The sequence below is a fragment of the Sphingomonas jeddahensis genome (assembly GCF_001981525.1).
Lineage (GTDB): Bacteria > Pseudomonadota > Alphaproteobacteria > Sphingomonadales > Sphingomonadaceae > Sphingomonas > Sphingomonas jeddahensis.
Genome location: NZ_MPSB01000016.1, coordinates 1 through 43886, shown reverse-complemented (window position 1 = coordinate 43886; position 43886 = coordinate 1). Strand labels below are relative to the sequence as shown.

Sequence of the window (43886 nt, the reverse complement as noted above, 5' to 3'; positions counted from 1 at the left end):
CAAAGAGCGACAAAAACCGACGCCCAGCCACTTCCCTCTTTCGAAGAGCGACCAAAGCGCCTGAATGTCAGGTGACCACCACGACAACCCGTCCGGGCCACCGCTGCGGTGACACCCATCTAGGGGGCGACAGTTACGCTGTCAACGAGAACTTTCAAAAAAGTTCCCCGCCGCTGTGGCAGAGCCTGCGGGTGGCGCGCACACTCTCCTGAGGGGGCCCGAGGGACGGTCAGGCCCGCCAGAAACGCGCCCCGGGAATCAACGTGTTCAGCGCTCTGCCCGCCGATGGCGCGAATCGGGCGAGCTGAACGACCGATCGCCGCCGGTAATTACAACAAGTCGCCGCCACAGGCCGCGGCGGTGGTGCCGTTACGCTCGAACGCCTTGATGACGTTGCGACCGACTGTCCAGCGGTGCACTTCGTCGGGTCCATCGACCAGCCGCTGCGAGCGGATGTGCGTGTACCAGGCGGCGAGCGGGGTATCGAGGCTGAAGCCCAACGCGCCATGGAGCTGGATCGCGGTGTCAACCACCTGGTGCACCATGTTGGCAAGGAAAATCTTGGCGATCGAATTCTCCTGCCGAATGTCGTCGCCGCGCTCCGCCTTATAGGCGATGTGAAGCAGCATCAGCCGCGCCTTGTAGATCTCGGCCGCACAATCGGCGAGCATCCACTGCACGCCCTGTCGCTCCTTCAGCAGCTTGCCGAACGTCTCGCGTTGCACGACATGCGCGGTCGCCAGATCGAGCGCGCGCTGCGCCATGGAGACATTGTGCATGCCGTGCCGCAGCCGGCCGTAAGCGAGCCGGTGCTGGCCCATGTTGAAGCCATTGCCCTCGCCGCCGAGCAGGTCTTCGGCCGGCACCACCAAGTCCTTGATCTCGACCTCCGAATGGCCGCCGCCCAGTATCTCTGTGAGCGGGCCGTGCACCGCCATGGTCTCGATATCGCGGATGATGCGATAGCCGGGGTTGGGCAGCTCGACGATAAAGGTCGAATAACGCTGGTGCCGCGGCGCATCCGGATCGGTCATCGCCATGACGAGCGCGATGTCGGCGACGCTGGCGGCGGAGGAAAACCACTTCTCGCCGTTCAGCACGTAATTTTCGTTGCCATCCTTCACTGCGCGGGTCTGCATGCCCGTGGCGTCGGCGCCCGCGGCTTTCTCCGTCATCGAATAGCAGATGCGCTTTTCGCCATTGAGCAGCGGCTTGAGATACTTCTCCTTCTGATGCTCCGTCCCATGCGCCAGCAGCGTCATCATCGTGGCATCGTCAGGGCCCTGCGTGTTCATCGACAAGGCACCAAGGTGACTTTCGCCAAGCTCCATCTGCACCAGCGCATTGGCAAGCGGGCCCAGTCCCATGCCGCCATATTCCTGGGGAATGAACGGGCACCACAACCCCTGTGCCCGCGCCTTGGCGCGCAGCTCCGCAAGAACCGTCTTATAGTCCTCGCCTGCGACCAGCCGCTGCTCGGCCGGCTTGCATTCGTCATGCACCCATTGGCGAACCTTGGCGCGAATTGCCTTGGCCTCGGCCGGAATCTCGAAATCGATCGACATGGCTGGTCCCTTTCAGTTCTTCAGCGCGGCGGCAGCTTTGTTGAGATCGGGCGCATTGGGCGATCGCATTGCGACATTACCCGCCATGCCGGCCTTGAGCGCGGCGGCGGCGCCCTCGTGCGCCATGATCTTGGACAGCACCGCCTCCGCCGCCCGTTCAAAGGAATCACGATGGTCGATGACGTACTGGCGTGATGCTCGATATCCATCGAGCAGCCCATGAATTTCGGGGATCACGTATCGCGCCACGAGATCCCAGCTTTTCAGCGTGTTCTCGCGACTAGCCCAGTCGTGAACGAAGCCGAGCACCGTGCCGAATCCGCCGGCGGATTCGCTGAGCTGGCGGATCGCGGCGACCAGATCGTCGGGCGTGCCGATCACCGCTGCCGCGCCGTCGACGAACGCGGTCTGGTCCACGGCGTGGTCGGGCGAGGTGAACTCCTTGGCGCCCGGCCGCATCAACGTGCCGACGGTATATTCATTATGCCACTTCATCAGGCCAGCACCGGCTTCGGCGCGCGCCTGCTCGCGGGTCTCGGCGATGTGCCAGCTCATCAGCACGCGCCAATTGTCGCGGCTCACCGTCTTGCCCGATTTCGCCGCGGCCTGTTCGGCAAAGCCCCATTGCGTCGGCAGCGCCGCCAATCCTGCGTCCGAATTCGAGCCGATCGACAGCGCCCCGATCCCGTACTTGCCCGCCAGCGTCATGCCCGACGGGCTGATCGAAGAAGCCACCACGAAGGGCATGTCCTCCTGCAACGGGAAGAGCTGGAGTCGCGCGTCCTTGAGTGTGAACCAGTCGCTTTCGTGGGTGACGCGCTCGCCCGCGAACAGCCGGCGGATGACGCCAATCGCTTCGTCCTGCCGGTCGCGCTGGGTCATCGGATCAATGCCGAGCATATAGGCGTCCGACGGCAGTGCGCCGGGACCGGTCCCGAAAATCACGCGCCCGCGAGTCATGTGATCGAGCTGGACGATGCGCTGCGCAACGTTGAAGGGATGGTGATACGGCAAGGAAACAACACCGGTGCCAAGCCGGATCTGCTGCGTATGCTCGCCCACCGCGGCCAGGAACAGTTCGGGCGAGGCAATCACTTCCCACCCGGTGGAATGGTGCTCTCCCACCCAGAATTCATCAAAGCCGAGTTCGTCGAGATGCTTGGCGAGGCGGATATCGCCGCGCATCTGCAACATTGGATGTTCGCCGATCGGGTGATGAGGCGCAAGAAATGCGCCGAACTTCAATCGAGCCATATGCAGCCTTCCGAACCAGTGATCGCCTGCGGCGACCCGGCCGTCCGCTCCGGCCATGTGCCGGAACGGACGATCCTGCCACCCTCTCCCCGGGAACATCGCTTTGCGCGCTTCCCCGAATTAAGTCTTATCGCTTAATTGGCGACGTGATCCGTGCTGCGCGGCTTTATGTCAAGGGACGTGATGCCGGAATGAGGGTTCGGGATCGGCACCGGGCGCCTGAGCTAGCATCAGGTTCATCACATCGGAGGCGCAGATCGCGCGACCGAACAGATAGCCTTGCCCATAATCGCAACCACGGGCGGTCAGATAATCCGCCTGTTCCTCCTGCTCGATGCCCTCGGCGACCACCTCCATATCCAAGCGCTGGGCGAGCGAGATCACGGCATCCACGATCGCGGCATCGTCGGAGTTCGCGCGCAGGTTGCTGACGAAGCTCTTGTCGATCTTGATCACATCGACCGGGAACATCTTGAGGTGCGTCAGCGAGGCATAGCCCGTGCCGAAATCGTCAAGCGCGATGCGAAAGCCATGGTGATGAAAGGTGGCCAGTGTCGCTTCCAGCCGATCCGTATCGCGACCGAGCAGAACGGTTTCGGTGATCTCGAGCTCGATCAGGTCGAACGGCACATGCTGTCTGGCAAACGGCTTCATGATCCGTTCCGCCAAACCATCATGCCGGAACTCCGCGGCGGACAGGTTGATCGCCACCCGCACCGGATCAATCCCGCAATCCCGCCACGCACGCATGTCGTTGGCGATGCGGTCGAGCATCCGGTCGCTCATGGCAATCGCCAAGCCGAGATCCTCGAATGCCGAAGCGATCGTCTCCGGCCCTTGAACGCCGAGCGACTCGTGGCGCCAGCGCAGCAGAGCCTCGAAGCCGACGATGCTTCGCGTCTTCAGACAAAGTTTTGGCTGGTAGAAGGGCTCGATCAGGTTGTCGCGCACTGCGATTCGCGCGACGTTGAGCATGGAGGCCCGGCGTTGCACTCCGGCGCGCATCGCGGGCGCAAACAGCGACAGCTCCCCGCGGCGCTGGCTCTTTCCGACGTACAAGGCGATGTCGGCCGATTTCTGCAGTTCGTCCGCCGTGGTGCCATGCGCTGGGTAGAGCGAGGCGCCCGCTGTTGCTTGCGTATCGCAGGTGTAGCCTTCGTATTGGAACGGGTGACGCAAGCGATCGAGCGCCGCTTCGACACGGGCATGGATCTGATCGCCGCCCACCCCCGCCAGCAGCACCGCGAACTCGTCCCCGCCCAGCCGCCCAACCACGGCGCGGGTGCCGAATGCCTCGCGAAGCCGGCTGGCGAAGGTCTCCAGCAGCCGATCGCCGGCGTCGTGTCCGATCGTATCGTTGACCTCCTTGAGGTGATCGAGATCGAGGAGGACGAGCGCCAGTTCGCCGTCGGGCGGCGTTTCCGCCAAGGCGCGTTCGAGCTGATCGGTGAAATGGGACCGGTTGGCAATGCCGGTCAACGCATCATGGGTCGCCGTCCAGCGGATCCTCTGCTCCGCCGTGCGCTTCTCCGTGACATCGCGGATCGTCACCAGAATGCGTTCAAGCCGTCCGGACGGGGCGTGGATGCGCCAGCCGTCGGTGCGCATCCACCGCTCGGCGCCATTATCGCCGCGACGTATGCGCAAAGTCACCTCGAACCGCGCGCTGCTGTCCCCCGCCTGCGCGGCATCGATCAGCGCCTGGAGAAGATGGCGATCCTGTGGGACGACGAGCGCCAGCGCGGTTTTGAGCTGCGGCACGACATCGGGCGCGAGGCCGAGCATCTTCTTGAACTCGTCGGACCATTCGCGTCGGCCACGCAGCGCATCAAAGTCCCAGATCCCCAGTCCCGCCGCTTGGGCGGCCAGGCGAAAGCGTTCCTCGCTGTTGCGCAGCGCCTGCTCCGCCTCGCGCCGCTCGTGAATATCCTCCAGCGTGCCGTACCAGCGGATCACAGCGCCAGCGGGGTCCTTGCGTGCGGTGGCCCGCGCCCGGAACCAGCGATACGCACCATCTTTGCCAAGCAAGCGATAGGTGACGTCGACCGGTTCACCGCTGGCGATCGACCAGCTCCAGGCAATGCGCGTCGGCGCCACATCGTCGCGGTGAAGCACCTTCAACCAAAGCTCGCCGAGCGCGTCCTGCTGCGCGATGCCGGTGATCTCGGACCAGCGCGAGCTGACCTCTAGAATGCCGCCGGCTGGATCGGCCGTCCAGGCGATCTGCGGCGCCAGCTCAACCGTGTGGCGATAATGCTCCTCGCTCTCGCGCAGCTTCTCCTGCGCTTGCCGGCGAGCGGTGATGTCCGAGGCAACGGTAATGATTGATTCCGGGCGTCCTGCTTCGTCGAGCACGAACGACACATGAACCGAACACCACGTCACCGTGTCGTCCGGCCGGATGTAGCGTTTCTCGATCTCGAAAGGTTCGCCCTTGGCGAGATGCTCGAAGAAGATTCGGCTCGAACGCTCGACATCGTCAGGATGGGTGAACTGCTCAAAGGGCAGCCCGGCGAGCTCCGCGGCTGAGCGGCCGACGATGGCGCAATAGGCATCGTTGACGAGCAGGACGCGCCGGTCGACGCCGCGGTGGAGGATGCCGACCTTTGCCCGGCTGAGAACGATCTCCAACCCCGCCCGGCTCGCATCGCTCAGCATCTGCTGTGCCGCGCCCGCGGCACCAGCCTCGCTTGCGGGCGTCACGTCCTGGTCAGCGATCGGCAATGCAGCGGCGTACATCGCCTGTGCCGGAATATGCCGCACCTTTCTGCTCCTTGCCCGGATTCGCCTTCCCGAACACCGAACTTCTCAGATGCCTGACACCGATTAAGCAGCGGTAAAGCGTTCGAATTGGCAACATCGCGCGCAAGACGCAGATGGACGAAGAACAGCAGCAACACTTCAACGCCTCGGGCCTACGGAAAGCCATGCCGATTGCCCCGTCACTGCGGATCATCGTGGCCAGGGAACATGGCGCTGCCCTCGAGTCGCGCAGGCACGTCCAACCACCGCAACAGTTCGGCGCTTCCCCCGTCAGGGTTGCGATTGCACCGCCATCAGCATGGGCAGATGAGGCAGCAGATCGCGCGCCAGGAACCCGAGCGGACCGATCGCGCGCGCGGCGGCCTGCCCGGCCTCGCCATGCAGCCACACGCCCCAGCCGGCCGCCGTCAGCGGGTCCGCCCCGCGCGCCATCAACCCGGCGATCGTGCCGGCGAGCACGTCGCCCGACCCCGCCGTGCCGAGCCCACGCGCTTCATTCTCGTAGCAGCAGACGGCACCATCCGGGGTGGCGATCACTGTCTGCGCCGACTTGAACGCGACAACCGCGCCGAATTCTCGCGCGGCGCGGGTGGCGCTGCCGACCATGTCGGCGAGCACCGCATCCTCTGCCATGTCCAGCAGCCCCGCAAGCTCACCCGGATGCGGCGTGAGCACCAGCCGCCCGGCAAGCGCTCGCGCCTCGGTTCTCAACCCGCGCAGTGCGACAAGCGGTGCGGCATCGAGCAGCACCTTGCCGTCGGTTCCCGCCGCCGCCAGCAGCGTGCGCAGCAATGCCGGCAGCTGGTCGCTGCGTCGCATCCCGGGCCCGAACGCCAGCACCTGGGCCGCCTCCACCTGCTTCGCCAGCGCCGAAGCCGCCTCGCCCGCGATCTCGCCGCGATCGTCCGCCGGCAAGCCAACCACGCCCGCCTCAGGCACCTGCACGCCCAGCGGCAGCGTCGCCTCCTCGACCGTTGCGATCCGCACCTTGCCAGCGCCGACGCGCAGTACCGCCTCCGCGGCAAGCCGAAGCGCGCCCGGCGCGAGACGAGAGCCGCCTGCCAGCAACACCCGCCCGCGCGCGCCCTTGTCGCCGCCCGCGTCCAGCCCCGGCAGCGGGTGATCGCGCCGCCACTTATTGTCCAGCCGCACCACCTTCATCCCCGCGCCGCCACATGCGCGTCGCGCCCGCGCGTGACTTCAACGGCTTCACGCTCCATGGGCGCCACGAAATTATAGCGTTCCAGCACGAGTCCACCGCCCGGTCCGGCGGCGGGATCGTGGCGATATTCGGTGACCGAGCAATTGGCGAGCTGCTCGCCGCGGTCGATCGCCAGGACGGCCGCCTCGTCCATTTTCTCGAGGATGTAGCGCAAACACAGCACCACCACCTGATGCGCCACGATCAGCACTCGTCGCCCGGCATAATGAAGCGCCACCGTATCGAGCAGCGAGCGAAGCCGCAGGATCACGTCGCACCAGCTCTCGCCGCCGGGCGGCCGATGATAGAACTTCCCAAGGCTCTTCCGCAGCGCCGCCTGCTCCGGCATCAGCTCGGCCAGCCCGCGCGTGGTGAGGCCGTCGATGATGCCGAACTCCTTTTCGCGCAGCCGTTCGTCCAGGCACAACGGCTCGTGGCGATCGAACCCGCCGGCATCGCGGATCAGCGCCGCAGTGGCGGTCGCGCGCAGATAGGGCGAGACGAGCACCGATTCAGGCCGATCTTCCGCCGGCATGGCGGCGAACCAATGGCCAAGCGCCTGCGCTTGCCGCTCGCCATGCGTGCTTAACGGCACGTCGACGTCACGCTCGGCCAAAGCGATACGCGGCAAGTCCGCCTCGTAAGCCGCTTCGCGCGCAACATTTCCGGCGCTTTGCCCGTGCCGCACCACCCATAATCGTTCGGGCCAGCGCAGCCCCATGCTCGCCGACTCACGCACCGCGGTTACCGCACCGCCATTGCATCATTTGCTGCCGCCGGAAGATCCGCCTCCGCTATTGCCGCCACCGCCGCTCTTGCTGCCGCCCGAACGGCCGCCGCCGCCCTTGCCGCCGGTGTTCTTGCTAGCGGCACCCGATCCCGGATCACCGCCTTTGCTGGTGATCGCTCCAGGATTACCGCCTGCGCCTTTTTGCGCCATGATCCTTCTCCTTGGTTATCGGTTCAGCGTCCCGGCATCGAAATCGCCGGCGGGTCGCTGGCCGGAAATGACTCGTCCGATGCCTCGTCCACGGCGGACCAATGTCCGTTCGGGTCGCGGATCTCTGCCGGTCCGGCGTTTCGCACCTGGCTGAACCCGCCTGCCTCGCCCGGCATGCGCGTCAAGGCCACTGGCGCCGGCCGCACCGGCTCGACCGCACGCTCCCGCCGGTGCGACCGCCCAGCCGCAAAACCGAGCACAAGCGCGACCAGCACCCACGGCAAGGTCGATCCGCCCGCCCCCGTCTCTACCGCTCCCGTGCCTGCCGCCCCCGGCTCTACTGCCGCCGGCTTCCGCCACGACTGCATCGGTTGGACCTGCCTGGTTTCGGCAAAGGCAACCCCGGAGGCTTCCTCCACCACAATTGCCGGCTGGCCCTCGGGCTTGATCTGGTGGCGATAGCCAGGGCTGGCGACATCCGCCGCCCCCTCGCCGCGCATGCCATTGTCGGCGGGTTCCTGGCGGTTGGAGGAGTCCGCCATGCCATAGAGGCGCGTATCGGGATCTGCCATCAGCGCTGGCCCTTTCGACTTCGACGACGGAGCAGATGGAGCAGGAAGCCCACCCCGCCGCCGACCACGACGTAAAGCAACGCGTCACCATGGTCCCAGGATGCGAAGCTCATGCGAATGATGAGTCCGAGCAGTGCGACGCAGACGCCGCCGATGATCCAGACGAGCGGGCCCGATCCATCATGCGGGCCAGGACGAGCAGAACCTCCAGCCATTCGTTCCTTCCTCCTTACGCGGCCGCGACGGCGGTGCCGACAAGTGGCTCAACCTTTTCGGCGTGAAGCCTTGGGATCAGCCGCCGCGCCGTTGCCAACGCCTGGCCGACCACCTGGTCCATGTTGTAATAACGATAGGTCGCGAGCCGCCCGACGAACGTCACATCACGCTCGGCGATCGCCAGCGCCTCGTAGCGTTTGAACAGCGCTTGATTCTCTTCGCGCGGGATGGGGTAATAAGGATCACCCTCCGCGCTGGGATATTCATAGGTCAGGCTGGTCGCCGGCGCGCTGTCGCCGGTCAGATGCTTGTATTCGGTGATCCGCGTGTAAGGCACCGCCTCGTCGGGATAGTTCACCACCGCGACCGGCTGGAGCCATTCCTGCTCCAGCGTCTCGTGCCGGAACTGAAGCGAGCGGTACGGCAGCTTGCCGAAGCGGTGCCCGAAATATTCGTCGATCGGCCCGGTGAAGACGAGATGGTCGTGCGGATAAGCGTCGCGCGCCTGGCTGTAGTCCACGCCCAGCAACAGCTCGATGCTGGGATGATCGAGCATCGCTTCGAACATGCGGGTATAGCCATCCGCCGGCATCGCCTGATGTTTGTCGGTGAAATAGCGATCATCGGTATCGGTGCGGGTCGGCACGCGCGCCGTCACCGCCTTGTCCAGTTCGCTCGGATCCAGCCCCCATTGCTTGCGCGTATAGCCGCGGAAGAAGGTTTCATACAGTTCGCGCCCTACCCGCGAGACGACCACGTCGGCGGAAGTGCGGATCGGCTCGACCGGCTCGGCGCGGGCGGCGAGGAACGCCTCGACGTCATCGTCGCTCTCCAGCCCGGCATCGTACAGCATGTTGAGCGTGGTGCGGTTGATCGGCATCGGCACCAACTGCCCGCGCACGTCGGCGAGCACGCGATGCTCATACGGCCGCCACTGGGTGAAGCGGGACAGATAGCCAAAGACATCATCCGAATTGGTGTGAAAGATGTGCGGCCCATATTGGTGGATCAGCAGCCCGGCGTCATCGCGCCGGTCATAGGCATTGCCGGCCACATGCGGGCGCCGATCGACAACCAGCACCTTGAACCCAGCCTCTGCCAGCTGCCGCGCCATCACTGCGCCAGCGAACCCGGCGCCGACCACCATCACGTCGTGCCGCACCGCCGCCGCCGGCCAGCGCGTCGGCGAGACGATCGCCTCCACCGTGTCACGCGTAGCTCGCTCGACCGCGATCAGCGCGCCCATCGACAATGCCGTGCTCGACCAGGAGCCGCGGGCGAGTTGCTCATCCGCAGCCTCGCGCCACGTCAGATCGTCGCGCCCGGCAATCGCCGCCTCACACGCGGTGACGAAATCTTCGGCCGTACCGGCGATCCGCACCGCTTCCAGCGCTCCGTAATGACGCACCACATCGACGATCGCGGTGGAGACGACGGGCAGCCCCGCGGCGAGATATTCGGGCGTCTTGGTCGGGCTGATGAAACGCGTCGCCTCGTTCAGCGCGAAGGGCATCAGGGCCACGTCCCAGCCGCTCATATAAGCCGGCAGCTCTGCATAATCTCGCGCGCCGAGGAAATGGAGGTTGCGCCGCTGCGGCAGCGCGGCGGGATCGATCTTCACCACCGGCCCGATCACCACGATCGACCAATCGTCATGCGCATCGGCCAGCGCGGCGAGCAGGTCCACGTCCATCCGCTCATCGACCACGCCGCAGAAGCCGAGCTTGGGGCCGACGATCCGCGCCTGGTCCTCCGGCTCCGCCACGGCGCCACGCGCGGCGCCGAAATGCGCCACATCGATACTGGAGGGGAAGGCGTGCACATTGTCGTGCCGGTCCTTCTTCGCCTCGTAAAGGCTCGATCCGCCAGTGAACACAACATCCGCCGCGGCCAGCAACTCGCGCTCGCGATCGAGCAGCCCGGCCGGCGGATTCTTGAACGCCGCCAGTTCGTCCATGCAATCATAAACGGTGCATTCGGCCGCGACATGGGCCGAGAACGGCAGCATCATCGGCGTGTAGTACCAACGAACCGCCACTGGCGGCAACGAGGCCAGCTGCGCGTCGAGCAAGGCGCCCAACGCCGCATCCTCCTCGGCTGGCGAAAGGCCCCGCGGCAGGGCTGGCGTCAATATGGTGACACCATTCGCCTCATCTTCGTCGATCTGCAGCGCGGGCGTGGCGCAGCCTTCCGGGTGAACCGCTTCTTCCCAGAAGATCACGCGATAGGTCGCCGCGAACCGCGACATCAAATGCTGGGGGCGTTGAAAGACGAAACGCCAACGCAGATGACTGAAACAGATCAAGGTTGCCGGAGCAGGCTCGGTGAACTGATGAACCGCTGCGCCCGCCGCGCTCTCCCGTCCCTGCTTCGTCATGGTCACCTCGCATGTTATTTTTGGTATCCAAGTCGCGAGGATCGGCCGCGGTTCCGCTAAGTTCCTGAATACTGATCTGCATCATGATGTTTGCCCGGGCTGCAATGCAACATCTTGCCCCGGCACGCGCTTGTACTCGTTGGCAAAGGGAGAGCGATCGTGCGCGAGATCGAGCGATGGTGCGGTGTCGAATGCACGGTGAACCGTGTTGGTGACCGCTTCCATGACCAGCTGCACCGCTCCGGCCACCATGTTCGGATCGAGGATCTCGACCAGATCGCCGGCCTTGGCTTCGAGGCGATCCGCTATCCGTTGCTGTGGGAGCGCGTCTCCCCCGACTCGCCCGACGCCGCCGACTGGTCATGGTGTGACGAGCGGCTTGATCGCCTCGATCGGCTCGGCCTCCGCGTCATCGCCGGGCTGGTCCACCACGGCAGCGGTCCGCATTACACGAATTTGCTCGACGACAGCTTCGCGCCTGGTCTTGCGCGCCACGCCGCCGCCGCCGCTCGGCGCTACCCGTGGATACAGGATTGGACGCCGGTCAACGAACCAGTGACAACCGCGCGCTTCGCTGCGCTCTACGGTCATTGGTACCCACACGCCCGCGACGAGGAATCCTTTTGGCGCGCGCTGCTCAATCAGGTGGATGCGACGCGCCTGTCGATGCAGGCGATCCGCGCAGTTAATCCGGCCGCCCGGCTGATCCAGACCGACGATCTCGGCCGCACCTGGGCCACCGCGCAGCTGGCCGAACAGGCCGCCTTTGACAATCAGCGCCGCTGGGCAGGATGGGATCTGCTATGCGGCCGCGTCGTCGCCGGCCATCCGCTGTGGCATCGGCTGTGCGCGATCGGTTTTGGCGAGCGGCTGCGCGTCATCGCCGACGATCCGTGCCCGCCCGACATCATCGGCATCAACCATTATCCGACCAGTGATCGCTTCCTCGATCACCGCGTGCAGCTTTACCCCGAAGACGCGCATGGCGCGAACCCGCACCACTCCTTCGCCGATGTGCCGGCGGTGCGCACGCTTGATCCCGCCCCCGAGCCCTTCGCCAACGCGCTGCGCGAGGCGTGGGACCGCTACACGCTGCCGCTTGCGCTTACCGAGGTGCATATCGGCTGTACCCGCGAGGAACAGTTGCGCTGGACGCGCGTCGCCTGGGAAGCTGCCTGTGAAGCACAAGCGGCCGGTATCGACGTGCGCGCCGTCACGGCTTGGTCGGTGCTCGGCAGCCACGATTGGGACCAACTCGTCACCTGCGAAGGCTGCTACGAGCCCGGGCTGTTCGACATCCGCAGCGACACACCGCGCGCCACCGCGCTCGCCCGGCATTGGCAAGCGCTCGCCGCTGCCGGCCGCGCACATGACGTCACCGCACAGCCCGGCTGGTGGCAGCACGCCGGCCGCCTCACCTTTGCGCGCGCGCCCCGCGCCGCTGCGAGTAGCGCCCATCGCGAGCGAACGTTCGGCGCCAGCCGCCCGCTGCTGATCTGCGGCGCTACCGGCACCTTGGGCCAGGCGCTCGCCCGCGCCTGCGCCGCCCGCGGCATCGCTTATCGCCTGACCGATCGCGCGGCGTGCGACCTGCTCGATCCCCTCTCGATCAAGGCCGCGCTAGACCGCATCCAGCCTTGGGCGGTAATCAACGCCACCGGCTGGGTCCGCGTCGATGATGCCGAGGATGAAGAAGAGGCCTGCCACGCGATCAACGCCATCGCCGCCGTCCGCCTCGCGGAACGATGCGCCGCGCGCGAGATTCCGGTGGTCGCGATCTCCAGCGACCTGGTCTTCGACGGCACTTTGGGCCGCGCCTACCACGAGGACGACGCGCCCAACCCGCTCAACGCCTATGGCCGCAGCAAGCTGGCGCTGGAGCAAGGGATGCTTGCGCACGGCTATCGCCCGTTGGTGATCCGCGCCGCCGCTTTCTTTTCCCCGCATGATCCGCACAATTTCGCGCACGCCGTCGCGCAGGCGCTGGCGCGGGGCGAAAGCTTCCACGCCGCCGACGACCAGATCGTGTCGCCGGCCTACGTCCCGGCGCTGGTCGATGCGCTCCTGGACCTCGCGATCGACGGCGTGTCCGGCGTAAGGCACCTGGCGCCCGCCACCAGCCTTTCCTGGTACGACTTCGCCCGCACCATCGCCGCAAAGCTTGGCCATGACCCGGACATGATCCGGCCCGTTCCCGGCGCGCAGCTCGGCTGGCGCGCGCTCCGCCCTGCCAATTCCGCGCTCACCAGCCGCCACCTCGCCCCCCTGCCGGACGGCATCGCCGAATTCGCCGCGCATCGTCGCGCGGTGCTCGCCACCAGCGGCCCAGCGGTGTCCGCCTCCGCTTGATTGATCGCGCTCCGGTGACCGGCGGCCGGCTCAGGCCGGATAGATCGTAAGCCCCCGCTCGCCGATCCGGATGTCGCCATTGCGAACCCGCTGCACCAAAGCGCGGCCGTCGCGCAGCCCGCAGTTCCAGCGGTGACGAACCGAGCGCGGCGAGAAATCCATCGCCTTCCCCGCAACTTCCGGTTCCTGATCGGAATAGACCGCCATGGCGAGCGCGACCGAGCTGCCGGCATCCCCCGGTGGCAAGCTCGCTTGCCATCGCTTGAGGCTTCGCGCCGATTGCGCAGCGAACTTCAGGTCCTGCATCCGCCCTATCGCCTCGCCCAGGGTCTGCGGCCGAGCGCCCCTAAGCGGCAGCAGGTCGGCAGCAATGCACAAGACCGGCTCCGCCCCAGCCTCCGCCATCACTGGATCGAGCGGAAGGTTCATCGACAATCCACCGTCGCCGAGCAGCCGGCCGTCCACTTCCACCGCCGGAAACGCGGTCAGTAAGGATGCACTGGCGCGGATGTGATCGGGGGCGATGCGCTGCTGCGCCGAATCGATGATCACTTCATCGCCCGTTTCCACATCCACCGCCGCCATTGTCAGCCGCATCTCGCCCGCGTTGAGAAGGTTCAAGTCGATCGATTGATTCAAGGTTTCGCTGAGCATCGCGGTTGCATAGAGCGCCGGCCCGCCCGCACGCGCATCGGCGTGCCACCACCCCGCGGTTGAGCCGAGTGGCCCGAACGCCCCCGGACGCCCGGCCAGCAGTGTTTCCAGCACCGCGCCGCTCCGCCGCCAGCTATCCGGGATCCAGTCCCAGGGCATGAGCGGCTTGTCGCCATCCGGTTCCGGACGCCAGAACTCGGCCAATCGCTGCAGCCGGTCCTCGCGGCGGTTGCCCGCGATCAGGGCGCCGGTAACCGCGCCGATCGACGTGCCGCAGATCCACTGGGGTTCGAGATCCGCCTCGTGCAAGGCCTCGTAGAGGCCGGCGTGATAGGCGCCCAAAGCGTTGCCACCGCTCAGAACCAAAGCGAAGCGAGCATCGGCTGGCAACATGTCGTTACGCACCCGTCCGGAACGATTGCGGGTGGCGGCTTGCAATTGTGTCGGCCATCTGTGTCTCCAGTCCGCCACGTCCCCGCTTCTACCCGGCACAGAATCGCCGGGGCGCGTGCTCGCTGAGGAACGCATGCGAGGAGCTTGAACGCCGGAGGCCCGCTGGGCGATCCGGTCGGCCACTACTTCAGCCAGCAATGGTTTGGCGATGCGCTGGAGGCGCTATTGTTTGCCGGGCGGGGTGACCTCGCATGCGCGCGCGGGTCGCGGCAAGCACAGCAGGTTACGCGCCGGCCCGCTCACCACAGGCACAAGGCGCAGCACAGGCCGACGTAGAGCGCGAAGCTCGCCCATCCACATGATGGCTGCGCGAAAACGCGGACGCTGGCGACGCTCCGCCGGCTCATCGAGGCTCTGCCATCTGGTGCTGCCCAGGCGTCGACCGCAGCTGCGCGAGGGCAAGCTGCGGCACCTGTTCCACAGCGCCACCGACGAGCAGGACTGCCGGGTCACGATCGCTGATCGTCACCACCAGAAAGGCGAGCGACGACAAACGCCCGCGAACAATGCGTTCGTTGGGCAGCGATGCATTGACCACCACCAGCACCGGCGTTTCCGGGCTTCGCCCCGCTGCCATCAGCTGATGCGCGATCGCGGGCGCGGCGGCCCGCCCCATATAGATCGCCAGCGTGGCATCTGCAGCGGCGAGCGATGTCCAATCCATGTCGAGCGGCGCGTCGGCCTTCGCATGCGCGGTGACGAAAAGCAGGCGGCGGGCGTATCCACGAAGGGTGAGCGACGCGCCGCCGGCCGCGGCCGCGGCGCTGGCGGCGGTGATGCCGGGGCAGATACGCACCGTGATGCCGGCGGCCCGGCAGGCGGCGACTTCCTCCGCCGTGCGCCCGAAGATGGCGGGATCGCCGCCCTTCAGGCGCACGACCCTCTTGCCCGCCGATGCTGCGCTAACGATCAGTGCATCGATCGTTGCTTGGTCCTTGGAATGGCGGCCCGATCGTTTGCCGACGTTGATGCGCTCGGCTGCGGCGTGAATGAGGTCGAGCACGCCGGGCCCGACCAGGGCATCGTAGAACACGACATCGGCGGTGGCGATCAGCCGCTCGGCCTTGCGGGTCAGCAGTTCGGGATCGCCCGGCCCGGCGCCGACCAGCCACACGCTACCGGGCTTGAAATCGTCATGCGGCATCGTTTTTCTCCTCGGCGATCAGGCGTGCCAGCGCAGGGCGGCACGAGCCGCAATTGGTGCCGGCGCCGATCGCGGCGCCGATCGCGGCGACATCCGCAAGCTGCCGGTCACGGATCGCGGCGACGATCGTGCGTAGGCCAAGGTCGAAACAGGTGCAGACGATCGGCCCGCGATCGACCTGCACCCCTGGCGCCCGCCCGGCGAGCAGCGAAGGCGCGGCCTGTGGCTCAGCAAGCTGCCCGATCAGCCAGTCGCGCGCGGGCAGCTCCCCCGTCTCGGTGACGAACAAGGCAGCGACCAGCCGCCCCTGCGCAAGCACCGCCACGCGCCGCGTGCCGCGCGCGTGATCCACCGCCTCGATCCGCTCGCCGGCCGGCAGCATCGCATCGAGCACCGCCGGATCGGCGTCGCCCGCCAGTTCCCACAAGCTGCCCGCCGGCACCGTGACCCGCGTCGCCCACAGACAGTCGGGGCTGCGCTTCGGCTCGTCCGCGAACAGCGCAAATCCGCGCCACCGCGTCGCGACCGCCACAATCGACGCCGGCGTCGCCTTGAAGCCGGGCTGGCCGGAGATCGGATCGGCCAGCGGTCGCGGCAGCAGCCCCGTGCGCCCGCCGCTCGACGTGCGATCGGTCCAATGGATCGGCACGAACAGCTCGCCCGGCCGCTGCCCCTCGCCGACGCTGACGCGATAGACGCTGTCGCCCTGCGGCGTCGCCACGCGCGCCAACCCGCCGTCGACCAGCCCCAACCGCACCGCATCGTCGGCATGCACCTCGACCAGCGGCTCCGCGCGATGCCGCGCCAGCTTCGGCGCCAGCCCGGTCCGCGTCATCGTATGCCAGTGATCGCGATAGCGCCCGGTGTTGAGCGTCATCGGCCAGCGCGTCAGCTGCGCAGGCGCCGGCTTCTGCGCCACCGGCACCAGCCGCGCGCGTCCGTCCGGCGTCGCGAAACGTCCATCGGCGAACGGCGTCCCGCCCCAACGGAACGGCGCCATCTCCTCATAACCAGCATTGCCGCCCCCGCCCTGCCCCGGCAGCGCGAACAAGCGACGGCCAACGTTGCGATAATTCGCCAACCGGACATGCTCACGCCAGATATCGGCCGGACGATCATAGGCGAAGGCGGACTTCCACCCCATTCGCCGGGCCACCTGGCTGACGATCCACCAGTCAGGCTTGGCCTCGCCCGGCAGCGGGAACAGCGCCCGCTGCCGGCTGATCATCCGTTCCGAATTGGTGACCGTGCCGTCCTTCTCGCCCCAAGCGGTGGCGGGCAGGCGGACATGCGCGAAGGCGCCCGTATCTATATCTGCCATCACGTCGGACACGACCACGAACGGACAAGCGGCCAGCGCCTCGCGCACCCGCCCGGCATCGGGCATCGACACGGCGGGGTTGGTCGCCATGATCCAAAGCGCCTTGATCCGCCCCTCGCCGACTGCGCGAAACAGGTCCACCGCCTTCAACCCCGGCTTCTCCGCAATCGTCGGCGAGCTCCAGAAGCGCTGCACCAAAGCGCGGTTCTCCGCCGCGAAATCCATATGCGCCGCCAGCGTCGTCGCGAGCCCGCCCACCTCGCGGCCGCCCATCGCATTGGGCTGGCCGGTGATCGAGAACGGCGCCGCACCCGGCTTGCCGATACGCCCCGTCGCGAGATGCAGGTTCAGGATGGCATTGACCTGGTCGGTACCTGCCAGCGACTGGTTGATGCCTTGGCTGAACAGGGTAACGGTGCGCGGCGTGGCGGCGAACAGTTCGTAGAAGCGTTTGAGGTCCGAAGCTGGAACGTCGCAGGTGCGTGCGACCGTCCAAAGATCATGGCCGTCCGACAACGTGTCCCAGAAATCTTCGGGTGCTGTGACGTGATCGGCGATGAACCTTTCGTCCAGCGTACCAGCCTCACGGCACCACGCCAGCGCGCCGTTCATCAACGCCACGTCGCTGCCCGGTCGGATGGCGAGGTGAAGGTTCGCCTCCGCCGCCGTCTCGGTGCGCCGAGGATCGATCACCACCAGCTTGGCGCCCGCCTCGCACCGCGCACGAATGCGCTGATGAACGATCGGATGGCACCAAGCGGTGTTCGATCCCACCAGCACGATCAGGTCGGCCGCGTCCAAATCGTCATAGCTGGCCGGCACCACATCCTCACCGAACGCGCGCACGTGCCCGGCCACCGCGCTCGACATGCACAGCCGCGAATTGGTGTCGATGTTGGCCGAGCCGATGAACCCCTTCATCAGCTTGTTGGCGACGTAATAGTCTTCCGTCAGCAACTGCCCCGACACGTAAAAGGCAACGCTGTTCGGCCCATGCTGCGCGACCGTGTCGCGGAACCGCCGCGCAACCAGATCAAGCGCCTTGTCCCACCCGGCGCGCTTGTTGCCGATCATGGGGTGGAGCAGCCGCCCTTCCAGCCCCACCGTCTCGCCAAGATGCGTCCCCTTGGAACACAGCCGGCCGTGATTGGCGGGATGGTCCGGATCGCCCGCGATCGTTACCGAACGCGCGCCGGTGACAGTTGCGCTGATCCCGCAGCCGACGCCGCAATAGGCGCAGGTGGTGCGGATCGCGGCTAGCCCTCTCCCCTCCGGGGAGAGGCTTGGGAGAGGGGTGGTCACGAGCGGCACCGTATCGGACGGCGCTTCTTTCCGGCCCTCTGCCCAGAGGGGAGAGGGAGATTGGGCGCCCCGATCACGCCGCCGCCCTGAGCGTGCTCGCGCGGCAGATCAGCACACGCCCACCCGATATTTTCACCGGCACCACCGGCGTGCAGCCCTTGTCCGCGCCCAGCGCTTCGCCGGTCGCCAGGCTGATCCGCCAATTGTGCAACGGGCACGCCACCGCACCCCCATGCACAATCCCCTGGCTCAGCCGTCCGTGCTTGTGAGGGCAGCGATCGAGCAGGGCGAACACCTTGTTCTCGCCGGTGCGGAACACCGCAATGTCTTCGCCACCGGCGACCTGCACCGTGCGGCTGCCGCGCAGCGGGATCTCCTCCACCCAGCCGATGTCGAGCCATTCGCCGATCATGCCATTTCCTCCTGCCTCGCCGCGACTGGCTCGAAGCGAGCCATCGGCGCATGCTGCTCGCGCTCGCCTCCCTCGACGCGCGCCGCCCAGGGATCGTCCTGCGAGAATTGCTGCGAGAAGAAGAACCGCCGCGCGAGCTCCGCCCGCGCCGCGGCGTCGGGCAACAACCGCGCCTGGATGTACGGAAGGCCGACCCGCTCGATCCACGGCGCGGTGCGCTCCAGATAGCGCGCCTCCTCGCGGTATAGCTGGATGAAGGCGGCGCACATTTCCATCGCCTCCGCCTCGGTCGCCACCTTGCAGAGCAGGTCGGTGGCGCGCACCTTGATGCCGCCATTGCCCCCGACGTGCAGCTCGTAACCGGAATCGACGCACACCACGCCAAAGTCCTTGATCGTCGCCTCGGCGCAATTGCGCGGGCAGCCGCTCACCGCGATCTTGAACTTGTGCGGCATCCAGCTGCCCCAGGTCGCGCGCTCCAGCTTCACGCCCAGCCCGGTCGAATCCTGCGTGCCGAAGCGGCACCATTCGCTGCCCACGCAGGTCTTCACCGTGCGCAGCGACTTGCCATAGGCATGGCCCGACACCATCCCGGCCGCGTTGAGATCGGCCCAGACGGCGGGCAGATCCTCCTTGCGGATCCCGAAGATGTCGAGCCGCTGCCCGCCCGTCACCTTCACCATCGGCGCGTTGAACTTCTCCACCACGTCGGCGATCGCGCGCAGCTCACGCGGATTGGTGAGCCCGCCCCACATGCGCGGGACGACCGAATAGGTGCCGTCCTTCTGGATGTTGGCGTGCATCCGCTCGTTGACGAAGCGGCTCTGCTGGTCGTCGACATAATCGCCGGGCAGCGCGCACAGCAGGTAATAATTGAGCGCCGGCCGGCACGACGAGCAGCCGTCCGGCGTCGTCCAATGCAGCTTCTGCATCACCTCTGGGATCGAGCGCATGCCTTGCGCGACGATCTCGCGGCGCACGTCGTCATGCCCGAAGCTGGTGCATTTGCACATCGTCTTCGGCCCGGCCTCGACCTCGCCGCCCAGCGTCAGCGCCAGCAAGATTTCCACGATGCCGGTGCACGAACCGCAGCTTGCCGATGCCTTGCACGCCGCGCGCACTGCGTCGAGGCTGTGCGCGCCCATGGAGATGCACGCGGCCACCTGCCCCTTGGAGACGCCGTTGCAGCCGCAGATTTCCGCTTCCTCGGAAAGCGCCGCAACGGCCGCCTTAGGGTCCGCGAGGGCGCCTCCTGTGGCAAAGGCCTGGCCGAAGATCAGTGCCTCGCGAATGTCGGCGACGCTCTCGGCCCGTCGCAGTAGGTCGAAATACCAGTTCCCGTCCGCGGTATCCCCGTAGAGCACCGCCCCGACGATCCGGTCCTCCTTGACGACCACGCGCTTGTAGATGCCGCGGCTGGCATCGCGCAGCACGATGTCCTCCGCCCCGTCGCCTCCGGAGAAATCGCCCGCCGAGAAGACGTCGAGCCCCGCCACCTTCAGCTTGGTCGAGGTCGGCGCCGGCGTGTAGCCGCTCGGTGCGTCCACCAGCCCGTCCGCCAGCGCGCGGCACATGTCCCACAACGGCGCGACGAGGCCATAGACCTGGCCCTGATGCTCGACGCACTCGCCCACCGCGAGAATGGCGGGATCGGACGTCACCATGTGATCGTCCACCTTGATCCCGCGGCCGACTTCCAACCCCGCCTCGCGCGCCAGCGCTACCGACGGACGGATGCCCACCGCCATGACCACCAAGTCGGCCGGAATCTCCGTCCCGTCCTTCAGCCGCACTGCTTCCACTCGGCCATCGCCGACGATCTCGGCAGTGTCAGCGCCAGTCATGATCGTCTGCCCGCGCGCCTCCAGCGCAGTCTTGAGCAGCCAGCCGGCGGCCTCGTCGAGCTGCCGCTCCATCAGCGTCGGCATCAGGTGAATCACCGTCACCGTCATGCCCCTGAGGCTCAGCCCGTGCGCCGCCTCCAGCCCCAGCAGCCCCCCGCCGATCACCACCGCGCTCCCGCCCTTTTCGGCAGCGGCGAGCATCGCATCGACATCGGTCATGTCGCGAAAGCTGATGACGCCCGTCAGATCCTTACCGGGCACCGGGATGATGAACGGATCGGAGCCGGTCGCGATCAGCAGCCGGTCATAGTGCATCACGATCCCGCCGCGCGACGTCACCGTGCGCGCCGCACGGTCGATCGCAACGATCGGATCGCCCGCAATCAGCGTGATGCCGTTGCTGTCATACCAGTCACGGCCGTTGATGACGATGTCGTCGAACGTCTTCTCCCCAGCCAGCACCGGCGAGAGCATGATGCGATTATAGTTCACGTGGCGCTCAGCGCCCACGATCGTGACACGGTAGCGCGCAGGATCGCGGGCGAGCAGTTCCTCCACCGCGCGGCATCCCGCCATGCCGTTGCCGATAACGATCAGATGCGGCCGCTTGTCGGCCTCCGCCACGCGGATCGGTTCGTGTTTCATCACAGGGTCCAGTCCAGTTGGAGCCAGAATTTGCTGGTGTCGGTGAACAGCCGGTCGGCGGCGTAAGCGGCGTAGCGCAGGCTCGCGGTGGTCTGCCCCAGTCGCGCCTGGGCGAGCAGGTCAATCTCGTCGCCATAATGCCGCACGGCACGATCGCTCTCGAAACGGTGATAGACGGCGCCGACACTCACTGCCTTCAGCGCCCCGATCGCCGGCCAGCCCCAGCCGGCCGAGGCGTAGAGGTCGCGAATGCCATCTGGCGGCGTAGTCAGAAACTTGTCGGCCCAGCCCTGGAACTTGAACGCGGTGGCGAGCGGCGTTTGGAAACTGGTCAGCGCCGCGCCGCGGTCGGCACCCAGCACTTCATATCCGGCGCCCAGCCTTGGCCCGTTCAGGTCCATCGCAACATCGACCAGCCAGTAATCGGCGCTATAATCATTGGGGTTGCGATGCCAGTCCGACTGCCGCGCCCAACTCGCCTGGTAACTCAGCTTGGCCTCGCCGACCGGCCGCAACCCGGCGAGCCGCACGCCATAGGTCTGGCTCGAAAGGCGATAGCCCTGCACCGCCGCTTCGTCCTGATCGACGAGATAGGCAAAGCCGGTGAGCGTCCCGAGCGGCGACGCCCAGGCGAGGTTCGCCAGCACGGTATCGCCCGACACCGCCTGCTGCCGCGCACCGGCGCCATCCACGCCCCAGATCGTGCGCACGCTCCAGGCGTAGCTCACGTCCACCTTCAGCCCGGCGAGCGGCGTCAGCTCGGCACGCACCGCATCGAACGTCTGGCCGTTGTTGCGAAAGGCGATGGCGCCGACGAAGCGCTCGTCATCCAGCGCGATCCGCTGACGCCCAACAGTGACCGTCGCCGCCTTGCTGCGATACTGAAGCTGCGCGCGGTACAGCGCCAAATTCTGCGGATCGGCAATCAGCGGGCGCTGCGTGGCGGAGCCGGACAGCCCGTCGAAGTAATCGTCCACGACCGCAATATTGCCCTGTGCCTCCGCCAGTGCCGACCAGCGCCCCTCGCTCACCTGCACCCCCGCACGGACCCGCGCGGTGACGGCGTTCGCGTCCTCGGGCAGCCCGTCCTGCTCGGCCCGTTCGTACCGTTCGTACCGCAGCCGCGCGTCGACCAGCGGGGTGACGGTCTGCGCCGCCGCCGGGCTCGCCAGAAGCGATAGAAGGGCGAGCGCCGGGCGCATCAGATCCGCACGCCCTCGGCCGCGCCCCAGCGCGCGCGCCAGCCCGCTTTCACCAGCGCCAGTCCCACCAGCGCCACCAGCGCGAGTCCAGCGAAGATCAGGAACCCCGGCGCGAAGCTCCCCGTCCACTGCTTGGCGAGACCCAGCGACGAGGCGAGGTAGAAGCCGCCCACGCCCCCGGCCATGCCGACCAGCCCGGTCATCACCCCGATCTCCGCCGCGAACCGCTGCGGCACCAGCTGGAACACCGCGCCGTTACCGACGCCCAGCGCCAGCATCGCGATCACGAAACAGGCGAGCGCCGCCGCGAAAGTGGCCGACAGGCTCACCCCCACCAGCGCCAGCGCGGCAAGCGCGAACACCGCCATCAGCGCCTTCACCCCGCCGATCGCATCGGCCAGCGCCCCGCCCATGGGCCGCACCAGCGATCCCGCAAAGACACACGCCGCGGTGGCATAGCCGGCGTGGATCGTCGTCAGCGCAAACCGATCAGTGAAGTAGATCGGCAGGCTGGCGGCAAGCCCGACAAAGCCGCCGAAGGTGACCGAATAGAAACCCATCAGCCACCAGGCGTCCGCCTGCTTAAGCGGCGTCAGATACTCGGCCAGGCTCTTCGCGGCGGGCGCCCCGGGCGGATCCTTTGCCATCCCCATGTACAGGCCGAACACGATGGTCAGCGGGATGCAGGCGAGCCCCAGCACCGCATTCCAGCCGAACAGCTTGGCCAGCGCCGGCGCGAACAGCGCCGCCAGCACCGTTCCCGAATTGCCCATACCGGCGAGCCCCATCGCCTTGCCCTGATGCTCGGGCGGATACCAGCGGCTGGCGAGCGGTAGCGCGATCGCGAAACTCGCGCCCGCAAACCCCAAGATCACGCCCAGCACCAGCGTGCCGGCGAAGCTCGTCACCCCCATCGCCCAGGCCGCGAACAGCCCGGCGATCACGACCACCTGGCTGATCGCGCCCGAGCGCTTCGGCCCGATCCGATCCACCAGCAGGCCGTTGACCACCCGCAGCGCCGCGCCGGCGAGCGTCGGCACCGCCACCATCAAACCTTTTTGGGCCGGGCTCAGTCCGAGCGCCGCCGCAATGTCGGGCGCCAATGGCCCCAGCAGCACCCACACCATGAACGCCAGGTCGAAATACAGGAACGCCGCGATCAGCGTCGGCGTATGCCCGCTCGACCAGAACCCGCTGCCCTCTTGCCTCCTTGCCTCCCAGAACGCCGTCGCCATCGCCCGTTCTCCAAACGAAAAAAGCCGCCAGGACGGCGACCCTTGTCGGTCACGTCCTGGCGGCTTCGTTGCCTCGGTGCGGATACGGGCGTTTGCCCGTCCGCCAGCGCGGACCTCCCCGGCGCTGGAGAGGCGTGTCGCTGCTATCTCGTGTCCGGCATCATCGCCGGACGATCAGGAAGCTGCCTGATTCGCGACGACGAGACAAGTCCCTTTCGCATCCGCAGCAAAATGGCTCACGGCAGCTGCGCCAGATATCCTGCAATATCGTCAGGATCGAAGGCTCGCCCGTCGAAGAAGCGATCGCTCCCGAGCATCAGCCGGCCCTGAGTCGATCCCGCCCCGATTGGCTCGCTGAGCGCGCCTTCCAACTTCGAGCTGGCATTGGGCAGCGGCGCCGCCGATCCTGCAAGCGCCGCGCGATAGAGGTCGGGACGAAACACCGATTGCGCGGTTGCCGCATCCTTCTCGGAGAAGCTTAGCGCATCCCAGCGCACCATTTGCGAATACAGCCACGCCGCCTGGCTGCGCCACGGGAAGTTGGCGGCCTCGCGATGCTGGAACATGAAATCGGGATAATGGATCGGTGCGCCACCTGGCACTAGCCGGATCCGATCGGTGATCGCCCGCAGGATCGCATCGACCGGCGCGTCGAGATACTCGCGTCGGGCAAGCAGTGTCGCGCTTTCCACTGCCGTCTCCGGCCGCACGAAATGCTCCGCCGCCGCGTGAAGCGCGCGGATCAGCCCCGCCACCGCCTCGGGCCGCGCCGTCGCCGTCTCGGCCCGAAGAGCCAGCACCTTTTCCACCCCGCGCCGCCAGATCTGCGCGGTGGCGAGCGCGATCCGCCCGACGCCGCGATCGACCGCGATGGAATTCCACGGCTCGCCCACGCAAATGCCGTCCACCTCGCCCGCCGCCAGCGCATCGGCGGCGAAAGGCGGGCTGGTGACGGTGATCGCCACATCCTCGTCCGGCCGAATGCCGACCCCGGACAGCCAGTAGCGCAGCATGTAATTGTGGCTGGAATAGCGATGCACCACGCCCAGCCGCAGCGGCCGCCCAGCCGCGCGCCGCGCCGCTGCGACCGCCTTCAGCGCCGCGCCGATCGCCACCGGATCACTCAGCGCATCGCCCAGCCCGCACGCCTCGCCCAGCGCGGTCGAGAAGGTGATCGCATTGCCGTTCAGCCCCAGCACGAACGGCACCGTCAGCGGCACGGCGGGCCGATCGCGCCCTAGCGCTGTCGCGATCGCCAGCGGCGCGACGAGATGCGCCGCATCGGTGTGGCCATACAGCAACCGGTCGCGCACCGTCGCCCAAGTGACATCGCGAACCAGCTCGATCGCGACGCCCTCGGCTGCAGCGAAACCAAGCTCGTGCGCCAGGATCGGCAACGCGGCGTCGACCAGGGGCACGAAGCCGATGCGGAAGATTTCGGCGCTCACGGCAAATCTCCCAACAACGCCTCGCTTGTCACGATCGCCTCCGCCACCTCCGCGATGCGGCGATTAGATTTCATCGCGTGTCCGCGCAGCAGCGCATAAGCGGCCGGTTCGTCCAGCCCGCGCCGCTTCATCAGGATCGCCTTGGCGCGATCGATCGTCTGGCGATCCGCCAGCGCCGACTTGGCTTCGGCCAACTCGGCCTGCAATCGCGAAAAGGCCTGGAACCGCCGGACCGCGAGGTCGAGCACCGGCTTGATCCGCTGCCGCGCCAGCCCGTCGACGACATAGGCCGAGACACCCGCATCCACCGCCGCCATGGTCGCTTGCGCATCCGATTGGTCGACGAACATCGCGATTGGCCGGTCCAGCGCGCGCGACACCGCGAAGAAATCCTCCAGCACGTCCCGGCTCGGATTCTCGAGGTTGATCAGCACCACCTCGGGCGCACAGGCCTCGATCTGCGCTACCAGCGGCCCGGCAGGATCGATCACCACGAGATCGGTGAGCCCGGCGTCGCGCAGTCCTTCGGAAATGATCGCCGCGCGCGTCGTGCTGGTGTCGATGATCGCGATCCTCACGGCTATCGACTATCCCGCAACTCGGTATTCAGCCAGCCCCTTTGCCGCACGACTTCTTCTTTCATCCTGCTGGCAGCGCTGTGACGAAAGTGTCAGCAAGCGCCGCTAGGGGAGCGGCAAGAACAACGTGTCACAGGGAAACAATCGTCGCATGAAGATCATCGCCCCCCTCCTTTTCGCCAGCCCGCTGGTGCTCGCCGCCTGCGCTACGCAGGAACTCCCGATCGAGGCCCGCATCGCCCATGCCACGCCGGCCGTGATGGTTACCGCGCGCGGTGAGACGGCGCCAGTCGGCACCGCCAACGCCGATGCGGCGGACGATCCCGCGATCTGGCGCAACCCGGCCGATCCCGCGAAAAGCCTGGTGCTGGGCACCGACAAAAAAGCCGGGCTGCACGTCTATGATCTGGCCGGCAAGTCGCTGCACTTCCTGGATGCGGCGCGGATCAACAATATCGACCTGCGCGACGATGTGGTCATCAACGGTCAGCGCGGCGTGCTGGCCGTCGCGTCCGATCGCACCGACCCGGCGAATGCGAAGTTGGCGCTGTTCCGGCTCGATACCGACAGCGCGCAATTGTCGCTGCTCGGCCATGTCGCGGCCGGCCCGAACGAGGCTTATGGCCTTTGCTTGGGGCGCGACGCGGCCGGCCTTTCGGCCTTTCTCGTACTCAAGGACGGCACCGTGCGGCAGATCCTGCTCGATACTTCCGGCGCAACGCCAAGCGGGCGGATCGTGCGCACCATGAAGCTGTCCAGCCAGGCGGAGGGGTGCGCGGTCGATGATCGCACGCACACCCTCTACGTCGCCGAGGAAAATGTCGCCTTGTGGCGCTTCGACGCACGCGCGAGCGGCAGCACCGCGCCGACCAAGATCGCCGCTGCTGATGGCAAGAACCTGGTCGCCGATGCGGAGGGAGTCGCGGTCGCGCCGATCGGCGACAGGGATGGCTACATCATCGTCTCCAGTCAGGGCGACAATGCCTACACCCTCTATCGCATCCGCGACGACAGCTATGTCGGTCGCTTCCGCGTCGGACCGGGGAGCATCGGCGGCACTGAGGAAACCGACGGCATCGAGATGGCGCTGGGCGACATGGGGCCCAAATATCCGGGCGGCCTGTTCGTCGTTCAGGACGGTGAGAACGCGCCCCATGCGCAGAACTTCAAGTTCGTTGCCTGGGATGACGTGAAAAACGCCCTCGGCCTTTAACAGCGAACCCGTGCGCGGCGGGAGCGATACTGACTGCTCCGCCGCGCCGGGCGATCACTCCTGCCCGGCCACCTTGATGTCCTTGCCCAGCAGCGTCCGCACATAGATGCGCTGCACCATGACATAGACCACCACGGTCAGCGGCGCGGCGAGCAGCACGCCGAGAAAGCCGAACAACAGCCCCGCCGCCACCACTGCGAACAGCAGTACGGCAGGCGGCACGTCCACTGCCTGCTTCTGGATCATCGGCTGCAGGAAATTGCCCTGAAGCTGCTGCACCAGCAGGAACAGCCCGATCGTCCAAAGGGCCGTCGCTGGCGAGACGGTGAAGGCGAGCAGAACGGCAGGCAGGCCGGCAATGATCGGCCCAATCATCGGAATGACGTCGAGCAGCCCCGCAATCAGCCCAAGCCCGCCGGACGCCGGCGCGCCGAGCAGCGCGAGCCCAGCCCAGGTAAACGCTGCCACCACCAGCGACGACACCGCTTGCCCCACCATCCAGCCGCGCAGCCCGCGCGACGCATCGTCCAGCGCCGCCGCGGCAGTATCCTCGGCGCGGCGCGGCATCAGCAGCAGCAAGCCCCGCCGATAGACCGCCGGATCGCTGGCGATGAAGATCGCACCGACGAATACGAGCACGAAGTTCGCCAAACTGTTGCCCAACGTCAGCGCATAGCCGCCCGCTTGCGACAACAACTTCGACAGGTCACCACTGCCCTGGTCCAGCATCGCGCGCGCCGAATCGCCCAGTCCGGCCCGATCGAGCAGGCTCTGGATCTGCTTGATCGCGGGCGGGATGCTCTCGCGGATCGTATCGAATTCGTGGCTCAGCTGCGTCCCGAACAATGTGAACACGCCGCCGAACACCGCCAGCAGCACCAGCACCGATAGCGTGAGCGCCAGCCCGCGCTTCATGCGCGTGACCCGGCTCGTCTTGCGTGTCATGGAGTCGAGGATCGCTGCCAGCACCAGCGCGGCAAAGACCATCAGCAGGAACCCGCTGAGCTTCACGAGCAGCCACGCCACCCCCACGATCGCGATGACCGTGACGGTCGCGGCAGCAAGCCGGCCCAGGTCGGGGAAAGGGCGCTGTCCGGTCTCTTGGTGCAACTGTGTCATATGGCGCGTTTCTCCCCCAGGCCGCCGTTGCGGCATGTTCATCGGATCTTTTGATAGGTGGTGCAGCCATCAGCGGCGAGCACATCGGCGGTGATCAGCGCGTCAAGCATGGCAGTCGAGCGAAACGTCAGAGCCCTTCAGCACGATCGAGCTTCAATCCGGGGATCTGACCCTCGACGGGCCGCCGTATCACGTGAACAGGCGGCGCAAGCCCCATGAAGTCTCGCCGCGACGTCACGGGGTGGAATCGTGGAACATGGCGATGCGAAAGACCATAGCGGGGAGCCGAGAGGCGCAGCACCGCCCCTCAGCGTTCCGGATCATTCTCGGCGGAGCGAGCGCGCATCGCGCGGCGCTGCCAGGGCCAGCACCCCTCGATCTCGGTTTCGAGGGAAAAGCTGAGAAAGGTCCGGATCACCACCACGATTGCCAGCAGGCCAACCGATTGGAACGTCAGCGGCGCGGTGATCGTGCCGATGATGTCGGCGCCTACTAGAAGCTCCAGCCCGAGCAGGATGCCCCGGCCCAGGTTGGCGCGATAGCGCTCATAAGCGGCCTGCCAGTCCGAGCGCTGGCCATCGCGCAGGAACCATGCCGTCGCCAGCATCACGCCAATCACGATGATCGCCACCCCGGCGATCTCCAGCGCATGCGCCAGCAACTCGATATAGACATGCAGCTTTTCCACCAGGGCTCAAATCACCCGGCCCGGTGCTTCGTTCCGCCGCGAGCCGCCCAGCGGCGCACGCCTGACGCCCTTCGGCATACTCAGCACGAACGGCACAGGCCCGCCGGCGGCGGCCTCTATCCTTTCACGATCCGCAGCAAGCTTGCCCCAAGCTCATCCTTGCGGAACGGCTTGGCCAGCCGCGGCAGATCAGGGTCGATCCCTTCTTCCTCGGCATAGCCCGAGACGATGAGCGCGGGCACGCCCGGCCGCCGCGCGCGCACCTTCCGCGCCAGATCGGTGCCGTTCATCCCGGGCATCAGATGATCGGTCACCAGCAGGTCGAACCGCTCGCCCTGCTCAACCATCTGCAATGCCTCCTCCGCGGAACAGGCTTCGATCACTGAATAGCCAAGGTCGCTCAGCATGTCGGCCGTGCTCATGCGCACCACATCCTCGTCATCGACCAGCAACGCCATGCCGCGGAACGATCCGGTCCCGCGCACCTCGCGCGCCGAGTCACTTGGGTCGGGGGCGTCGCAGCTCTGCGGCAGCCAGAGCTCGACATTGGTCCCCAGCCCCGGCCGGCTTCGGATCGTCAGCGCCCCACCCAGTTGCGAGGCAAGGCCGTGCACCATCGACAGCCCCAGGCCGGTGCCCTTGCCAATGCCCTTGGTGGAGAAAAACGGCTCCACGGCGCGCACCATTGTCGCCTCGTCCATCCCGACGCCTGTGTCGGCCACGGACAGGCGTATATACCTTCCGGGCTCCAGCCCGGCGCGATGCTCGCCCTCGACCTCGTCGGCGCTGGCGGTGATGCGCAGCGTGCCGCCATCCGGCATCGCATCGCGTGCATTCACCGCCAGGTTCAGCAGCGCCATTTCCAGCTGGTTGGGATCAGCCTTTGCATGCGGCAGGCCGGCGGCGGATTCAGCGACCACTTTGATTTGTGGCCCGGTGGTGCTCGCCACAAGATCGGCCATGCCGGTGATGAGCTCGGCGACATCTACCGCGACCGGCTGCAGCGGCTGGCGCCGCGCAAAGGCCAGCAGCCGCTGCACCAATGTCTTTGCGCGGTCTGCGGATTGCATCGCGCCCGCGATCATCCGCTGCTCGCGCTCGCCGCCGAGCCGGCGCCGCTGCAGCAGGTCAAGGCTGCCAACGATAGGCGTCAGCAGATTGTTGAAATCATGCGCCACGCCGCCGGTCAGCTGGCCCATTGCCTCCATCTTCTGCGCCTGGCGCAATTGCTCCTGAGTCGTTTCCAGCTGCTGCTCGGCGCGGATGCGATCGGTTACGTCATAGGCGGTGCTCGCGGCGCCGATCCGATTGCCGTCGCTGTCGTGAATCGGCGCCAGGCGGACTTCATAATGTCGCCGGTCCAGCCCCGCGTCGCCGAACTCCTGAACGAGGACGAACTCCTTACCCGCCAGCGCCCTTGCCCAATTGGCGCGCATCTGCTCGCGATGCGCCGGCATGCCGTCGAGCAGGTCGAGCAGCCCGTCGCCGACGTGCGGGCGCGTGCCATAAAGCCGCTCGAACACATCCTGGCTGGTACGATTGATCGCCAGAATATGGTGGTCGAGATCGATCACAGTCACCGCGGCGGTCGAATTCTCGATCACGTCGGAAAACACCTTGCGCTCGGCCAACGCCGCCGCGACGCGCTGTTCCAGCGTCTCGTTCAACTCGCTCAACCGTGCTTCCGCCAGCTTGCGGTCATGGATATCGATCGACGCGCCGAACCACCGCACGATTTCGCCGTCCACATCGCGGTGCGGTTCGCCACGCACGAGGAACCAGCGATACTCACCAGCGGCCGATCGGATACGGTGCTCGACGGTGAATGTGCGGCCGGTTCGGCGCGCCACATCAAAGGCGGCAACGGTCGCCGGCCCATCGTCGGGATGGACGTAATCCGCCGCCGCCAGCGTTGCGGTGCTCGCGTCGTGCGGGATGCCAGTATAGTCGGCCCATTGCTTGTTGTAGAATTCGGCGCGGCCCTCGGCATCGATGATCCACACGATCTGCGGTACGGCATCCGCCATCAGCCGGAAACTGGCCTCGCTCTCGCGCAATCGTTGCTCAGCCGCGCGACGCTCCGTCAGATCGACGGTAACGACCAGCAAATTGCCCGATCCGCCATCCGGATCGTGCAGCCGGGCGAGCCGACTGTTGGCCCATACGATCGTGCCGTCCGGCCGCAAATATCGTTTGTCGAGCGCGCGGGGCTCGCGCGTGCGTACCGTGGCGTCGATGGCCGCAAGGCTCGGCCCGATGTCCTCCGGCAGGGTGACATCAAAGACGCTCGCCGTCAGCAGCGCGTTCCGATCACGGCCAAGCAGCCGGCACAATTCGTCGTTCACTCGCAGGAATCTTCCGTCGAGCGACACCTCGGAGAGCCCCACCGTCGCTTCGGCGAAGATCGCGGACAGCCGATCCTCGCTCGCCCGAAGCGCAATCTCCGCCGCCCGCCGCGCCGATATGTCGTTGAACAGCACGGCGACACGGTGCTGCGACGGATCGCCGACCCGCAACGCATGCACGTCGAACCAGCGGCCCATCGCGTCCGACCCGTTTTCGAAGCGGGCAGGCCGGCCGGTGGTCGCAACGGCGCCGTACAGGTCGTACCAATGCTGCTCCAGATCGGGCACCAACTCGCGCGCGCGTCGTCCGACAGGGTTGATCAGACCGGACTGTTGCTCGAACGCGGCATTTGCCTCGACAAACCGATAGTCATTCGCCCGCCCGTCTGCATCGAACAGCATTTCGATGACGCAGAAACCCGCATCGATCGTCTCGAACAGCGCACGATACCGCGCGTCCGCTTTCTCACGAGAGGTCACCTCCGCGGTGGTCTCGTCGCAAATCACCAGCACACCGCCCACGCCATTGGGCGCATGCTCGTCATCGATCGGGCTGTAACTGTAGGTCCACCAAACATCCTGCCGCCCGCCGCGGCGGATGATCGGCACCAGCTGATCCTCGTGCCACGTCGCCTCGCCGCCGGCCATCACCTGGGCGATCTGCGGCCCGATCACATCCCAGATTTCGGGCCAGGTATCGCGCGCGCGCGCGCCCAGCGCCGCCGGGTGCTTCTCCGGGCCGAGCGAGGCAGCATAAGCATCGTTGTAGAATTGGATCAGTTCCGGCCCCCACCAGATAAACATCGGGTGGCGGCTGGTGAGCAGCAGACGGACGGCAACGCGCAGGCTCTGCGGCCAGCCAGTGATCGGCCCGACCGGGGTCGCCGCCCAATTGTGGCCGCGGATCAGGTCGCCCATCAGCCCGCCAGCGGCGACGGCGGGTGCCATTGGGCTGGGGACGTGCTCAGACAGGGTCGGCTCCTCGCGTCAATGCGCATCAGCGCTGGTCTGCTGTACAACCCGCCATAACCGAATAGTTTTCGCTTCCGTAATGCGCCGATGTTCGAATTGCGCGCCCGCATGGAGAACGGTCGCTGCACTTGCCGGCATTTTCCCCGGCAAATCGCTAGGCATTGCCGCGATTCGCCTAAAACATCGCCGAAAACTGCAGGTTCATCGCCAGAAGTTTTCGGTTTTCTTTGGTTATTGCGCAGCCAGCGCCTGCAAATAGCGCTCGTGATCCGCAGCCGTGCCGACGAAGCGTTTCATGCGAGCGAGCCGCTCGGGCGGCAGCGTCGCCTCGGCCTTGGCGAGCTGTTCCGCGATCCAGCCGGCGTTGAAATCGGGCACGCCAGCGCGCTTCAGATTCTCCGCCCGGCGGATCGAATCCCCACTACATAACAACAACATCCAGCCATATTCGCCGCGCTCGTACAGCGCCCGGCCGCCGTAATCGCCCTGCGTCCAATCAGCGATCGCATGATCGCCGCTGACGATGATCGGGCCAACATCGATCGGCACGAACTCGCTGCCGAAATGCTGCTGTGTCGCTTCCTCGACGCGCCCCTGGTCAACAACCGGGTTCTCGATGGCACAGCCGGCAAGCACCAGAATACCGACCAAGCCCAACAACCTACGCATGGATCAGCCGCTTCAGCCTGGCGACGGCGCGCCCTTCCGGCTCCGCGGCATCCATCCTTTCGGCAAACTGCCCCTCCCGGTCGAACAGCAGGATGCGAGCAGTGTGGTCGATCGTGTAATCGCCATTGGGCAGCGGCACCCGCTCGACATAAACCTTGTACGCCGCCGCCATCTTGTCCAGCTCCGCCTGACTTCCCGTCAGGCCAATCATCGGCGCGTCAAACATCGACAGGAAGCTGGCAATGTCTTCCTTCTTGTCATGCTCGGGATCAACCGAAACAAAGACGATGTTCATCTTTTCGGCGTCTGCCCCCAATCTCTTGTGAAGCAGCGCCATCTTGCTCATCGTTGTCGGGCAAACATCAGGACAGCGGGTGAAGCCAAAGAACATCGCATAAGGCTTGCCCTTCAACGTCTGCTCGGTAACGGTCGCCCCGTTGGTATCGAACAGCCGGAAGGGGCCACCCGGCCCTGCCTGTGTCGCCGCCGCAGCCTGCTCGCCTGGCCCGCCAGAGCACCCGGCCATTGCCGCGATCAGGCCCGCCGCCGCCAGCGCCGACAAGCTCGCGCGACGCATACGATGCCCGGTCATCAATGATGCCCCTCATGGCTGCCCATTGGCGCGGCGGCACCAGCACTCCCGACGACAAGCTGCGTCGTCACGAGGCCGGCCCGGGCAAAGCGCAGGGTGACAGGGACGCGCTCTCCCGCCTTGAGAGGCGCCTTTAAGCCCATCAACATCAAATGGTTGCCACCCGGCGCGAGTGTCGTGGCACGCTGCGGCGGCACGGTGACACCATTCGCCAGCGGCCGCATTCGCATAACGCCGTTCTTCATCGACATGGCGTGGATCTCGACCCGCTCGGCCCGCGGCGACGTCACGGAAACAAGCCGATCCGCCTGCGCGTCTCCGTTGCGGATGGTGAGGAATCCAGCACCAACCGTCGCCCGCGGTGCCGTAGCGCGCGACCACGGGCTGGTCACCGTCAATGATCCGCTGCGAACGTCCTGTGCCGATGCTGGAACGGCAACCACTGCGGCGAGCGTGAGCAGCATACGATAGGTCATGATACGTCCTCGCAAAGCGACCGCGCCGACCGGTGCGGAAACATGTTGGTTCACGAGTTACCGCGATCGGTCACCTCAGTCAGTTGGACATTCCGTCCTATCCCCGTGCCTCAAGCCGCCGGAAGCGATTGAAGCGTTTCCGACACGCGCTGCCGCAGTTCCGGCTCGCGCGTGATCTCCAGGATGGTGCCAAGGCTGCTCCGCGCACGCGTCACATCCCCGTCCACCAGTTCCAGCCTCGCACGCTGCCACCAGCCATTGGCGTAATCGGGCGCCATCGCGGTCATGCGTTCGTACAGGATTAACGCGCGCCGGCCTTTCCCGGCCTGCTCGGCGCGGCTTGCCTGATTCTGCAGCAAGCGGACGAGCACCGCGCGGTTCGGCATGGCCGCGATGTGAGTGACCGGCTCGCCCGGCGCGGCAAAGGTCTGGAGGAGCGCGGCAAGCCGCTCCGCTCCGACGCGAGCGCCGCCAGTGAACGGATCGATGATCACCGGCGCGGTGTCCACCCCGATGAGAACAAGAACATGCCCCGGCAAGTCAAGCACATCCGCGCGCCAGCCAAGCCGGCGCGCGGCGGCAACATATAGGATCGACAGGCTGATCGGCAGTCCGCGACGGCGATCGATAACGCGGATCATGTCCGCATTGGCGGGATCGTCATAGGTTGCGCTGTCCCCAGCAAAGGAGAATTCATCAGCGAGCACCACCCCCAGGGCGTCGGCACGCGAGGCGGAACTCTCTGCGTCAGCGGCGATGACGTCGAGGCGGGTCGCGACCGCCGCCAGCAGGTCATGATATGGCTCAAGGTCGACATCGGGGTGGTCAAGCAGCGCTAGCGACAGCGCGGCCTCATCAAGGACGATCTCATCGTCATCGACCAAGCCAAGGTGAGTCAGGTCATCATACATGAGGTAGAGATGGGAACGACAATCGACAGGTGCAAAGTCCGCCGGATCGCAGGCACATAAAGACGCGGATCGGCGTCAACGGTGTCGGCGATCTCAAGCAGGACGCGCCGCCGAAGGGAACACCCCAACGTCGATTGAAGCTATTGCGAGTGAAAATCATTGTCGCTAGAGCTCCTCGCGCCGGTTCCGAGTCTGAACGCAGATCACCCGGTGACATTCCGTTCGGGGGATACGACGTTGAAGACCAAGGCACTGCTTCTCCTGGCGTCCGGGTTCGGTGCGCTTGCGCTACCGGCCGCGGCGCAAACAACCCAGGCTGAACCGGCGCGGGACCAAACGCTGGCTGAGCGCGACGATACGCTGCCGGCCGAAGATATCGTCGTTCAGGGCCGCTATACGATCCCCGACCAGATCGACACCGCCACGGGCTTGGGCCTGACGATCCGCGAAACGCCGCAGTCGGTCAGCATCGTGACGTCACAGCGGATCCTCGACCAGAATCTGATCAGCGTCCGCGACGTGATCGAGAATGGCATCGGTGTCGCGGTCAACGAGACCGACGACGTACGCAACAACTTCTACGCGCGCGGCTTCCGGATCCAGAACACGCAGATCGACGGCGTGCCGACGGCCTGGGCTTTGGGCGGCGACCGCGGCGAGACGATCGCCGACGTGTCGATCTACGAACGAGTCGAGGTCGTGCGTGGCGCGACGGGCCTGCTCAGCGGTGTTGGCGATCCCTCGGCCTCGATCAACCTTGTTCGCAAGCACGCCGATCGCGCCGAATGGGGCGGCTATCTCAATGCCGCTTATGGAAGTTGGAACACCTGGCGCGTTTCCGCTGACGTGGGCGGTGCGGTGACTGCGGATGGGCGACTGCGGGTGCGCGGCGTCGGCCGGTACGAAGAAGGCAATTCGTTCACTGACTTTTACAGCAACAAGAAGCTTGTTCTGTACGGCACGCTGGACGCAGACGTTACGGACGACACGTTGCTGCGCGTCGGCTTCAGCCATCAACGTAATGAGCCCTATGGCGCCTTCTGGGGCAGCTTGCCCACCTTCTACAGCGATGGCACGATCGCCGAATGGGATCGGTCGAAGAGCACCGCCCAGCCGTGGACGACCTGGCAGACGGTAAACCAGAACTTCTTCGCGACGCTGAGCCACGATTTCGGCGGCGGATGGAGCCTGACCGGCAATTACAATCGGCTGCGCAACACTCAGTTCTCCGAGATCCTGTACCTGTTCGGCAATGTGAACCCCACAACGGGGCTGGGCCTCAGCAGCAATCCCTACTCCGCCTATGGCGAGAGCATCCAGGACAGCTATGACGCGCAGTTGAAGGGCCGGTTGACGATCGGCGGCCGCGATCACGAATTGGTGCTCGGCTATCTCAACAGCGTGATCAACCGCCGGACCGACTCCTATCAGCCGCTGAATGAAATCCCGCCATTCGGCTCTTTCCGCTTCCCGCCGGCTGGTGATTTCATCAACTGGAACGAGAACTCTTATCCGAACCCCGGCTTTGCCGAACTGGGCACGCTGGCCGAGGACGAGCGGATCCGGCAGATCGGCTATTATGGGGCGCTGCGGCTCAACGTGGCAGACTGGCTGAAGGTGATCGGTGGCGGTCGCCTCGCAACATGGCGGCAGACCGGCACCGCTTATAATGTCGAGCGCCGCTACGGCGACAAGAACGTCTTCATTCCCTATCTCGGCGCGCTGGTCGATATCACGCCCAATCACCGGCTTTATGCGAGTTACACGACGATCTTTCTGCCCCAGAACGCGCAGGATCGGAATTTCGAGCAGCTCGACCCGATCCGCGGCAAGGCGTATGAGATCGGCCTGAAAAGCGCCTTCTTCAACGAAGCACTGCAAACCTCGGTGGCGCTGTTCCGCATCGAGCAGGACAATCTGGCCCAGATCGACGGCGAACAGATCATCCGGCCCGGCACCGGCCTGTTCCAACCCTATCGCGCCGCAGATGGCGTGGTCAGCGAAGGCTTTGAGGTCGAAGTGACTGGCCAGCCGCTACCGAATTGGAACGTCAATGTCGGCTACAGCCAGTTCAAGGCGCGCGACGCCGACGGGATCGACGCCAACACCGATCAGCCTCGCCGCCTGCTGAAGGCGTTCACTACCTATACCGTGCCCAACGTTCTTGGCGGACTGACGTTCGGTGGTGGCGCGAATTATCGCAGCGCAGCCTATTCGGTCGGTACGGTTCCGGGATCGACCACGCCCTTCCGGTTCGAACAGGACGGGTTCGTCACCGTGAACCTGATGGCGCGTCTGGCCGTAACCGAGCAGGTCAGCCTGCAGGCCAATGTCGACAATCTGCTCGACGAAACCTTCTACAGCCAGGTCGGCAATTTCAGCCAGTATCGTTACGGCAGGCCCCGCAATTTCACGGTCAGCGCGAACTACAGGTTTTGACCTGCAACAGCGGTGCCGGACGGCGCCGGCACCGCTGCAACAACCAACGATGCCACGTGTGCGAGCGCTCGGAGGATGAGCTCATCGGAGTGAATCCGAGCGCACGTCCACGGCTACCATCACTTCCCTTATCGAACGCGATGCCGTGCAGGATCACCATCGGCATCTGCGTTCACTGACGTTAGCGATCGCTCGACCGGCATCCACCGTCCGGATCGCGCCTCGTGTGACCGCTTTTTCAGCAACGCCAAGAACAGCACAATGCAGCGCCGTTGATCGGATCGCCGGTCAGCGATGCTCTCGATCCAGGGGCCGGGCCGCACCACCACTGTCATATTTCCGCCCTACGCGCAGGCGCACTCATCCTTCCACTCACGTGCCCTGTCGGAGCCCCACCATGATCTCGCGTACCGCTTTCACCCTCCTGCTCGCTGCCGCCGCGCAACCCTGCCTGGCGCAGAACGCCGCGCCGGAGCTCGCGCGTGGGGCAAAGGGCGATCTGCGCGAACCCGGCGGCGCGCGACGGCTATCTGGGGACATGAGCAAGACCTATGGTGACCTCATCGCCGCTCGCGAGGTGCGCAACGTCATTCTCCTGATCGGTGATGGCATGGGCGATTCCGAGATCACCGTCGCACGCAACTATGCGGAGGGCGCCGGCGGTTACTTCAAGGGGATCGATGCCCTGCCGATGACCGGGCAATACACGCACTATTCGCTGGACCGCAAAACCGGCAAACCCAATTACGTGACCGATTCCGCCGCTTCGGCCACGGCCTGGGCGTCGGGGGTGAAAAGCTACAATGGCGCGATCGGCGTCGATATCGCCGGCAAACCACACAAGACGCTGTTGCAGCGGGCGAAGGCCGCCGGGCTCGCCACCGGCAATGTGTCGACCGCGGAAATCCAGGACGCCACGCCAGCGGCGCAAATCGCCCATGTGAGCATGCGCAAATGCTACGCTCCGACAGGGACAAGCGTCACTTGCCCCCAGGATGCGCTGGAGAATGGCGGCCTCGGCTCGATCACCGAACAATTGCTGGATACGCGTGCCGATCTGGTGCTTGGCGGAGGCGCTGCCAGCTTCGCCGACGCGGCCAAGGCGGGCAAGTGGAAGGGCAAGACGCTGGAGCAGCAGGCCGTGTCGCGCGGCTATCGGATTGTCCGAAACGCTGCCGAGCTGAACGAGGTTGCGCGCGCCGATAATCGTCAGCCGCTGATCGGCTTGTTCGCGCCCGGCAACATGCCGGTGCGCTGGACGGGGCCCCGCGCCAGCTTCCACGGCAATATCGACAAGCCCGCGGTCACTTGCCAACCCAATGCGGAACGAACTGCCACCGTGCCGACGCTTGCCGCGATGACGCGCAAGGCGATTGCGTTGCTGAAGGACCGGCCGAAGGGCTTCTTCCTTCAGGTGGAAGGGGCGTCGATCGACAAGGAGGACCATGCCGCTAACCCGTGCGGGCAGATCGGCGAAACGGTGGATCTCGACGAAGCGGTGCAGGTCGCGCTCGAATTCGCACGGGCAGACAAGCATACGCTGATCATCGTCACCGCCGATCATGCCCATACGAGCCAGATCGTGGGCAATGGCACCCGCGCGCCCGGCCTTACTGCCGCGCTGAACACCCGCGAGGGCGCGGTAATGACGGTCAATTACGGCACGGCGGAAAAGGGGGCCCAGGGGCATACCGGCACGCAGCTGCGCATTGCCGCATACGGCCCGCGCTCGGCCAACGTGCTTGGCCTGCTTGATCAGACCGATCTGCACTATATCATCCGCGACGCCCTCAAACTCGATTGACGCTCAACGGCTTACGCGCGCCGGCTTGACCATAGCCGGCGCGCTCCATAGCGGCCCGACGCTTTGGCGCACTGCGCCGGGAATCGGGGACGACAAAATATGCTACGGTTGGTGATCGCGGCGTGTGCTCTCGCTGCGCCGGCGGTCGCCCAACAAGCACCGTCGCGTCACGATGAAGCGCGCGACGACATCGTGATCACGGCGCAACGGCGCGAGCAGGGCGCGCAGGCCGTCCCCATTTCGCTGACGGCTCTCTCCGCCGCGCGGCTGGAGAACGAGGCGATCCTCAACCTTGATCGGATCGGCGCTGCGGTGCCGAACCTGTATCTCGCACGCAATTTCGGCACCAGCTCGGGAGCGCTGGTGTTCATGCGCGGCGTTGGTGAGGGAGATTCGATCTTCACCAACGATCCGCCCGTCGGCATCTATGTCGATGACGTGATTCTTCCGCGATCGACGGGATCCTTGTTCGACCTCCTCGACGTCGAGCGGATCGAAGTGCTGCGTGGTCCGCAGGGGACGCTTTACGGGCGAAACACCAGCGGCGGCGCAATCAAGTTGGTGACCAGGCGTCCCACGTTCGATCGCCTGGGCGGCAATGCGGATCTGACCCTCGGCAGCTACGGGCGGATCGATGCACGCGCGGCCGTGAACCTGCCGCTGGCGAGCGGTCTGGCGGCGCGCGTTTCGGCCATCACGCGCAATCAACGCGGTTGGGGCCGCAACCTGATCAACGACGCTCGCGTGAACACGCAGGATCTGCAGGGCGGACGAGTTTCGCTGTTGTGGGAGCCGACGAGCGATCTCTCGCTCTATGCCTCTGCCGATGCGACACGCGACCGATCGAGCCCGCGCTATCCGCAGCGGTTCGCGGCCGACCCGCTCGTCCCTGGCAGATACACGAACGGGTTCGTGAAGCTCGGTGGCGATATCGACGCGTTCGAATCCGCTGACACCGATCCGCTCAACCGTACCGACACCGGCGGCGCCTGGCTGCGTATCGATTATCGCGGCGGCGGTCTCACGGCATCATCGATCACCGGGTATCGCGCCCTACGGTCGCAGATCGGGTTCGATCAGACCGCCAACCCGCCCGGCATCGGCAGCAACGTCATCCTGCTGCAGGATCAGCACCAGCATAGCTTCAGCCAGGAGCTTCAACTTGCCGGCAACGCGTTCGGCGCGCGGCTGGATTGGTTGGTCGGCGGCTTCTACTTCAGCGAGCATAATGATCAGCTGACGGCGGTGAGCCTGGCCACGCCGACCGGCAGCGACGCGCGGTTCCGCAACCACGACTTCTTCAATGCCCCGTCGCGCGGCAACGCGCCGACCGGCAACTGGTCACCCTATGAGCCGCGACTGGACACCGACAGCTATTCGGCGTTCGGCTCCGCAACCTTAAGTGTCGGTGCGCGCGCGCATGTGACCGCCGGGTTGCGCTACACTGACGAGCGAAAGCGCTACGTCGTGCGGTTCCTGATGGCGCCTGAGGCGGTGCTGGTGCTTCCGGACGGCCGCGCCGCCCGGCGGCGCATCGCTGAACGCTGGACCGATCTGTCGCCGCGACTGGCGGTTGATTATCAACTGCTCAGCGGCGACGACGAAGCCATGGCCTATGCGTCGGCCGCGAAGGGTTTTCGCAGCGGCAGCTTCGACGGGCGCGCCCGCAACATCAGCTTCGCGCTGGAGCGTCAGGGTGCAATCGCCCCGGAGACCGTATGGACCTATGAAGCTGGCGTGAAATCCCGCTGGTTTGATCGCCGGCTGCTGTTGAACGCGAACTATTTCGTCAGCGATTATACCGACATCGCATTCTCTGCCTCGCGCGTCACCGCAGGCCCACCCGAGATCTTCCGCCAGAATGTGGGCGATGCGCGCATCCAGGGATTCGAGCTCGAGTGGACGGCACAGCCGCTGACAGGCGTCGAACTCGGCGGATGGATCGCGACGCTGGCCGACCGGTTCACCCGGCTGATCTCCAGCCCGGGTTGCATCGCCTTCGTCGCCGACGAGCGCGACCTTGACCTGCGGTTCACGCCGGCGTTCCGTTATCAGGTTCGCGCAAGCCTTACGCAGCCGCTAGGCGACGCACGCGTGCGGCTCGGCGGCGATATCAGCGGCGCGTCCGACTACAACATCGCCTTGTGCAATGAGCCCCAGCATCACGTCGACAACGCCGAAACGATCAACATGCAGGCGGCGGTCGATTGGCGCGACTGGGGGCTGGTGCTTACCGCCAGCAACCTTGCAGATCGGCGGTACAACACTGGCAGCGTCGGCACGATCGGCTATCCTGTCGCTCCCCGCGAAGTGATGCTCCAGCTCCGTCGTCGTTTTTGAGCAAGCCACCGGCTTGCCGATCGTCGGGATAGCCGCCTGTGCAATCAGCGGCTCTCGCTTACCGGATCGTGAAGCGAACGTCGTCAATGATCGTGCCCGCGGCGTCGATCAGGCGGAGGCGGTGGATGCCCGGTGCGGCTGCTATCAGCGGACGGGCGTCGGCCGGGCCGAGATCGCGATCATCAAGGCGCAGGCGCTTGGCGGTAAGATCGCCGGCAACTGCGACGGCAAAGCGCTGGCGGGCGGGCGGAATGTCGGGATCGATCGCGAAGACAGTGCCGGCAACAGGGCTGACGATGCGCGGGCGGCGGGCGATTTCGGGCGCTGCGGCGATCAGCGGCTGGCCAGTGCCTTGGAGGAAATACTCGCGGCGTGGCTGTTCGAGGTGATCGGCAAAAGCGATGCGGCGTGCCTCAACGCCGGCCGGCGGTGGCGGCGCGCGGCCCGGCGTGCGCACGTGGAGCGCCAGCATCAGGTCACGCCAGACCGGCGCCGCGCCGCTCGTGCCCGACACGGCCCGCATCGGATCACCCTCCAGGTTGCCGACCCACACGGCGACGGTGAAACGGTCGGAAAAACCGACGCACCAATTGTCGCGCATCGCCTTGGACGTGCCGGTCTTCACCGCGGCCCAGAACGGTAGGCGGAGCGCGGAATCGAGCCCGAAGGTGGCGGCGCGGGCGTTGGGATCGGCCATCATGTCGGCGACCAGCCACGCCGCAGCAGGCGTGGTGGCGGTGCGTGGCTGGGCGGGCTTTTGATCCTTGAGGAGTCGCAGCGGCGACCATGCGCCCCCGCGCGCGAGGCTGCGGTAGGCGGCGGCCTGTTCGAGCAAGGTAACCTCGGCCGAACCTAGCGCGAGCGAGAAGCCGTAATATTGCCCGTCTTCGGTGAGGCCGCGATAGCCGGTGTCCCATAGCCGGTCGCGGAACGGATCGGTGCCGACCAGCAGCAATGTGCGGATTGCGGGGATATTGAGCGAGCCGGCGAGCGCGGTGCGCGCGGAGACCGGGCCCTTGAAGCCGCGGTCGTAATTCTGCGGCACGTAGAGGCCTGAGGCCGTGTCGAGCTGGACGGGCGAATCGTCGAGGATCGAGGCTGGGGTTAGATAGCCGCGCTCGATCGCCTGCGCGTAGAGGAACGGCTTCAGGGTGGAGCCGGCCTGGCGATAGCTGTTGGCGCCATCGACCGCCGGCGCGGTGGAGGCGCCGCCGATGCCGCCGACATAAGCGAGGACGTCGCCGCTGGCGTTGTCGACCACCAGAGCGGCGCCGTCACGCGCGCGGCTGCCGCCGAGGCCTTGGAGCTGGCGGCGGAGCGCGGCGACGGCGAGGCGCTGGGTGGCGGCGTCGAGGGTGGTGGTGAGGCGGAGGCCGGGGGTTTTCAGGAGCCGGTCGGAGAGGTGCGGGGCGAGGCCGGGGTCTAGCGCCAGGCTGCGGGCGGGGCCTAGCATCGAGGCGGCTTGCGCCTCGATGCGGGTGCAGTCGGCGGCGTGGGCGCGGCGGCAGGCGCGCTCCGCGAGGCGCGCGGCAGGGGCTTGCGGGTCGGGGAGCAGCGCGGCGAGCAGTTGCGCGTCGTCGGGGGAGAGCGCGGCGGGGGTCTTGCCGAACAGGCCGAGCGCGGCGGCGCCGATGCCTTGCGCCTCGCCGCGGAAGGGGGCGAGGTTGAGGTAGGCCTCCAGGATCTGCGGCTTTGTCCAGCGGGATTCGAGGCGGCGCGCGGCGCGGAGCTGGCGGAGCTTGTCGCGCCAGCTGCGCGCGCCAGGGCGGGCGAGTTCGGGGTCGAGGAAGCCGGCGAGCTGCATCGAGAGGGTGCTGGCGCCACGCGTGGGGTGGCCCAACAGGCGAGCGCGGAGCGCGCCGGCTAGGGCTAACCAGTCGATGCCGGCGTGGTGTTCGAAGCGGTGATCCTCGGCGGCGATGATGGTTTGCGGGACCGTGGGCGCGACCTTGTCGAGCGGAGTCCAGGCGAGGCGGCGCTTGTCGAAATCGACCCGGGCGCTGTCGATCAGCGTGCCGTGACGGTCGTAGAGCCAGGCTTCGGATGGTCTGTAGGCGGCGCGGGCGGCGGCGTAATCGGGCAACGGCGGGGGATAGGTGGCGTAGTCGAGCGCGACGAATGCCGCCGCGATCGTGAGGATGACCGCGATCACGATCCGCATGGCTCGCACCTCTGCACGACCGCTGCGACATCCCCTCCGTCACGCCGAGCTCGTCCCGGCATCCAGGGCGCCGCAAACCTCAGGCTTTCGAATTCGCGGAACCCAGGCCCCCAGCACAAGGCCGGGGTGACGATGGACTGGCGGCTGGTCGGACGTTCCGCATAAACCCTTGTCACTGCGGCGCGACCACCACCGGGGCGTTGGGTACGGCGGCGCGGATGGCGGGGGAGTACATCGCCTCGACGCGGCTCGGCGGCATGTTGAAGCGGCCGGCGCCGTTCAACCGGAGCGTGTAGGAGACGGTGAACTTGCCGCGGGGCACCCAGGCGAAGTAGCCGCGCCAAGCGTCGCGTCCGCGCTCGACATAGGCGGGCTGGACGCCCTCGCCGCCGGTGCCGGACTGGAGCATCGACGATTGGCCGCCGAGATCGCCGATGATCGTCGCGCCGGCGGGGATCGGGTCGTTGACGACGATCCAGTTGCGCTCGGCCGAGGCCTCGACCGCGATCGTCACCTTGAGCACGTCGCCGCGGGTGAGGCGGCCGGGGGTGCGGGCCTGCACCACCGAGACCTGGCGGGTCATGCGGTAGCCGGCTGCGAGGGGTTTGGTGAGGGGGACGGCGGCGGAGACGGAGACGGTGGCCCAGGGGCCGGCGCCGCCCGATTGCGCGAGGCGGAGGGG

General features: G+C 66.4%; 32 protein-coding genes. 5 read left to right on the top strand and 27 right to left on the bottom strand.

Annotation, left to right across the window (positions count from 1 at the left end; translation table 11 throughout):
* Nucleotides 1–329: 329 nt before the first annotated feature.
* The 9 genes from SPHI_RS13605 to glf form a co-directional block, all read right to left on the bottom strand.
* Nucleotides 330–1565 carry an acyl-CoA dehydrogenase family protein gene (locus tag SPHI_RS13605; RefSeq protein ID WP_076745495.1) on the bottom strand — a complete coding sequence of 412 codons (1236 nt, stop codon included), beginning with the start codon at nt 1563–1565 and terminating at the stop codon, nt 330–332.
* Nucleotides 1566–1577: 12 nt separating this feature from the next.
* Nucleotides 1578–2819 (bottom strand): LLM class flavin-dependent oxidoreductase, encoded by a 1242-nt coding sequence (locus tag SPHI_RS13600; protein ID WP_076745504.1) that lies wholly within the window; start codon nt 2817–2819, stop codon nt 1578–1580.
* A 171-nt stretch (nt 2820–2990) separates the two neighbouring features.
* The gene (locus SPHI_RS13595; RefSeq protein WP_144036206.1) at nt 2991–5582 is read right to left on the bottom strand and encodes a sensor domain-containing protein; all 2592 of its coding nucleotides are present in this window, start codon (nt 5580–5582) and stop codon (nt 2991–2993) included.
* A gap of 270 nt (nt 5583–5852) precedes the next feature.
* Nucleotides 5853–6743: an NAD(P)H-hydrate dehydratase gene (locus SPHI_RS13590; RefSeq protein ID WP_076745493.1), complete on the bottom strand. Its 891-nt coding sequence runs from the start codon at nt 6741–6743 to the stop codon at nt 5853–5855.
* Entirely contained in the window at nt 6740–7504 is a 765-nt protein-coding gene (locus SPHI_RS13585; RefSeq protein ID WP_076745492.1) for a histidine phosphatase family protein, read from the bottom strand. Before SPHI_RS13585 ends, SPHI_RS13590 begins: the two co-directional genes overlap by 4 nt.
* 42 nt (nt 7505–7546) lie before the next feature.
* Nucleotides 7547–7723 (bottom strand): hypothetical protein, encoded by a 177-nt coding sequence (locus SPHI_RS15035; RefSeq protein WP_158049720.1) that lies wholly within the window; start codon nt 7721–7723, stop codon nt 7547–7549.
* A gap of 23 nt (nt 7724–7746) precedes the next feature.
* A complete protein-coding gene (locus tag SPHI_RS14790) occupies nt 7747–8295 on the bottom strand; it encodes a hypothetical protein (protein WP_096348774.1) in 549 nt (182 codons plus the stop codon).
* A complete protein-coding gene (locus SPHI_RS13575; RefSeq protein WP_076745491.1) occupies nt 8295–8510 on the bottom strand; it encodes a hypothetical protein in 216 nt (71 codons plus the stop codon). Before SPHI_RS13575 ends, SPHI_RS14790 begins: the two co-directional genes overlap by 1 nt.
* 14 nt (nt 8511–8524) lie before the next feature.
* Nucleotides 8525–10759, bottom strand: coding sequence for a UDP-galactopyranose mutase (glf, locus tag SPHI_RS13570; protein WP_083720004.1), 2235 nt, complete (start codon nt 10757–10759; stop codon nt 8525–8527).
* A 288-nt stretch (nt 10760–11047) separates the two neighbouring features.
* Here glf and SPHI_RS13565 point away from each other — a divergent pair, with 288 nt between their 5' ends.
* The gene (locus tag SPHI_RS13565; protein ID WP_233130934.1) at nt 11048–13237 is read left to right on the top strand and encodes a sugar nucleotide-binding protein; all 2190 of its coding nucleotides are present in this window, start codon (nt 11048–11050) and stop codon (nt 13235–13237) included.
* A 30-nt stretch (nt 13238–13267) separates the two neighbouring features.
* Here the strand turns inward: SPHI_RS13565 and SPHI_RS13560 are convergent, their stop codons facing one another.
* From SPHI_RS13560 to SPHI_RS13520, 9 genes are all read right to left on the bottom strand, one after another.
* Nucleotides 13268–14284, bottom strand: a complete 1017-nt coding sequence (locus SPHI_RS13560; protein WP_076745490.1) for a patatin-like phospholipase family protein — start codon at nt 14282–14284, stop codon at nt 13268–13270.
* A gap of 403 nt (nt 14285–14687) precedes the next feature.
* Nucleotides 14688–15488 carry a uroporphyrinogen-III C-methyltransferase gene (gene cobA, locus SPHI_RS13555; RefSeq protein ID WP_076745489.1) on the bottom strand — a complete coding sequence of 267 codons (801 nt, stop codon included), beginning with the start codon at nt 15486–15488 and terminating at the stop codon, nt 14688–14690.
* Nucleotides 15478–18111 (bottom strand): nitrate reductase, encoded by a 2634-nt coding sequence (locus SPHI_RS13550; RefSeq protein WP_076745500.1) that lies wholly within the window; start codon nt 18109–18111, stop codon nt 15478–15480. The genes cobA and SPHI_RS13550 overlap by 11 nt, the downstream gene beginning before the upstream one ends.
* Nucleotides 18112–18184: 73 nt before the next feature.
* A complete protein-coding gene (gene nirD, locus SPHI_RS13545) occupies nt 18185–18523 on the bottom strand; it encodes a nitrite reductase small subunit NirD (protein WP_198927881.1) in 339 nt (112 codons plus the stop codon).
* Entirely contained in the window at nt 18520–21012 is a 2493-nt protein-coding gene (gene nirB, locus SPHI_RS13540) for a nitrite reductase large subunit NirB (RefSeq protein ID WP_076745488.1), read from the bottom strand. Before nirB ends, nirD begins: the two co-directional genes overlap by 4 nt.
* Nucleotides 21012–22214 (bottom strand): alginate export family protein, encoded by a 1203-nt coding sequence (locus SPHI_RS13535; RefSeq protein WP_076745487.1) that lies wholly within the window; start codon nt 22212–22214, stop codon nt 21012–21014. Before SPHI_RS13535 ends, nirB begins: the two co-directional genes overlap by 1 nt.
* The gene (locus tag SPHI_RS13530) at nt 22214–23449 is read right to left on the bottom strand and encodes a nitrate/nitrite transporter (protein WP_076745486.1); all 1236 of its coding nucleotides are present in this window, start codon (nt 23447–23449) and stop codon (nt 22214–22216) included. Before SPHI_RS13530 ends, SPHI_RS13535 begins: the two co-directional genes overlap by 1 nt.
* 236 nt (nt 23450–23685) lie before the next feature.
* Complete coding sequence (locus SPHI_RS13525; RefSeq protein WP_076745485.1) at nt 23686–24897, bottom strand: ABC transporter substrate-binding protein; 1212 nt, start codon at nt 24895–24897, stop codon at nt 23686–23688.
* A complete protein-coding gene (locus SPHI_RS13520; RefSeq protein WP_076745484.1) occupies nt 24894–25475 on the bottom strand; it encodes an ANTAR domain-containing response regulator in 582 nt (193 codons plus the stop codon). The genes SPHI_RS13525 and SPHI_RS13520 overlap by 4 nt, the downstream gene beginning before the upstream one ends.
* 151 nt (nt 25476–25626) lie before the next feature.
* On the opposite strand from SPHI_RS13520, the gene SPHI_RS13515 reads away from it, so the two are divergent.
* Nucleotides 25627–26688 (top strand): phytase, encoded by a 1062-nt coding sequence (locus tag SPHI_RS13515; RefSeq protein ID WP_076745483.1) that lies wholly within the window; start codon nt 25627–25629, stop codon nt 26686–26688.
* Between the two features lie 54 nt (nt 26689–26742).
* On the opposite strand, the gene SPHI_RS13510 is transcribed toward SPHI_RS13515, so the two are convergent.
* The 7 genes from SPHI_RS13510 to SPHI_RS13460 all read right to left on the bottom strand — a co-directional run bounded on the left by SPHI_RS13510 (nt 26743) and on the right by SPHI_RS13460 (nt 34460).
* Nucleotides 26743–27807, bottom strand: coding sequence for an AI-2E family transporter (locus tag SPHI_RS13510; protein ID WP_083720001.1), 1065 nt, complete (start codon nt 27805–27807; stop codon nt 26743–26745).
* 307 nt (nt 27808–28114) lie between these two features.
* The gene (locus SPHI_RS13505; protein ID WP_233130933.1) at nt 28115–28495 is read right to left on the bottom strand and encodes a DUF1622 domain-containing protein; all 381 of its coding nucleotides are present in this window, start codon (nt 28493–28495) and stop codon (nt 28115–28117) included.
* Between the two features lie 116 nt (nt 28496–28611).
* Entirely contained in the window at nt 28612–31788 is a 3177-nt protein-coding gene (locus SPHI_RS14740) for a PAS domain-containing protein (RefSeq protein ID WP_083720000.1), read from the bottom strand.
* A 255-nt stretch (nt 31789–32043) separates the two neighbouring features.
* The gene (locus SPHI_RS13475) at nt 32044–32481 is read right to left on the bottom strand and encodes a copper uptake system-associated protein (RefSeq protein ID WP_076745481.1); all 438 of its coding nucleotides are present in this window, start codon (nt 32479–32481) and stop codon (nt 32044–32046) included.
* Nucleotides 32474–33073 carry an SCO family protein gene (locus tag SPHI_RS13470; protein WP_083719998.1) on the bottom strand — a complete coding sequence of 200 codons (600 nt, stop codon included), beginning with the start codon at nt 33071–33073 and terminating at the stop codon, nt 32474–32476. The genes SPHI_RS13475 and SPHI_RS13470 overlap by 8 nt, the downstream gene beginning before the upstream one ends.
* The gene (locus tag SPHI_RS13465) at nt 33073–33549 is read right to left on the bottom strand and encodes a copper chaperone PCu(A)C (protein ID WP_076745480.1); all 477 of its coding nucleotides are present in this window, start codon (nt 33547–33549) and stop codon (nt 33073–33075) included. Before SPHI_RS13465 ends, SPHI_RS13470 begins: the two co-directional genes overlap by 1 nt.
* Nucleotides 33550–33659: 110 nt before the next feature.
* Nucleotides 33660–34460 (bottom strand): SirB1 family protein, encoded by an 801-nt coding sequence (locus SPHI_RS13460; protein ID WP_076745479.1) that lies wholly within the window; start codon nt 34458–34460, stop codon nt 33660–33662.
* Between the two features lie 237 nt (nt 34461–34697).
* Between SPHI_RS13460 and SPHI_RS13455 the strand changes: the two genes are divergently transcribed.
* The 3 genes from SPHI_RS13455 to SPHI_RS13445 all read left to right on the top strand — a co-directional run bounded on the left by SPHI_RS13455 (nt 34698) and on the right by SPHI_RS13445 (nt 41043).
* A complete protein-coding gene (locus tag SPHI_RS13455) occupies nt 34698–36899 on the top strand; it encodes a TonB-dependent siderophore receptor (RefSeq protein ID WP_076745478.1) in 2202 nt (733 codons plus the stop codon).
* A gap of 397 nt (nt 36900–37296) precedes the next feature.
* A complete protein-coding gene (gene phoA / locus SPHI_RS13450; protein ID WP_076745477.1) occupies nt 37297–38703 on the top strand; it encodes an alkaline phosphatase in 1407 nt (468 codons plus the stop codon).
* Between the two features lie 99 nt (nt 38704–38802).
* On the top strand, nt 38803–41043 hold the full coding sequence (locus tag SPHI_RS13445) for a TonB-dependent receptor (protein ID WP_076745476.1): 2241 nt from the start codon (nt 38803–38805) through the stop codon (nt 41041–41043).
* Between the two features lie 58 nt (nt 41044–41101).
* Here the strand turns inward: SPHI_RS13445 and pbpC are convergent, their stop codons facing one another.
* Both pbpC and SPHI_RS13435 read right to left on the bottom strand, forming a co-directional pair.
* Nucleotides 41102–43204: a penicillin-binding protein 1C gene (pbpC, locus tag SPHI_RS13440; protein WP_076745475.1), complete on the bottom strand. Its 2103-nt coding sequence runs from the start codon at nt 43202–43204 to the stop codon at nt 41102–41104.
* Between the two features lie 172 nt (nt 43205–43376).
* The coding region (locus SPHI_RS13435) for an alpha-2-macroglobulin family protein (RefSeq protein WP_144036205.1) at nt 43377–43886 on the bottom strand (510 nt) is incomplete at its 5' end.

Coding starts and splice junctions, on each gene's coding strand:
- SPHI_RS13605 (WP_076745495.1), bottom strand. CDS start 1,565: ATGTCGATCGATTTCGAGATTCCGGCCGAGGCCAAGGCAATTCGCGCC.
- SPHI_RS13600 (WP_076745504.1), bottom strand. CDS start 2,819: ATGGCTCGATTGAAGTTCGGCGCATTTCTTGCGCCTCATCACCCGATC.
- SPHI_RS13590 (WP_076745493.1), bottom strand. CDS start 6,743: ATGAAGGTGGTGCGGCTGGACAATAAGTGGCGGCGCGATCACCCGCTG.
- SPHI_RS13585 (WP_076745492.1), bottom strand. CDS start 7,504: ATGGGGCTGCGCTGGCCCGAACGATTATGGGTGGTGCGGCACGGGCAA.
- SPHI_RS15035 (WP_158049720.1), bottom strand. CDS start 7,723: ATGGCGCAAAAAGGCGCAGGCGGTAATCCTGGAGCGATCACCAGCAAA.
- SPHI_RS14790 (WP_096348774.1), bottom strand. CDS start 8,295: ATGGCAGATCCCGATACGCGCCTCTATGGCATGGCGGACTCCTCCAAC.
- SPHI_RS13575 (WP_076745491.1), bottom strand. CDS start 8,510: ATGGCTGGAGGTTCTGCTCGTCCTGGCCCGCATGATGGATCGGGCCCG.
- glf (WP_083720004.1), bottom strand. CDS start 10,759: ATGTCGCGGTTCGCGGCGACCTATCGCGTGATCTTCTGGGAAGAAGCG.
- SPHI_RS13560 (WP_076745490.1), bottom strand. CDS start 14,284: ATGTTGCCAGCCGATGCTCGCTTCGCTTTGGTTCTGAGCGGTGGCAAC.
- cobA (WP_076745489.1), bottom strand. CDS start 15,488: ATGCCGCATGACGATTTCAAGCCCGGTAGCGTGTGGCTGGTCGGCGCC.
- nirD (WP_198927881.1), bottom strand. CDS start 18,523: ATGATCGGCGAATGGCTCGACATCGGCTGGGTGGAGGAGATCCCGCTG.
- nirB (WP_076745488.1), bottom strand. CDS start 21,012: ATGAAACACGAACCGATCCGCGTGGCGGAGGCCGACAAGCGGCCGCAT.
- SPHI_RS13535 (WP_076745487.1), bottom strand. CDS start 22,214: ATGCGCCCGGCGCTCGCCCTTCTATCGCTTCTGGCGAGCCCGGCGGCG.
- SPHI_RS13530 (WP_076745486.1), bottom strand. CDS start 23,449: ATGGCGACGGCGTTCTGGGAGGCAAGGAGGCAAGAGGGCAGCGGGTTC.
- SPHI_RS13515 (WP_076745483.1), top strand. CDS start 25,627: ATGAAGATCATCGCCCCCCTCCTTTTCGCCAGCCCGCTGGTGCTCGCC.
- SPHI_RS13510 (WP_083720001.1), bottom strand. CDS start 27,807: ATGACACAGTTGCACCAAGAGACCGGACAGCGCCCTTTCCCCGACCTG.
- SPHI_RS14740 (WP_083720000.1), bottom strand. CDS start 31,788: ATGGCACCCGCCGTCGCCGCTGGCGGGCTGATGGGCGACCTGATCCGC.
- SPHI_RS13475 (WP_076745481.1), bottom strand. CDS start 32,481: ATGCGTAGGTTGTTGGGCTTGGTCGGTATTCTGGTGCTTGCCGGCTGT.
- SPHI_RS13470 (WP_083719998.1), bottom strand. CDS start 33,073: ATGACCGGGCATCGTATGCGTCGCGCGAGCTTGTCGGCGCTGGCGGCG.
- SPHI_RS13465 (WP_076745480.1), bottom strand. CDS start 33,549: ATGACCTATCGTATGCTGCTCACGCTCGCCGCAGTGGTTGCCGTTCCA.
- SPHI_RS13460 (WP_076745479.1), bottom strand. CDS start 34,460: ATGTATGATGACCTGACTCACCTTGGCTTGGTCGATGACGATGAGATC.
- phoA (WP_076745477.1), top strand. CDS start 37,297: ATGATCTCGCGTACCGCTTTCACCCTCCTGCTCGCTGCCGCCGCGCAA.
- SPHI_RS13445 (WP_076745476.1), top strand. CDS start 38,803: ATGCTACGGTTGGTGATCGCGGCGTGTGCTCTCGCTGCGCCGGCGGTC.
- pbpC (WP_076745475.1), bottom strand. CDS start 43,204: ATGCGGATCGTGATCGCGGTCATCCTCACGATCGCGGCGGCATTCGTC.